Raw genomic sequence first — 56115 nt, 5'->3', positions numbered from 1 at the left:
AAAATGACATCGCCGGTGTCGCGGGTGCGATAGCCGTAGACGTCCTCGATATCGCGCCCGACCATCTCGCTGACCAGCTGGTCCTGCGACAGCCCCGCCATGGTGTCGTGGGTGCAGATATGGCGACCGTCCCGAAAGACCGTGACGGCGTCGCACATCTCGAACACCTCCTCCATGCGGTGGGTGACGTAGAGCACCACCCGGCCTTCATCGCGCAGTCGTTTGACGATGCGCTTGAGCTGGCGCGTCTCCTGTACCGACAGCGAGCTGGTCGGCTCGTCAAAGGCAATGATGCGGGCATCGCGCAACAGTGCCCGGCCGATCTCGATCATCTGCTGCTGACCGATCGAGAGATCGCGCACCTTGGTGGCCGGGTGCACGCTGCCCTCGCCCAGCTCCTCGAGAATGCCGAGCGCCCGTTCACGCAGGCGCTTTCGATTCACGATGCCGTAGTGCTGGGGCAGCTGCCCCAGCAGCAGGTTTTCCGCCACCGACAGATTGGGGGAGAGCGTCAGCTCCTGATAGATGATCGCAATGCCCTGGCGCAGCGCCTCACGGGCGTTGGCAAAGACGTGGCGCTCACCCCCGATCCATAGCGCACCGTCGGTGAGTCGGTTCACACCGCTCAATACCTTGAGCAGGGTCGATTTGCCGGCACCGTTTTCGCCCATCAGGGCGTGAACTTCACCGGCACGGGCGCTGAAGTTCACCCCGTCAAGCGCCCGGACCCCCGGGAACTCGACGGTGACGTTTTCCACCGACAGCCAGGGGTCGGTCTCGGTCACGCCGGGCATTGCAGTCGCTGTGGCCGAACTCACAGCTGGAGCTCCTCACGCACGCTTTCCCAGTTGTCCCGCGTCATCAGGGTGCCGGTGGTTTCGGTATTGGCCGGAGGCATTTCGTCCTCGGTGATCCACTGATAGAGGTTCTCGGCGCTCTGGCGACCGTGCATGGTCGAGCTGACCGCGACGGTGCCGTAGAAGCCGGTGGGCCTTTCCCGCGAGAACTCGGCAAAGGCCGCGCCCGAGCCGTTGATGCCCACGCCGATGACATCCTCGGGCGACAGCCCGTACTGTTCGCTGGCCCGCACGCCGCCCAGCACGCTCTCCTCGTTGAGGGCGTAGATCACCCAGTGATCGAATTTGCCGTACTTGGAAAACATCGGCGAGGCGGCCGAGAAGGCGCTGGTGGTATCGGTGTTCTGCTGCGGGGCGTCGATCACGTTGTCCTTGCTGAAGCCGGCATCCAGCAGTGCCTGGGTGGCGCCGTCGGTGCGCTCCCGCGCGGTCGGCAGCTCGTTGTTGGAGATGCGCAGCGCACCAGTATTTTCCATCTCCCAGCCGCGGCGCGCCATCTCCTCGGCGATGGCGTTGCCGACCTGCTGACCGATCTTGTAGCCCGACATGCCCAGGTGGGGCACGCCTTCCAGCGGCTCGCCGTCGCTGCCGACGAACTGATCGTCCACGGTGACAACCTTCATGCCGTACTGCTCCGCTCGATTGGCAATCGCCATGCCAAGGCGCACGTCCGGCGGGCAGATCACAAAGCCCTGCGCGCCCTGCGCGTGAAGGTTATCGATGGCACTAAGCACCTGCTGGCCGTCCTCACCGGCCAGGCGCACCACGCCAAAGCCCTGCTCCTGACCCAGCTCGCTGGCAGCGCGCTGCTCGTTGATAAACCAGGCCTGTTCGGGCTTTTTGACGATAAAGCCGATCTTGACGTTGTCATCGCTGCCATGGGCCATCCCCAGAGGCACCAGGGCCATGAGCGTGGTGGCAATGACGCGAGTAAAGGCAGGTAGCAGGGGCATCGTGCACTCCGGGCCCTTGTGGGGGCAGTTTGTTGTTCGTGGGTGCGCAAGGGCGACAGATCGCGCCACTGACACACCGGGATCAACATACGGGGCGACTTAAGCGACGACTAATGCGTCCTGTAACGCAAAGTGATACCCGATTGGCTATCGGTAACGAGCCGGGCCAGCAGGGATGGCACCTGTGGGCGACGCGCCTGATACGGGCGCTGAGACTAAAGTTACGCACCACTTTCGGGGCATCTGCGGGGCGGCACACTCGATATGAAACCCCCGTGTAGCAACGGCGCTGATGTTAAAAACAGATATCAAAAAAATCGCCCGGCACAATGGCCGGGCGACATGATGCAGACATCAAGAATGGATGGCGGTATCACTCATAGGCCATGTCTTCGAGCTCACGTCCCCGGGTTTCCTTGACCATTTTGAAGACGAAGAACACCGAGATCAGCGCAAAGAAGGCGTAGATGCCGTAGGCCCCGCCCAGGCCGATACCGGCCAGCATGATCGGGAAGGTCATGGTGATGCCGAAGTTGGCCAGCCACTGGAAAAGCCCCGCCACGGCCAGACCCGAACCGCGCATCTGATTGGGGAACATCTCGCCGAGCATGACCCACATGACCGGCCCCCAGGAGCCGTTGAAGAACATGACGTAAACGTTGGCCGCCAGCAGCGCCACGATGCCCATGTTATCGGACAGACGCAGCGAACCGTCGACGATCGCGGCGGTCGAGAAGGCATACGCCAGAATCGCCAGCGTGATGGTCATGCCCACCGACCCGACCCACAGGATCGGCTTGCGCCCGATCTTGTCGACCATTGCGATGGTGACCAGACAGGCCGCAATACTGACCGCGCCGCTGATGATGTTGATCAACAGCGCATCGCTTTCGGTAAAGCCCACCGACTGCCACAGCACCGCGCCGTAATAGAACACCACGTTGATGCCGACCAGTTGCTGGAACACGGCAAGGCCGATCCCCACCCAGACGATGCGATGTACGCGCCCGGTGGCGCCATTGACCAGATCGGACAGGCCGGGGGTGCGCTCACGGTGCAGGGAGGTACGAATGTCGCTCGCCTTCTGCTCTGCCTCGCTGTTCGGCATCAGGGTCTTGAGAACCTTGAGCGCCTTTTTGCCCTCGCCCTTGCTGATCAGAAAGCGCGGACTTTCCGGAATGCCCAGAAGCGCCAGAAAGAAGATGATCGCCGGAATCAGCTCCATCCAGAACATCCAGCGCCAGGCCTCAAAGCCACCCCAGAATTCGGCGGTCGAGGCACCGGCCACCCGCGCCAGCAGGTAGTTGCTCACAAACGCCATGAACAGACCGGTAATGATGGCGATCTGCTGAATGGTGGCCAGCCGGCCACGAATGGCAGACGGCGCCACCTCACTGATATAGGCCGGGGTCATGACGCTTGCCGCGCCCACCGCGATACCGCCAAGGATGCGATAGATGACGAACTCGAATGACCCTTCGGCCACCCCGGAGCCCCAGGCACTGACGATGAAAAACAGCGCGGCGACGATCAACAGCATCCGTCGACCGAAACGATCCGCCAGCCGGCCGGCAAAAAAGGCACCGCCGGCACAGCCCAGCAGCATCGAGGCCACATTGAAGCCGGTACCGGCCGCTTCGGAGTTGAAGGCGGCCTGCAGACCGTCCACGGTGCCATTGATGACACCGCTGTCAAAACCGAACAGAAAGCCGCCGAGGGCGGCAACGCAACAAATGATGAACACGTAGAACTGCTGTTTTCGGCCGTCCTCGTCCTGAACCGAAGTCTCTGATTGCATGGCGGTCACTCCTGGGGGTCTTGTTTTATTGAAACCGGTGTTTTATTGAGACCGGCTTTTTTGGAATGCTTTTTTGGAAAATCAGTGTTGAATGGAAGGTCGACTCCGGCCGGGTCTCGAATCGTTACAGCCAGCCGGCATCCACCCAGTAGTTGTGCGCCGTACAGCCCCCTGCCGCATCGGAGGCGAGAAAGAGCACCATGGCTGCGACATGATGCGGGTGCAGGCGCACCTTGAGCTTCTGTTCGGTCACGATCCGCGCCTCATCCTCGGGGGAGTGCCAGCGCGACTGACGCGGGGTTTTCACGTTGCCGGGAATGACGCAGTTAACCCGAATGCCGTCACCACCGAGTTCGGTGGCCAGCGCCCGGGTCAGCCCCTCGATGGCCGCCTTGGCGGTTTCGTAGAGCACCATGCCGGGCTCGCCCAGATGCCAGCTGATCGACCCCATGTTGATGATCGAGCCATGGCCCTGCGCCCGCATGCCGGCCGCAACGCCGCGGGCGGCCAGCGCCTGGTGACGCAGATTGATCGCCATGCGATCGTCCCAGTACTCGGGCGTGACCTCTTCCAGGGTGTGGCGATCGTCATTGGCGGCATTGTTGACCAGCACATCCACCGTGCCGATATCGACGAGCACCTGCTCGAGTGCCTTCGGGTCGGTGAGGTCGCAGCGGTGAAAGTGCACGTGCTCGCCCAGTGATGCTGCCAGCGCTTCGGCCTCATCGATGATGTCGAGAAAGTGGACCTCGCTGCCCTGCTCGGCGAAGGCGCGCACCATGCCCTCACCGATGCCGGAACCGCCGCCGGTCACGACCACGCGACGGCCTTTCAGATCGGGATAAATCGGGTGTGTCATGACATCATTTCCATAAGCATCCATTTAATTAAAACTTCTTACCAGGCAGTTTCCTCCTGCGCACGAAACACAGCCATTGGACATAGGTCGACGCACGACCATGGTCCAGGTCCGGATTGCCAGGCATCAGGGCGCGTTCAATGATAGAAGAGGGTGGCCATTGATTCGCACCATCGTATCGTTGGACGCCATCTGCCTGTCTGTTCGCTATCGCCACCCGGGATCCATCACCATGATTCGCTCGTCAGACCCACGCCCTGCCGGCGATCTCAACTCGCTGAAACAGCGCAACCGCCGGGCCATTCTTGACGCGCTGCGCCGCCGTCCCAACATGAGCCGCACCGACCTGGCCCGGGAAACCGGACTGACCAAGGTCACCGTGGGCAGCGCCGTGACCACCCTGCTGGAGAGCGGCTGGCTTGAGGAGGGAACACTTCAGCGCCGGCGCGGTGGCCGTCCGGGGCGTGAGCTCTCCCTGGATGAGCACCATCATCTGCTGGTGGGGGTGGAGGTCGGCGTCGATGAGCTCCGGCTGCTGGCCTGCACGCTCTCCGGGGTAACCCTTTCGCAGCGCTGTCTGCCGCGCGCCGGCACCACGCCTGACGACGCCGCCCGTCAGCTGGCCCATGAACTCATCGCCCTGCTCGACAGCGACGGCCTCGATGCGCGCCGGCTACTGGGCGTGGGCGTGGCGCTGCCGGGGCCGGTCATGCCGGGCGAGCCGCTGCTGGGGCTGGCACCCAACCTGGGCTGGCACCGGGTCAGGTTTCTGGATCTGCTGGCGCACCATCTACCGGCGCTGTCAGGCATCCGGCTGATGGACAACGAGTCCTCGCTGGCCGCCTTTGGCGAGCTCTATTTTGCCCATGACAGGGCGTCTGACTCGCTGCTGTTCGTCAGCGCCGATACCGGTATCGGCAGCGGTCTGGTGGAAAACGGCGCCCCCCCCCGCATCATTCGTGGCGTGCACGGGCTGGCCGGCGAAATCGGCCATACCCTGCTCGACCCTGACGGCACGCTGTGTCACTGCGGCAATCATGGCTGCGCCGAGACACTGGTCAGCGGCTGGCGCCTGCGACAGCAGCTTGGCATTGATGACGACAGGGATCTCGCCGACGCCGTGGCCGCCCTGCCTGAAAGGCAGACCGCGCCGGTCCTTGCGCGCGCCGGCCGCGCGCTGGGCATGCTGCTGCACAATCTGCACCACACGCTCAACCCGGCCGAGATCGTGATCGGCGGCACGCTGACCACCCTCGGCCCGGCGTTCATGACCCCGGCACTGGCGTACTTTGCCGAAAGCCAGCGCCGGCTGCTGCCCCAAGCGCCCCTGATCACCCCGCGCGTACTGACGCAAAGCCAGCTGACCCCGGCCCGGGGCGCGGCGGCACTGGTCATGGCCACCGCCCTGGCCGCTCTGGAAGTCTCGCCCTGAACTGACGTCCTTTACCGACTTTTCCCCAGCACCTCTGTCTTCCCCGGCCTTGGTCAGGTCGACGCATCGTCACGCGCGCTTTAACATTAAAATCTGATATATTCCCGGCCACGCCCCAGGAAGCCGTCATGTCCTTGATGAAGACTTTCAAATCCGGATTCATTGTGAAAGAGTTCGTTGCCACGTTTTGCACTTGCTTCACCGTCGCGGTCGTCGGTTCTCATTACGGGCTATTAAGCGAAAACAGCATCGAGCACGAGCTGTTTATGAGCGCATGGGTCGCCACCGCCGTTCAGATCATGAATATTCTTGGATATTATAAAAAGCAGCGGGCAAAAAAATGCCGGGAGAATGGCCATGAGTCGGGGCCGGCCTGACATTCGGATGCTCGCCGCCCCGCCTAGGAGCATCAATCCGATATGTGCATGCGGCCAACGATTTGGTAATCCCCGCCTTGATCTCTCTGCCCTCATGTATACGAGGGTTCCATACCTGACATGAAAAACCGCCCGACCCTTGCGGGCCGGACGGTCGATGACGTCATGCATCGTCCTGCGTGCTGATCGATTTACTTGTTGATCAGTGACGCCGGTGTGTCGTTGCCGGTCTGGCTTGCGCCACCGTTGCCCTGCTCGCCCAGCGCGATCCAGGTATTGATCACTGTGTCCGGATTGAGCGACAGACTGTCGATCCCCTCGCTCATCAGCCAGGCGGCAAAGTCGGGGTGATCCGACGGGCCCTGCCCGCAGATGCCGACGTACTTGCCCTGACGCTTGGCGGCGCGAATGGCCATCGACAGCAGCGCCAGGACGGCCTCGTTGCGCTCGTCGAACTGCTCGGAGACGGTGCCGGAGTCGCGATCCAGCCCCAGGGTGAGCTGGGTCATGTCGTTGGAGCCGATCGAGAAGCCATCGAAGTACTCAAGGAACTGATCGGCCAGCAGCGCGTTGGAGGGCAGCTCGCACATCATGATGACCTTGAGACCGTTCTCGCCGCGCTTGAGGCCCTGGGCTTCCAGCGTCTCGATCACTGCGCTGGCGTCTTTCAGCGTGCGCACGAACGGAATCATGATCTCGACGTTTTCAAGACCCATGACGTCGCGCACCCGCTTGACCGCCTGACACTCCAGCGCGAAGCAGTCACGGAAGTCCGGCGAGATGTAGCGGCCGGCACCGCGGAAGCCCAGCATCGGGTTTTCCTCGTGCGGCTCGTACTGCTCACCGCCCACCAGGTTGGCGTATTCGTTGGTCTTGAAGTCCGACAGGCGCACGATCACCCGCTTGGGCCAGAAAGCCGCGGCAAGCGTCGCCATCCCTTCGGTCAGACGAGCCACGTAGAACTCGACCGGATCACTGTAGCCGGCAATACGACTCTTGATTTCGGCCTGCAGCGCCGGCGTCTGGCGATCAAACTCCAGCAGCGCGCGCGGGTGGATGCCGATCATGCGGTTGATGATGAACTCCAGCCGCGCCAGACCCACGCCCTCGTTGGGCAGCGTGGCAAAGTCAAAGGCGCGGTCGGGGTTACCGACGTTCATCATCAGCTTGAGCGGCAGCTCCGGCAGATCATCGATGGCGGCGCTTTTGATCTCGAACTCCAGCTCGCCGTCGTAGATGTAGCCGGTATCGCCTTCGGCACACGACACGGTGACATGTGAAGTCGAGGTCAGACGCTCGGTGGCATCGCCACAGCCGACCACCGCCGGGATGCCCAGCTCACGGGCGATGATCGCCGCATGGCAGGTGCGTCCGCCGCGGTTGGTCACGATCGCCGCGGCACGCTTCATGATCGGCTCCCAGTCCGGGTCGGTCATGTCAGTGACCAGCACATCGCCGGGCGAGACTTCGTGCATCTGGCTGATGTCGGCAATGATCTTCACCGGGCCGGCACCGATGCGCTGACCGATGGCACGACCTTCGGCCACTACCGGACCGCGGGACTTGAGGTGGTAGCGCTCCATGACCTGCTTGCGCGAACGCACGGTTTCCGGACGCGCCTGCACGATCAAAAGCTCACCGGTATGGCCATCCTTGGCCCATTCGATGTCCATTGGGCGGCCATAGTGTTGCTCAATCAGCATCGCCTGACGGGCCAGCGCTTCAATCTCGTCATCGCTCAGGCAGAAGCGGTCCTGATCGGCAGCATCCACCGGCTCGATACGCACCTGCTTGCCGTGGGCGCGATCGTCGGCGTAGACCATGCGCTCGGCCTTGGTGCCCATGCTGCGGCGCACGACCGAGGGCCGATTGGCGGCAAGGGTGGGCTTGTGAACGTAGTACTCGTCCGGATTGACGGCGCCCTGCACCACCATCTCGCCCAGCCCCCAGGCGGCGGTGATGAACACGACCTGATCAAAGCCGGATTCGGTGTCGATGGTGAACATGACTCCCGAGGTGGCCAGATCCGAGCGCACCATGCGCTGCACGCCGGCGGACAGTGCCACGCCCTTGTGGTCATAGCCCTGGTGGACGCGGTAGGAGATGGCGCGGTCGTTGAACAGCGACGCGAACACGTGATGGATCGCCTCGCGCACGGCATCAAGGCCCTGCACGTTGAGAAAGGTTTCCTGCTGACCAGCGAAGGAGGCGTCCGGCATGTCCTCGGCGGTGGCCGAAGAGCGCACCGCAAAGGAGGCGTTCGGGTTGTCCCCGGCCAGCTGCTCATAGGCGGTAGCGATGGCGTCATCGAGCTCGGCCGTGAAGGGTGTATCGATCACCCACTGACGGATGCGCGTGCCGGCCGCCGACAGCGCCTGCGTATCGTCGATATCGGTCTCGTCGAGCAGAGCATGGATGCGATCATCCAGGCCGCTTTGCTCCAGAAAACGCCGCCACGCATCGGCGGTGGTCGCAAAGCCGTTGGGCACCTGGACCCCCAGGCTGGCCAGATGGCTGATCATCTCGCCCAGCGAGGCGTTCTTGCCTCCGACACGATTGACGTCGTGCATGCCGACCTGGTCATACCAGAGCACATTCAGGTCAGCGTCATTGGGGCGATTGTCATCTGTCACCATGCGATCACTCATTTTCGTCTCTCCCGGCAATCCTTTATCCACCAGAACCGAAGTTGCTGGCAGTGCCCTACCCAAAAGTAAACAACGTAAAAAAACGTCGCTCAGGGCGTGTCAATCCATCGCACGACCGAATAGAAACGACGTCTTTTAAAGCCTTTCTGTCATGTAACAGTCGAGCAGAGCGTAATCATTTTCTTCGACCTGCCATAGCCTTCATGACAAGTTTTAAGACCAGGAGCATTTTGAAAGACTACTACATGTTATTATCTTAAAGTCTTAAATAACACGCACAAACCTTTGAAATTATTGATTAAAGCGTCCCGAATAACGACACAAAAATTCACTACACTTTTTGTAGTGCCTGCGCAAATTTGACAAATAAGGTCGCAATGGGATTGCACTATTTTGACCGTTACCGTGGTTTAATGCCTGATAAACCGTGTCTTTTTATGCCGGGAAGAGAGACCCTTATGCCAAAAACAGTGTTTTATATTTCCGATGGCACGGCCATTACCATGGAAGTACTGGGACATGCCGTTCTCTCCCAGTTTGATACGGAATTTACCCAGCGTACCTGGCCGTTTGTCGACACCCGCGAGCGCGCCAACGAGATCCGTGAGCGCATCGACCGGATCTTTACCGACACCGGTGAGCGCCCCATCGTCTTTTACTCGATCGTCAGCGACGAGATCCGCCAGATCATTTTGTCGAGTCACGGGTTTTGCCATGACGTGATCGAATCCGTCATCGCCCCGCTCAGCGAAGAGCTCCAGATGGCGCCGCACCCGACACTGCACCGCACCCACGGCCTCAATCAGCGCAACGTGGCGCGCTATGACGAGCGCATCGCGGCGATCGACTACGCGCTGGCCCACGACGACGGCCTGTCGCTGCGCCATCTCGAGCAGGCGCAGGTGATCCTGATCGGCGTGTCGCGCTGCGGCAAAACACCCACCAGCCTCTATCTGGCGATGCAGTTCGGCCTGCGGGTGGCCAACTACCCCTTCATTGCCGATGACATGGACCGCCTGGCGCTGCCCCCGGCCCTGCGCGAGCAGCGCGGCAAGCTGTTCGGGCTGACCATCAACGCCGACCGGCTCGCCGCCATCCGCAACGAGCGGCGTAACGCCAGCACCTACGCCTCGCTGCGACAGTGCCGGCTGGAGCTCTCCGAGGTCGAGGCGCTGTATCGGCGGCTGCGCATCCCCTATCTGGACACCACCAACTACTCGGTCGAGGAAATTGCCACGCGATTGATGGACACGCTCGGCATCGACCGGCGCATTTTCTAGCGCGGCGTTCTATACGACGAATTGAAAGTGGACGGCCCGGGAGCGGGCCGTCGGAAGGTCGAGTGGTCAAAAGACCGGAGGGGGGGCAAAAGACTAAGAGGCCAGAAGACCGGCAAACCGCACCATGTCGACATTGCCACCGCTGATGATGACGCCGACGCGCTTGCCCTTGAGCTCATCCTTCATCTGCCGGGCCGCGGCAAGACCGAGACAGCCGGTCGGCTCGACCACCAGCTTCATGCGCTCGGCCATGAACGACATGCACTCAATGAGCTCGGCATCCGAGGCGGTCAGAATGTCGTCGACATCGCGCTGAATGATCGGAAAGGTGAGCTGGCCCAGATGCTGGGTCTGCGCGCCATCGGCGATGGTTTTGGGGGTATCGATATGAACGATCTGACCGCTGCGAAACGATTGCTGCCCGTCATTGCCCGCCTCGGGCTCGACGCCATAGATTTTGCACGCCGGCGACAGGGCCCGGGCTGCCAGCGCGCTGCCGGAGAGCAGGCCACCGCCGCCCAGGCACACGAACAGCACATCCAGCGTGCCGACGTCCTCGAAAAGCTCCTTCGCGGCCGTGCCCTGCCCGCTGATCACATCGAAGTGGTCATAGGGCGGAATCAGGGTCAGGCCATGCTTTTCGGCAAGATCGCGGCCAATCTGCTCACGATCTTCGGTGTAGCGGTCATAGAACACCACGTCAGCGCCATAGCCCTGGGTCGCGGCCACCTTGGCGGCCGGCGCGTCCTCGGGCATGACGATGGTCGCCGGAATGCCCTGAAGCCTGGCGGACAGCGCAATGGCCTGGGCATGGTTGCCGGAAGAGAACGCCACGACCCCGGCCTGCTTCTGCTCGGGGCTGAACCGTGAGAGTGCATTGAAGGCGCCCCGGAACTTGAAGGCGCCCATGCGCTGAAAGTTCTCGCATTTGAAAAACACCTGCGCGCCCATGGCCTCATCCAGGGTGCGCGAGGTCATCACCGGCGTGCGGTGGGCATGGCCCTGGATGCGCTCTGATGCGGCCACCACATCATCGAAGGTAGGTAAATGGTTCATGGGACGTCTCTCCTGATCGAGCAGCCGGGCCGCAAAAATGGATATCCGCGCCTTGTCAGCGCGACTGTCATCTAAAGCTTATCGTGGATAATATCGACGCCGCCCGCGGGGTCTCAGCGATATCGGACAATGCATGATGCCACATTCAGGGTCGAGATCGACTCGCAAGACCTTCCCGGCGGCATCAGGTCCAGAGACAGGGCATTGCCGCCTGACAGCAGCATCGACCCCGCCCTCCCTTTCATGGCTGGTCATTACGGAGCAGAGATCATGACACACCCCTCATCCGGCCAGGCGCGTCGCATCGTCGTGCTCGGCACCGGCGGCACCATTGCCGGTTCCTCCCCGCAGGCCGGCGCCAACCTTGGCTATACCGCCGGCACGGTGTCGGTCGACGACCTGCTCGGCGGCATTGCCGCCCCCGAAGGCTTTGCCCTGCACGCCGAGCAGGTCGCTCAGCTCGACAGCAAGGACATGGACACCGCGACCTGGCAGGCGCTGCATGAACGCTGCGAGTACTGGCTGGCCCACGAGGATGTCGCAGGTCTGGTGATCACGCACGGCACCGACACCGCCGAGGAGACGGCGTTTTTCCTGCACTCGGTGCTGTCATCGACCAGACCCATTGTACTGGCCTGCGCCATGCGCCCATCGACTGCCCTGATGCCGGACGGGCCGCAAAATCTGCGCGACGCGCTGGTCGTTGCGGCAACATCTGAGGCAACGGGTGTGACGGTGGTCTGTGCCGGCGAGATTCACGGCGCGATAGCGGTTCGCAAGACGCATCCCTATCGCCTGAACGCATTTGCCTCCGGTGACAGCGGCCCCATCGGTTACGTGGAGGAAGGTACGGTACGCCAGCTGCGCCCCTGGCCACGCCCGGAGAGCAGCGACCAGAACGCCCTGCCGGATGCCGAACACTGGCCCCGCGTCGAGATCGTGCTCAGTCATGCCGGTGCCAGCGGCGCGTTGATCGATACGCTGGTGCGGGAACGTCAAAGCGGCGTCGCCGCCCCGGTGGAAGGCCTCGTGCTGGGCGCGACGGGCAACGGTAGTCTGCATCGCAATCTCGAGCAGGCCGCCCAGCGCGCTCATGAGAGCGGCATTGAGGTGCGCGTGGCCGCACGCTGTGACGAAGGGCGACTGCTGCCAGCCCCCGATGCCGATTTTTCGGTCATGGCAGAGCTTTCGCCGGTGAAGGCCAGAATCGCGCTGGTGCTTGAGCTTTATCGCACTCGATACCACGCACGGTAGACCATCAGCGGCGAACAGCAGGCAATATTGTTCAATACATCGCCTCCGACGCCCGGCAGGCTTCAGGCACCATTTACGCCGGAGGCTCAGCCTTGTCCCCTGCCCTGCTTTTCTCCATGGCCGCCTTTGCGCTGGCCGCCTCGCTTACCCCCGGCCCGGTCAACATCGTGGCGCTGAGTACCGGGCTCAATCACGGCTTTAGACGAAGTCTGCGTCATATCACGGGTGCCAGCGTCGGCTTCACTCTGCTGCTGGTGCTGGTCGGGGTGGGGCTTCAGTCCCTGTTTCTGCACGTGCCCCTGGCCGGTGAGCTCCTGCGCTGGGCAGGCGTGGCCTTTCTGCTCTATATGGCCGCGATGCTGGTCAGGGCTTCGGGAAAGGAGGTAAACGCCACGCCCGTTGCGGCGCCCTCGTTTTATCAGGGCGCGCTGATGCAGTGGCTCAATCCCAAGGCGTGGGTGGCCTCCGCCGCAGCCGTCAGTGCCTATACCCGGGATGGCGTTCAGATGGTGGCGCTGACCGCCATTTTTTTCATTCTCTGCTATGCCAGCATCAGTGCCTGGGCGGCCATGGGGCACTGGCTGGGCGCACGATTGACCCAACCACGGCACCTGCGTCGGCTCAATCGAGCGATGGCGGCACTGCTGGTGGCCAGTGCGCTGGCCATGGGGCTGATGTCGAGCGGCGGTACTGCTCGGGCGTGGCCGCTGTGACACGCTTGAAGGTACGCTGAAAATGCGCCTGATCGGCAAAGCGGCAGACCAGCGCGGTCTCGGCGATATTCTCGCCGCGTTTGAGCGCGCGCTGGCCGCAGCGGATGCGACAGTCGATCAGAAAGGCGTGAGGCGTAATGCCGTAATCGCGCCGAAAGCCACGGATCAGGGTGAACCGCGAACACCCGGCGACGCGGGCCACCTGCTCGAGACTCACCGGCGAGAGACAGTGCTCGCGAATGAACGCCGCGGCCCGCGCCGTGGCCGCACTCTCATTAATCTCGATGGGTGGCACCGTTCCCAGCACATCGAGGGCCCGCCCGATTACGGGCTCGATCTCTCCGGGCGCCTGCGAGCCGTCCGAGTCAAACAGTCGAATGGCCAGGGCCGAGAGCGCCTGGTAGAGGGTCGGGTCGCGACTGACGCGCCGGGCCAGCGGTTGAAAGCCCCCCTGACCGCCACGCTGGCGCGTTGCCAGCCACTGCGGGTCGATATAGAGCATCAGATAGGACCAAGGGGTGTCATCACGCGGATTACAGGCGTGCACCTCGCCCGGATTCATCGCCACCACGCTGCCTTTTGATACCGGCATGACATGCTCGCGCCTGTCATGACAGGACTCGTAGTGGCTCTGCCCTTCCAACACAACCCCCAGCGACAGGGTGTCATGACTATGGCGGGCGTAGCGCACCGCCCGGGCGTCACGGGTCAGACGCGCTTCCAGCCACGGCAGATCCGGGTGACGCCAGAACTGCATGTGGTGAGAGGTACGTGCCATCAGGGTTTATCCGAGTGCTGGTCCGGCATCCGTTATACCCGAATATCTTCCGGCCCGCGTATCTCGGTCTCGATGCGCACGCCGGTGTCGCGCTCCTCGTTGGTGAAGCCGTCAAACTCGCTCAGATCACCAAAATCCAGCCCGGTCAGCGCCTCGATACGCGCGATGCTGCGCTGGTAGGTGCGGTACTGGCCGAACATGAAGCCGAGCTGATCCAGCCCGTCACCCTGTTCGATCATGTAGGCCGTTGCCGAGGGCCGACCGTCATCCCCCATGAAGGCCACCACCTTCCAGTAAGCCTCGGGGATCTGAATGCCGCGGTAGACGCGATCATCCGGATCAAAAATGGGCCCGGAGAAGACCGTGATGCGCTGACGGTCGGCGCGGGCGTTGTCCAGCAGGTAGTCTTCAAGGCCCAGCCAGGTCTGCTGGTTGAACCCCGCCAGCTGCGGCGTGGCGTTGGTGAAATAAAAGGTGTCGTCATTGGCCTGCTGAGCGTTCTCGCCCCAGTTGGGCGCGGTGCGACGCACCAGATGGCCGCGGTCCAGCGGGTTGCGGCTGTAGAGGTCGGGGCCGGCCTGCAGGTCGCGATCGATGCGCGGGTCATACCGCCAGTGATCACTGCCGCGGCTGATGCTGACCAGCGCACTGCCGTCGATATTGACGGCGGTGAACAGGGCGAGCTTGCGGCTGCGCGACATCACCAGCGAAAAGTGGGTGTAATCGAGCCGGCCATCCTCGCGCCCGGGCACCGGCGTGACGTCCTCGGCCAGCGCGTTTGTCGGCACGGGCAATGCCACCGCCATGTCGGCCAGAAAGTTGGCGTCATAACCGTCGCGCTCGGCCAGCTCGTCCACCGTGGCGGCCCGGGCCGTGGGCGGCTCGGCCAGCGCCGTGGCGGGCGGATCCACCAGACGGCGCATGTCGCGAAGACCGGGGCGGTCACTTTTCGGGGCAGTCATGGGCATCTCCTGAATGGGGAATGCCTTCAGCCTGGCAGATTCGAGGCGGCCAGAGGGGCACTGGTCGAACTGACAAGGCTGTCATGCAGCGCCGACGCCGGCATTGGTCGGCCGAAGAGATAGCCCTGCCCGAAATGGCAACCCTGCTGCGCCAGACGCGCGGCCAGCCGCTCCTCTTCGATGCCCTCGGCCACGACCGCCATGCCCAGCGAGCGACCCATGGCGATCATCAAACGGACCAGATTATCCTGGCGGATCTCTTCGGCATCGAAAAAGGAGCGGTCGATCTTGAGCTTGTCGATATCCAGTCGGGCGAGGTGGTAAAGCCCCGAATAGCCGGTCCCGAAGTCATCCAGCGACACGTGCACGCCCATCTCGTGCAGACGACTCAGGTTCTGCTGGACGACGTCCAGGCGCTCGATCAGCACGTTTTCGGTAATCTCGACTTCAAGACGCTCGGCCGGAAACGCATGCGCTTCAAGCAGTGCGGCCATCTGCGCCGTAAAGCTTTCATCTTCCAGATAGGAGGCCGTGATATTGACCGCGAGAAAGCACGCGCCGGGCCATTGGCGGCTATCACGCATCGCAGTGTCCAGAAGACAGCGGGTCATTTCCGGCATCAGGCCCAGCGATTCGATCAGCGGGATGAACTCATCGGGCGGGACCAGACCGCGCTCGGGATGCTGCCAGCGGGCCAGAATCTCGACGCCCACCGTCTCTCGGTTCGAAAGGGACACCACCGGCTGATAAAAGGGCACGATCTCGCCATGATCCAGCGCCTGGCGCAGGCGCTGCGCGCGCCCGGCATCCTCCTGCTGCGCCTGTGACAGGCAGCTTTCCTGAATCAATATCCGCTCGCCCCTGTTTCTGGCGTCATGCATGGCGCCGTAGGCCGCGGCGAGCAGCCGATCCGCCGAGGTGGCATGCAGTGGCGCAATGGCAATGCCGATCGTGGCTTCCAGCGTCACGCGCCCACTGCCGCAGACCAGTGGCTGCTGCACCTGGCGAAGCAGCGCCTGTGCCTGATCGAGAAGGTCCCGTGGACTCAGCGCGCCGGTCAGGGCGACCACGAACTCGTCCCCCCCCGGGCGCCCCAGTAACGGGTCACCCACGGCCCGGACACTGTTCAGCCGCCCGGCAATACGGCGCAGGGCGTAGTCCCCGGCCGTGTTGCCGTAGGCGTCGTTAATGGCCTGAAAGGCATTGATATCGATAACCAGCAGTGCGGTCTGCTCCAGCTGTGGGTCCAGCCGGGCATGCAGCCGGGCCATGAACCAGGGGCGGTTCATCAGGCCGGTCAGGGCATCCTGCTGGGCCAGATGATTGCTGCGCGCCCGGGCGGCCAACAGCTGTCGGTAGCGATGACGCAGGCGCCAGGTCAGTCGCAGGGATAAAAGACCCGGTATCACCATGGCAATGGCAGCGAAAGCGGTACAGGTCAGAATAAAGCGCCAGCGCGAGGCGTTATCAAGATCCGGAGGCGTGCCCCAGTTCATGAACCGAAAGACATGGGCTTCCAGCCAGAATACCCAGACCAGAGCAATCAGAAAGAGGGTCACAAGTGTCGCAGCAAAGAGCGTAAGCCCCTGGCGCAGGAGATAACCTTTGGTTCGCATGGGAGGAAATACCAGAAGTCGCGAGCGCTGACTGACAGCAAATTGTTAAGGAACAACTAATGCTATGACAGGCATATCGGCCGCTACTTTAAACTTCTATAACGTATGTTCATATTGTTAGCTAGGAATTTGCGCTTTTTAATCCAGCGGCTTCTTGAGGCAGGAAACCGCGCCAGATACGTACCGGCGCCGGTTTTGATCGAGGAAGGATCGGGGGATGATCAGGCCCTTGAGAGCCGATTGATCTGGCCGCGCATGCGCTCTCGCAGAGTGGGCGCCGCCAGCCGGTGCAGATCGTGCGGGGTACAGCGAAGGACCCGGCCATGCATCCTGACCAGGCAGTCGCTGCCGTCAACGCAGACCGGATGAATATCGCGCTGTACCAGTCTTTCCATTTCCTGTGACGTCAGACCCAGCATGAGCATTACTCCGTGACCGTGAATGGCAGCTGTTAGGCGCAGCATGGCGAGCCTGGATGTCATCACGATGACGCATTGATAACAGTGTCATGACCTTGATCACCGTCTCATGTCTTCGAGCGCCGACAGCGCTCGGAGCAGTAGGTTACCGAGTCCCAGTTGCGCGCCCATTTCTTGCGCCACGTAAAGGGTCGGCTGCACACCGGACAGGTTTTGGTCGGCAGGTCGGACTTCTTTCGCATCAGTCTTGCATCAGTGATGACGTGGCCGGCCGGACAGCGGTGCCATCGAGGGCGTGCCGACCCAGCTCGCCACCCCCAGCGCGTCCGGAATTTCTTCATCGAACAGGCGCGTCAGCGACAGCGCACTGGCCGAGCGACAGCCACCATCGTGCAGAAGTCGTGCCTGGCGTCCGTCGCGTCCGGTCCAGGTGACGGTGTAGTGCGACATGTCCGTGATACGCGGGCCACAGCCGGTGGATTCGCGCTGCTGATTCATGACCGGTTGCCAGGGCGCGAGCGTGCGGCGCAGCTGGGTGAACGCTTGCTCGCCGTTCTGGCGCGCCTGCCGGCCGTAAACCTGCGTGTGCTGCCGACCGATGAAGGTGGTGGTGCCGTCGGGAAGTACCTCGATGGAATAGACCGGGCAGTCACCGTGACAGGGGCCGACATCGTAGCGAATGCTGGCCAGATCACCGGCGACCGGCAACGCCCGGGTGCCGCTGCGATCAGGCGTTTGAGCGTGACCGCCACTGCCGGCACAGCCCGCCAGCAATAGTACAGCGCCTGCCAGCAGACCGGATGGAAGAAACGATGTCATGGGCAACTCCCTGCAGATGGGGTCACGGGCCCGGCCTGTCTGGCGAGGCGGCATGCTTCCAGCATAGACCGTTACGCCGGGGCTTTACCCGGCGGATGGAGGTTTTCTCCCCAGCGCGGCATGCCGTCGATCTCGATATCGAACAGATCAAGGGCGCGCGCCACGCTGTGATCGACCATCTCCTCGAGCGTGGCCGGCCGGGCATAGAAGGCCGGCACCGGCGGAAACAGGATGGCGCCCATCTCGGTCAGGGTGGTCATGGTGCGCAGATGCCCCAGATGCAGCGGCGTTTCCCGCAGCATCAGCACCAGTCGACGGCGCTCCTTGAGCACCACATCGGCGGCGCGCGAGACCAGATTGGTGGTGGTGCCGGCGGCGATTTCCGACATGGTCTTCACCGAGCAGGGCGCCACCAGCATACCCAGCGTGCGAAAGGAGCCGGAGGCCAGTGAAGCGCCGATATCGCCGACCGGGTGAACCTCATCGGCCATCTCGAACAGTTGCTCGCGGCTGATGCCGGTCTCGTAGCGCCGGGTCAGCTCGGCAGACTTGGAGACCACCAGATGGGTCTCGATATCCAGCGGCCTGAGCAGTTCCAGGGCGCGAGCGCCGTACACAAAGCCGGTCGCACCGGTAATGGCAATGATCAGACGGCGGCGGGTCATCAGGGCTCCCTGGGGTCATGAAAGAGCGTCATTAGAAAACGCGTGAGTGCCCATTGTAGCCGGGCGCGGCGTCATTCACATCGCTGCAGCGTGTGATCGCGCGACAGCTCATAAACAGCCAGATCCTCGGCCAGCATCAGCGTGCCGGTAAAGTGGGCGCGCGCCTCGTGTTCGATCTCGTCGATGTGATGCGCCCCGCCGGGGCGGCTGGCGTAGCGCGGGCTGAAATGCGTCAGGATCAGCGCGCCAGGCCCCGCCCTTTCGGCAAAGGCCGCAATGCGCGCGGCGCTGCTGTGGCCATTGTCCGTGCCCAGCCGCTTGACCACCGCCTCGGTATAGGTCGCCTCATGGACCAGCGCGTCCGCCCCCTGACAGATGTCTGTCAGAAGAGCGGGCGTATCGTTGTCGCCGGCCACCACCAGTCGCCGCGGGGTGCGTGGGGACAGGCGATAGTCGGCGCCGCAGAGGTATCGCCCCTGATCATCGATCACCGTCTCGCCACGCTGAAGCTGCCCCCAGATCAGACCCGGTGGCACGCCTTCGGCCGCCAGCCGAGCGGTGTCCAGCGAGGCCTCGACATGGCGCTCATCAAAGGCGTAGGCGTAACACTCAACGCCGTGGGAGAGCCGTGTGGCGCGCACGGCAAGATCAGTCAGCGTCAATGGCTCATTTACCAGCGTGGCCGCATCAACGTGAATCAGCTCAAAACCGAGCTGCAGTCCGGTGGCGGCCTTCACCGCCTCGAGATAGTCGCGCACCGCCGGTGGCCCCACGATGGTCATCGCAGCCCGACGCCCGGCCATCGACGCGCTGGCCAAAAGCCCCGGCAGGCCGTAGCAGTGATCACCGTGGATATGGGTAATCAATACGGCGTCGAGGCGCGCCACGCTCAGGGGCGTGTGCATCAATTGATACTGGGTGCCTTCACCACAGTCGATGAGTATCCAGCGTCGCTGCCCCTCAAACGTGAGCGCCAGTGCGCTGACATGGCGGGTTCGGGTCGGCATGCCGGCCGAGGTGCCCAGAAAGCGCAGCTGCATGAGAAACCTCTCGGTATTAAGCAGGGTGTGGTGATGATCATCATGTCAAAGGCTATGCTGGGAAAGCATGAAAGACAGTCTGACCAGGGAGCAGATCATGAAACACTGGCTCATACCGGCGCTTTTGGCCGCCGGATTGACAGACGGCGGCGCACAGGCCGGCGAGAGCAACCCGGCCGCCAACCCGCTGCTGGCCGACAAGTGGCAGTCCCGCCCGCTGGTCATGGTGACACCGAGTACCGACAACAGCGACTATGAGCGCATGCGCGGCATTATCGAGACGCAGCGTGGCGCCTTCAACGACCGGGAGATGGTGCTCTACACCGTCGAAAACGGCGACGGCATGAAAGAGGGCCAGCCCCTGACGGCCGCCGAAACCGGCGCCCTGCTCTCCTCACTGGACCTGAACGCCCACGGGCCGCTGACCACGGTGCTCATCGGCAAGGATGGTGGCAAGAAGGTCCAGCAGGAGGGCTTTGTCGACCCGCGCCAGCTCTTCGATACCGTCGATAACATGCCGATGCGCCGCGCGCGTCAGTAGGCAATCGCCAGGCCATCAGCCCGGGAGGGTCACGAAATGCGTTGCGCTATCCTTGATGACTATCAGCATGCGGCCCTCGCCATGGCCGACTGGTCGCGCCTTGAAGGGCGTGTCGCGATCACGCCCTTTCACGATCACCTTGACGACGAAGACGCCCTGGTCGAGCGGCTGCACTCCTTTGATGTCATCGTCATCATGCGTGAGCGTACGCCCTTCCCGGCCTCCCTCCTGTCGCGCCTGACGCAGCTGAAACTGCTGATCACCTCGGGAATGCGCAATGCGGCCATCGATATCGAAACCGCCCGCGAGCAGGGCATTACGGTGTGCGGCACCGACAGCCATCCGGCACCGCCCACAGAACTTGCCTGGGCGCTGATGCTGGGGCTGGCGCGCCATGTGACGACGGAACATCACCATCTCACCACCAATGGTCCATGGCAGAGCACAGTGGGCATGACGCTGGCCGGGCGCACGCTGGGGATTGTGGGACTCGGAAAGATCGGCACGCGCATCGCGCGCATCGCGAAGGCCTTCGATATGGAGGTGTTGGCCTGGAGTGAACACCTGACGCCGACGCGCTGCGCCGAGGCCGGCGTGACGCTTGCCGAGTCGAAACGGGCGCTGCTGAGCGAAAGCGATATCGTCTCGATCCATCTGGTGCTGAGCGCGCGCACTCGTCATCTGATCGATCGACAGGCGCTGGCGTGGATGTCGCCCGCGTCACTTTTGATCAATACCTCGCGCGCCGCGATTGTCGACCAGAACGCGCTGGTCGAGGCGCTCGAGGCAGGTCAAATCGCCGGCGCGGGGCTGGATGTCTTCGAGCAGGAGCCGCTGCCCCTCGATCATCCCCTGCGCCGACTGCCCAATGTGCTGGCCACCCCGCATCTGGGTTACGTCAGTGATACCAACTATCGCACCTGGTTTGGTCAGGCGATCGAGAACATCGAGGCCTGGCTTGCGGGCACGCCGATTCGACGGCTGTGACTACCCCTGGCGTGGCACCGGGTCGCTGTCCACGTCCTGTGAATAGCGCCGTGTCTCGTTGGCGAAATCATAAAAGCCGGGCTTGTCCGTCATGTAGATCTCTTCGGTCATCACCATACAGGACTGGTCATCAAAGGTGCCGGCCGTGAACGCATAGGCGTTGTCAGGGGTGTGGCGAAAATAGAGCTGGCTGCCGCAGCGCAGGCAGAAGCCGCGCTCGCCCTGATCGGAAGAGTGATAGATGCCCACCGGCGAGGCCTCGTCAAAGACCGGCTCGCCGTCACAGATCACGCCCAGCATGGGCCCCCCCGTCGCCTTGCGGCACAGCGAACAGTGGCAGACATGCACCTCACCACCATGACGCACCGTAAATCGCACCTGGCCGCACAGGCAGCCACCTGCCCTTTCCGTAATGTCGGTCATGATTCCTCCTTGAAAACATTGTTGTTCGAGGCCGTTGCCGTCAGTACCTGGCCCGTAGCGTTCATGCCATATGACCCTGCTCACCCTCTCCCGGCGTCACCCCCTGAATAGTAAGCATGAGGCATGGCCGGACACCATATTCTTTAAATCTGATAAAAGCATCACGAGGCTGCTCGCCATGACAACACTTCAATGTCAGCGGCCTGCTACGCTGAAGAAGAGATTATCATCCTGATCACTCCGGGAGCTGCCCATGAGCATGGAACTGTATCTGTTGGGCTGGACGCTGGTGCTTGCCATCGTCCAGATCCTGCTGCCTGCGATGTATCGCAATCGCGAAACCGGCATTGATTACAATGCGGGCCCGCGCGACAAGGAAGGCCCACCGATGGGCGTGGTGACGGCGCGGCTGTTTCGCGCCCAGAAAAACCTGTTTGAAACCCTGCCCCTGTTTATCGGTGCCATTCTGATAGCGCACGTGGGTCATCAGGAAGGAGCGTTAACCGGCTGGGGCGCCTGGCTCTATTTCCTGGCTCGTATTGCGTACGTTCCCCTGTACGCCATGGGCATTCCCTACGTGCGCTCGATGGTCTGGGGCCTCAGCCTGCTCGGACTCGTGATGGTGATACTGGCGGTCATCTTCTAGAGCACGTCCGCGGTGTTAATGACCGAGGCCTCAGCAAAACGCCCGGCGCATGGCCGGGCGTTTCGGGTCTGGTCAATACGGCGATCGGGACCCTGTAAGTACCAGAACAGGGACATAAAAATGCCGCCTCAAGGGGCGGCATTTCGAAATGTCTGCGGTACTTGCCGCCGATCAGGCAGAAACGCGCTGGCCGATTTGCTGATCGTTGATGGGGCGGCTCTCGCGGGCCATCATGAGGGTCAGCGTCCTGGACTTGTTCAGTGTCTGCATGGCAAAGGACGGCGAATGCAGATCGTTCCAGTGACCCACCGTATCCAGAAACTCGCCACACTCGGAGCAGGAAATCTCGTCCCACTCGTTGCAGGTATCCATCGGCGTCTGTTGATCGTGACCACAGCGAGTGCAGGAGATGTGATGTGTCATGACTCGGTTCCTTCCCTGGTAATGTTACCGCCCGTCCTGGGCGATATGGTTGGCAATCCTTGCCTTTGGCCATCCTGGCCGATGTCTGCGGCAATCCCTGCCGTGGCGTTCCTCGCCGTACTGATCAACGTCCCTGTTGATCCCGGGTCAGCGTCCGTGCTGACCGTGTAGACACACTCTGGCATAGCGCCGGGTAATGTACAAGCCTTGTACATTATAATTTTTTGTAAACGTTAAAGCCGGGCCAGGAAAGCGTTTTTGCAGGATTTTGTATGACATTTTGAAGAACATTCACCTCAGGGTGACCCATATTTCTCGCAACTTGTACAACACTGTGTTTTTAACCGCCAGTGCCTTTCCCGACCCTGCCTCAAAGAAACGGGACGTGGCGTTTTCACCCCATCCGTGAGGTTTTACCGAGATTTTCCGGACCAAAGGAATCCGGCAGCAGGGACGCCATGTCATAACGCTTGAGCGGGCGGCCTTCACCATTGACCACCACGATCACGGTGTCGGACGTGGCGAATTCGCGAATGCGCTGGCGACAGTCGCCGCACGGGGTGCAAAGTCCATCGCCCGGGCCAATGACATGGATGGTTCTGATCTCGCGCTCACCGGCAGCCACCAGCGCGGCAATGGCACCGGCTTCGGCACAAAGGCCCTTGTAGTTGGCACTTTCCACATTGCAGCCGGTGTAGGCCGTACCGCTTTCGCTGATGACAAGCGCCCCCACCGGGTGATTGGAGTAGGGCGCATAGGCGTTATCGCGTACGGCGATGAGCTGCGCACGCAGATCATCGGAAAGCGCGGCAGATACGGACTCGGTCATGAGACTCTCCTGACGGTAATGATCCTTTATTGTCGCAGCACACGTGGACCGGCAACAGCCACCTCCATGGATACAGGTCTTTACATTAAGATTTACTGTTTTAGCATCGACTCTTTGTAAGATTTTCATCCCGCGTTTTTTAAAAGTCTTGCGACAGGTAAACGTCAATGACCACATCCTCCCCCCACTGGCAGATGGCCGTCGACCTTGAGCGCTGTATCGGCTGTCACGCCTGCTCGGTCGCCTGCAAGGTCGAAAACGATATCGAGCTGGGCGTGTTTCGCACCCGGGTGCTCTATCACGACCACGGCGCCTTCCCCGCCACCCGGCGCAGCTTTCTGCCCACCCTGTGCATGCAGTGTGCCGATGCCCCCTGCATGACGGCGTGTCCGTCGGGGGCGATCAGGCGAAGCGATGACGGCATCGTGCACATCGACCCGGATACCTGCGACAAGTGGGAATCCTGCATCGGCGCCTGCCCCTACGGCGCGCTGCATATCGACCCGGTACAGGGCATTGCCAACAAGTGTGACTTCTGCAGCCACCGCCTTGAGCAGTCGATGGCACCGGCCTGCGTGGAAGCCTGTCCGGCCGACGTGCTGATCTTTGGTGACATCAACGACGATCAGAGTCCGGTGTCACGCTTTTATCAGCGCTACGACAGCGAACTAAACGGCCTGCGCGTCGAGCGCGGTACACAGCCACAGGTGCGCTACCGCGGTATCGGCACGGTGGTGCCGCAGGCCGCCGTGGACCGGCTGCCCGATGGCCGGCCGCACGACCCGCTGGATTACGAAATCGATCGGTGGGCCGAGCGCTGATGCGCTTTCCCTTCAGGATGCTCCCTCTGGTGGACAATACGGTGCCTGCATGAAACGACGATCCTTTATCAAGGCGGGCATTGCCGCCCTGGCCGGTCTTAAAAAAGGCGAATACATCTATCTGGGCGTGGGTGGCGCCCTCGGTGCGGCTGCCGTCGGCGGCGCCCTGATGGTGCCCTCCCCGGCCCGCAAGGTGAAAAACGATTATAGCCAGGCCAAAAGCGTCAAAAGCGTGTGTCTCAACTGCTCGAGCGTGTGCGGCATCGAGGGGTTTGTCATTGATAACCGGGTGGTCAAAATCCGCGGCAACCCACTGGATCCCAACATGGGCAGCCACATGACCTGCGCCAAGGGTCAAAGCGGGCCCACCATCAATGACTATCCCGAGCGTCTGGTGTATCCGCTCAAGCGAGCAGGGGCGCGGGGTGAGGGGCTGTGGCAGCGCATCAGCTGGGAGGAAGCCTGTGACGAGATCGCCGGGCGCATTCAACAAAGCATTGATGCCGGCCACCCCGAGCGCGTCGTGCTCCATGCCGGGCGCTCGCGGATCAATACCGAAATCAAACGCTTTCTGGGTGCCATCGGCTCGCCGGTTCAGCTCAACCACCGCTCGCTGTGCTCCTCGAGCAAGCGCGGCGCCAACTACGTGAGCCTGGGCGACACCGACTGGGAGTCGATCGACGCCGAGCGCTGTCGCTACTTTCTCAATTTCGGTTCCAACTTCTACGAAGCCCACCAGGGCGGGCTGCATCTGGTCAAGCGCGTCATCAAGGCCCGCTTTGATCACGGCGCGACGCTGGTGACCTTCGATGTGCGGTTGTCCAACACCGCCGGACGCAGCGACGAGTGGTTTGCGCCCTTCCCCGGCACCGAGGGCGCCGTGGCGCTGGCCCTGGCGCACGTCATCATGCGCGAGGGCGAGTTCGACCGGGAGTTCGTGACCCATTTCGTCAATCTCTCGGTTGACGAAATCACCGACTTTTTAAGGGATTACACGCCCGAGTGGGCCGAAGCCGAATCCGGGCTTGCCGCCGCTGACATCGAGCGCGTGGCACTGGCCTTTGCCCGCGAGCGCCCGGCAGCGGTGGCCTTTACCAATCGCGGCACCGGCTCGCACTACAACGGCATGAACGCCGAGCGCGCCGTGGTCATGCTCAACGCGCTGGTCGGCTCCGTGGGCCGCCCGGGCGGCTATTGCTACGGCATGGAAGAGAAGCTGCGCGCCGAGCGCTATCCCCAGCCCGAGCCCGTACCGCCAGAACCCACGGTCAGAACCGATCTGGAAGACCCGCCGGAGTGGCCGCTGGCCAACCGCTGGCAGAAGATGAAGGTCGGTCAGATCGTGTATGAGTACATCCGCCAGGGCCGTGCGACGGTGGATGTCTATCTCTCCTACACCCTTGGCTCGCCCATGAACTGGCCGGAGGGGCGCACCACCACTGTGGATGTGCTCAAGGATGAGTCGCTGATCCCCTTTCACGTCTGCTCGGACGTGGTCTATTCCGAGATGGCCCACTACGCCGACCTCATTTTGCCGGATGCCACCTATCTGGAGCGCTGGGGACTTGAGACCCGCAGCAGCCCCGAGCTTCGCCACTTTGTCACCCTGCGCCAGCCCATGGTGACCCCGCCGGGCGAGGCACGCAGCTACGCCGATGTACTCTTTGATATCGGCCGCCGTCTGGGGCCGAATCAGGCGCGCTATTTCGAATTTGGCGATCATGAGGCCTTCGTGCGCCATCAGTGTCGCCATATCCCTGCCGGTGAGGAGGCCGACGGCTTCGAATGGATGAAGCGCCACGGCGCCTTCGTCGATGATGTGCCCAAAAACTACGAGGCGCATCGTCGCCCCCTGAGCGAGGCGGCGATTGCCGACGCGCACATCGATGACGAAAGCGGACAGATCTATCAGCGCGACGCTCAGGGCCGGGCGCAGGTTATCGGGCTGATGATCGATGATCACGGGACGCCGCGCGCCGTTCGCGGGTTCGGGACGCTCTCGAGGCGCTTTGAGATCCACAGTCCGGAAATCACCAAAGTGGCCCGGGATCAGGGCATTTATCACGACGGGCTGCCGGGCTATCTGCCGGTGCCGGCCCATGTGGATCTGCCGGAGGACCGCTTCATCCTGACCAGTTTCAAATGGAACGTGCACACCCAGGGGCGCACGGCCAACCAGAAGTATCTGACCGAGATCGTTCACGACAACCCGATGTGGATCAATCCGCGCACCGCAAAGCGATTGGGAATTGTCACGGGCGACCGGGTCGAGCTGACCACCTATCGCCCGCGCAGCAGCGACCGGGGCGACCGGGCCTGGCGCGATACCGGCCAGCCGGTCGGCAGCCAGCAGGTGCACGTGGTGGTTACCGAGGGCATTCACCCCCGCGTGGTCGCGATCTCCAACAGCCTGGGGTACGTCGTCTCGGGACGGGCGGCCATGGCCCGCCAGGGCCCGCGCGAGCGTGAGGCCGCGCTGGGCTACAAGGGCTACGCGCCGGCGCCCGAGCGCGATGACCTGCGCGATCATCTGTGGTGGGACAAACGCCTGGGCGGGCGCGGCAACGGCATTAACGTTAACGCCCTGCAGCCGATCAATCCCGAACCCCTGATCGGCAACCAGGCCTGGTTCGACACGGTCTGCAGCCTGCGCCGCGTTTAGCGCCCGAATGCTCGACGGGCCAGGAGCGTCGCCCCTGCCCTCCCCAATGGCGCAACGGGAACAGGGCACTGGTTGCTGCCGGGTCAGGATGACGGGAGCCCGGGTCGTTCGGGTCACGCCCCCACCCCAGAGACACGACAGCCCGGGCGCCAGCCCGGTCACTGTCGTTGAGGAGAGTCCGACATGGCAGCCACCTCAAGTGATGCCGCCGCCCTTCACTCACGCGGTCTGACGCTGGCCACGCTCGGCATCGTCATTTTGAGCTTCGATAGTCTGCTAGTGCGACTGGCGGCCACCAACGGCTGGAACATCGCGTTCTGGCGCGGGGCTTTCATGGCACTTGTCATGGGGCTTTTCTACTGTCAGCGCCGCCGGCTGGCGACGCTCAACGCCCATCGCGGCGCCTCGCTCATTTCTGCCGGACTGCTGGCCGCCATCTCCCTGCTGTTCGTGATGGCGGTGATGCACACCCGTGTGGCCAATGTGGTGGTGATTCTGAGTACGGCGCCGCTGTTTGCGGCCATTTTTACCCGTCTGTTCCTGCAGGAACGCGTCGCGGCAAGAACCTGGGTGGCGATCGGTCTGGCCATGCTGGGGCTGATCATCGTCTTCGCCGGGTCACTGACCGGCGACGGCCTGCTGGGCGATCTCTACGCGCTGGGGGCCGCGATGGCAGTTGGCGCCAATCTGACACTGCTGCGGCGCTACCCTGTACTGGATCGACTGCCCCTGATCGCCGGCGGTGGCATCATCACGGCCCTCCTTGCCTGGCCCATGGCAACGCCGCTGGCGCTGGACACCCAGAGCTACGCCGTGCTTGCCCTCATGGGGCTGGTGCAGATGCCGCTGGCCACGGCACTGATCAACAACGCCACCCGCTATCTGCCCTCCGCCGAGGTGGCGCTGTTTTATCTGGTCGAGGCGATCCTGGGCACGCTGTGGGTCTGGTGGCTGCTCGGCGAAGAGCCCCCGGAGGCGACCCTCTACGGCGGCCTGCTCACCCTGGTCACGCTGCTCGTCAACGGCTGGCTGGGGCTGCACAGGTCGCGAAGCCGCCGGGTCGCGGCGGCCTCCCAGGCCGAATGATCCACCCGGAAGGCGCCTGCCGCGGTCGCTGTCGTTATGCGTCAACCGTTATGACGTCAACGCCATCTCCGGGGTCGGGTCAGGGACAACCGCCTCAATATCACGCCGCCCCTGGAACTGCTCGGGCCGGGTCACGGCCTCCAGCAGTCGCCCGGCGTCCGGCTGCCACAGCACGATATCCAGCGGCCCGCGCGGGGCAAACTTCAGCGACTTGCGCTTTTGCACCAGCGCCATGACCGGCACATCCAGCGCCGCACCGATATGCAGCGGGCCGGAGTCGGGGCTGATCAGGTGGCGGGCGTGGTGCAGCATGGCGGCAAAGATGCGCAGTGGCCGGGGACGGCAGAGCGCACCGTATCGACTATCGGCCATCTGTTGCTCGAGAGCCGGGGCGTGGCGCAGCTCCTCGGGCCCGACAAACACCACATAGCGCTGGCCGGCCGACTCCAGTGCGTCGATGCTCTCCTGCCAGAAGCTCAGGGGCAGGCGCTTGTCGAGATGCCCGCCCACAAACAGCGCCACAAAGGGCGCCGCCCGGCCGGCGTCATCAAAATCGATACCCAGCTCTTCCAGCTCACCGCGCCCGATGCTGCGCTCACCGCTGCTCAATAGCATCAGCGGGCGGTCACGACAGGACGTGTCCAGGGCGCGGGCAAACATCTGCGGCATGTCGTAAGCGTGACGCTGGTCGCCGCTGACCTCGATATCGAACCAGCGCTGGTCGCGCTTGCCCTTGCCCATGGTGTAGCGGCTTTTGATACAGCGCACGAAGATCAGCCCGGTCAGCGAGCTGGGCCCGGCCTGCACGGCCAGGTCGTATTGCTCCCGACGCAGACGCCGGAGCATGGCCGGAAAGCGCCACGGGCGCACAATGGCATCGCGCGACAGGGTCAGAACATGATCCACGCCCTGATGGCGAAACAGCGTCCGGGTATTGTCTGTCGTGAGAAGGTCGATCTGCGCGTCGGGAAAGCGCTGGCGAAACGTCTCGATGATGGGCGACATGATCAGGGCATTGCCGATGCGATAGTTGGGCCGCACCAGCAGTATCTTCAATGGTCCGTGCAGGCTTTCAACCTCGACCGCCCTGTTTTTTCGCAGATATTTCGTAATGAGAAAGGTCACGCCACGCCGGGCGATTTTTTCGACTTTCTGCGCTGTTGTCTTGAGAAATGTGTTGGTTCGAATCGCTGTTTTCAGAGACATCAAATCACCGGGTCAGGGCGGCCGTGGCGAGAAAACCTCTCGCAACCATTAATGATTTATTAAATCGTTTGACTGTCATTTAACAACATTAAAAGACCACAGTGACAGGCGCCGGTTCCGATATTCAAGCCGTATTTTTTAAAAAAGCCCCCTGAATCATGAAGAAAAAATTAAATGAAAATCTGAATTAAAAATGACGTTAATCTTCCTTATGAAAGTCTTTTTAAAACAATGTTTTTAAACAAAAGCGGGGCCGAGCGCATTGATCTTTCAACGCCTTCACCATGACTTCGGTCATCTCTCATCGCTGGTAACCGGCCAAAGGCCCGGTGGTAGAAAAGACACAACGCGCTATCTAACGCTATGCTGAACTTCATCACCAAAACGGGGGACGAATTGTGACGACAGGCAAGAAGGTAGAACGCGACGTCGATTGCTGGCTGACCGACATGGATGGCGTGCTGGTGCACGAGAACAAGGCCATTCCCGGGGCGGCCGAGCTGATCAACCAGTGGCGGGAGAAGCAAAAGCCCTTTCTGGTACTGACCAACAATTCGATCTATACCCCGCGCGACCTCAGCGCCCGGCTGGCGCGCAGCGGCATCGACGTGCCCGAGGAGCAGCTGTGGACCTCGGCGCTGGCGACCGCGGCCTTTTTGAAGGATCAATCGCCCGGGGGCTCTGCCTTTGTCATCGGTGAGGCCGGCATTACCACCGCCATGCATGAAGCCGGCTTTGTCATGACCGACACCGACCCGGACTACGTGGTACTGGGCGAGACCCGCACCTACTCGTTTGAGGCGATTACCCGCGCCATTCGACTGATCAACGACGGCGCCCGCTTTATCGTCACCAATCCGGATGTGACCAGCCCCAGCCAGGAAGGCCCACTGCCGGCGACCGGTGCCGTAGCGGCGCTGATCACCAGCGCGACCAAACGCGAGCCCTATGTCGTGGGCAAGCCCAACCCGATGATGTTTCGTTCGGCACTCAACAAGCTGGGCGCCCACTCCCTGCGCACCGGCATGATCGGTGATCGCATGGATACCGACGTGGTGGCAGGCATCGAGGCCGGGCTTCATACCGTACTGGTCCTGACCGGCATTGCCGACCGGTCCGAGGTCGAGCGTTATCCGTATCGTCCCAAGGAGATTCTCGATTCGGTAGCCGATCTGCTGGAGGACGACAATCGCGCGCAAACTACGAAAAAGGAGGACGGCAACGCCAAAAAATCCAGCGCGAAGGAATAAGACGTCTGTCGGGCAGTGATCTGAAACACGGGATAACTGCCCGCCTGTCCCGGCATCGGAGAATGCGACCGCCTCGAACTTCAGAACGGTTCCATTCGATTGGATCGAACGTTATCGCTTATTTTCTGCAGTTGCCCTGCAGGAAGTCGAAGCCGATGCTGTGACGCATTTCCGATTCTCTCTTTTTTGGAGTTTTTGTCATGCTGACCCTTCGCCCCGGCAGTGAGCGCGGCCACGCCGATCACGGCTGGCTCGAGAGCTACCACTCCTTCTCCTTTGCCGGCTATGTCGACCCAAGCCATGTCCAGTTTGGCCCCCTGCGGGTGATCAATGAAGACCGTGTCGCCCCCGGCGGCGGCTTTGGCCAGCACGGCCATCGCGACATGGAGATCTTTTCCTACGTGCTCGCCGGTGAGCTGGCGCACCGCGACACCCTGGGCAACGGTTCCAGCATTGGCCAGGGGCGTGTGCAACTGATGACCACCGGTACCGGCGTGGAGCACAGCGAGTTCAATCACAGCGCGCATGCGCCGGTGCACTTTCTGCAGGTCTGGCTCTTCCCACGTGAGACGGGGCTTTCCCCGCGCTACAGCGAGGCCGACTTCCCGTCTGATTCAAAACGCGACCGGCTGTGTCTGATCATTTCCCCCGACGGTCGGGAAGACTCGCTGCGCATCGAGCAGGATGCCTTCATTTACGCCACGATCCTGGACGGCGAGACCGCCCTGACCCATGAGCTCGCCCCCGGCCGGCGCGGCTACGTGCATCTCATTCGCGGCGCGCTGGAGGTTAACGGCCAGAACCTTGCAAGCGGCGATGCCCTGATGCTGGAAGACGAAGCACGGATCACACTCGCCCATGGTCGTGACGCTGAAGTACTGGTGTTTGATCTGCCCTGAATCGTCAGTCTGTCCTGGATCGTCAGTCTGCCCTGAATCGACAATGGGCCCCATCTGTTCGATGATCACGCCAAATCATTGCTATCACCGCATTGCCAATCAGCGAGGGCGTCATGTCAGCATCGAACCTATCGGCATCCGGAAGTGCCACCGTCTACAACTACGGGTCGATCAACATCGACCATGTCTACCGCGTGCCGCACCTGGTGCGCCCGGGCGAGACGCTCTCCAGCACTGATTATCAGATCGTGCTGGGGGGCAAGGGTGCCAACCAGACCATCGCGCTGGCGCGTGCCGGCGGCCGGGTCGCCCACTGGGCCCAGCTGGGCCAGGCCGACGAGTGGGCGCTTGCGACGCTGAAAGACGCCGGGGCCGATATCGATGATGTGACCCTGCTTGAGGGCTCGAGCGGTCACACCGTGATCCAGGTCGATGACGACGGCGAAAACGCCATCGTGCTGTTTGGCGGCACCAATCAGAGCTTCAGCAAGGAGCGCATCAGGGCATTGATCGACGGTGCCGACAGCGAGGGCTGGTTGCTGCTGCAAAACGAGTGCAACGATATCGAGGATGTGATCCGTCAGGCGCTGGGCCGGGGGCTGAAGGTCGCCTTCAATCCGGCGCCGATGACGCCCGCCATTCGTGAGCTGGCGCTGAGTGAACTGTCGCTGTTGTTCGTCAATCGCGGCGAGGCGGCCGCACTGGTCGAGCTGCCGGAAGAGAGCAACGCCAACACCCTGATCCAGGCGCTACAGCAGGCCCTGCCGAACACCGACATCGTGCTCACGCTCGGCTCGGAAGGGGCCTGGCGCATCGACGGCGAGCGCAATGAGCCCCTGTATCAGCCGGCCCGTCCGGTGCAGGCCGTGGACACCACCGGCGCCGGCGATACCTTCATTGGCTATTACATGGCCGCCGTGCAGGCAGGCTGTGACGCCTCGACCTGCCTTGAGCGCGCCACCGCCGCCGCCGCGCTTGCCGTACAGCGCGCCGGGGCCGCCACCGGCATCCCCACGATTGAGGAAGTCGAAACCTTTTTGCAGATTGCCGCGCGCCAGCCGTAATCCGCGATCGAGACCTGCTCGTGGCATAAAAAAGGCCCCGCCAATGGCGGGGCCTTTTGTGTCAGACGCGGCGGTCACCGGCACACGAGCTGCTTATGACTGACCGCTCATCTCACCGAGCATGGACTCGATCAGATCCATCCCTTCACCGAGCACCTCATCGCTGATGGTGACCGGCATCAAAAAGCGGATCGTGTTGGCGTAGAGCCCGCAGGAGAGCAGGATCAGGCCGCGCTCGCGCGCCGTCTTGCACAGTTTGCCGGCCAGCTCGGCATCCGGCTCGCCGTCGGCGCGGACCAGATCAAACGCCGCCATGGCGCCCAGGTGACGCGAATTGCGCACGCAGTCAAACGAGCGCTCCAGCGTCTGGAAGCGTTCGCCGAGCTTGTCGCCCAGTGCGCGGCTTTTCTCGAGAATGTTTTCCTCCTCGAAGACATCCAGCACGGCCAGTACGGCGGCACACGAGACCGGGCTGCCGGTATAGGTGCCCCCCAGCGAATTGCCGCCGGAGGCGTCCATCACGCTGTCGGTGCCCACCACCGCCGAGATCGGCATGCCATCGCCCATGCTCTTGGCCATGGTCATGATGTCGGGCTCCACACCGGTGTGCTCGATGGCAAACATCTTGCCGGTACGACCAAAGCCGGACTGCACTTCGTCAACGATCAGCAGGATGCCGTGCTCGTCACAGATCTCGCGCAGGGCCTTCATGAAGCTCGGTGAGGCCGCGTGAAAGCCCCCTTCGCCCAGCACCGGCTCGATGACGATCGCCGCGGTATCCTTTGGGTTGGCATCGGTCTTGAAGGTCATCTTCAGCCCGCGCAGCGCCTCTTCCTCGCTGACGCCGATCGATTCGACCGGATAGGGCGCGCGGTAGACCTGTCCGGGCATGGGGCCGAAGTCGGTGCGATACGGCGCGACCTTGCCGTTCATCGCCATGGTCATGAAGGTACGACCGTGATAGCCGCCGGTGAAGCAGATCACGCTGGAGCGACCGGTCGCGGCACGGGCAACCTTGACGGCGTTTTCCAGCGCCTCGGCACCGGAGTTGGCCAGCATCACCTTGGCGTGCCCGCGTACCGGCGTGATGTGGCTGAGTTTTTCGGCCACCTTCACGTAGCCTTCATAGGGCATGACGGTCTGGCAGGTGTGCATCACCTTGTCGAGCTGTGCCTTGACCGCCTCGACCACCTTCGGATGGCGGTGGCCGATGTTGAGCACGCCGATGCCGCCGGCAAAGTCGATAAAGCGCTTGCCATCGGCGTCCCACAGCTCGGCATTTTCGGCGTGGTCGGCAAAGTGGGTATCAGGGCTTGCCGCGCCGTTGGCCACGTAGCGCTTTTTCAGCTCGTTGAGTTCATTGTTGTTCATCTGCAGTCTCCTTTGATGTGCAGCGATTACAGCCCGCCAAGACAGACATACTTGAGCTCGGTAAACTCCTCCAGTCCATGGTGCGAACCCTCTCGACCCAGTCCGGACTCCTTGATCCCGCCAAAGGGGGCCAGCTCGGTCGACAACAACCCTTCGTTGACGGCCACCATGCCGTACTCCAGCGCCTCCATCACATGCCAGATGCGCTTGTAGTCGCGGGCGTAGAAGTAGGCCGCCAGGCCAAAGGGCGTATCGTTGGCCATCGCAATGGCCTGATCATCCTGGTCGAAACGAAACACCGCCGCCAATGGCCCGAAGGTCTCCTCATGAGCCACGGCCATGTCCGGTGTCACATCCGCCAGCACGGTCGGTTCATAAAACGAGTGCCCCAGCGCGTGCGTCTGACCACCCTCTACCAGTCGAGCGCCCTTGTCGAGGGCGTCAGCAACGTGCGCGCTGACCTTGTCGACCGCGGCCTGATTGATCAGCGGCCCGATGTTGATGCCTTCTTCCTGACCGTTGCCGACCTTGAGCTGGCGTACGCGCTCGGCGAGTTTCTCGACAAAGGCGTCATACACGCCGGACTGGACCAGAAAGCGGTTGGTGCACACGCAGGTCTGGCCGGCGTTGCGGTATTTCGAGGCGATCGCGCCCTCAACGGCGGCATCGACATCGGCGTCATCGAAGACGATAAAGGGGGCGTTGCCGCCCAGCTCCATGGCGGTCTTTTTGACCGTGGAGGCGCACTGCGCCAGAAGCTTCTTGCCCACCGGCGTGGAGCCGGTAAACGAGACCTTGCGCACCCGCGGGTCGGTGGTGAGCACCTCGCCCACCGCGGCAGGGCTTTTGGCGGTGACTACATTGATGGCCCCTGCCGGTATACCGGCCTCCAGCGCCAGCGCGGCCAGTGCCAGTGCGGTCAGCGGCGTGGCCTCGGCGGGCTTGATCACCACCGTACAGCCGGCGGCCAGTGCCGGGGCGCATTTGCGGGTGATCATCGCCAGCGGGAAGTTCCAAGGCGTAATGGCGGCGACCACGCCGATCGGCTCGCGCACCACCAGAATGCGCTTGTCCGCGCCGTGTCCCGGCAGGGTTTCCCCGGCAATGCGCTTGGCCTCTTCGGCGTAGAACTCGATAAACGAGGCGCCGTAGCCGACCTCCCCGCGGGACTCCGCCAGCGGCTTGCCCTGTTCCAGCGTCATCAACCGCGCCAGTTGATCGGTGTGTTCCACCACCAGATCAAACCAGCGGCGCAGCAGACGCGAGCGCTCCTTCGCCGGCACGCGGCGCCAGTCGGCCATTGCCGTGTCGGCGGCGGCGACGGCCTCACGGGTTTCCTCGGCGCCCAGATCGGCCACGAGGGCAATCAGTTCCCCGGTGGCCGGGTTATTGACCGCAAACTGCCGGTCGCCTTCGACCCAGCGCTCGCCGATCAGTGCCGCGGCGCGCTGGCTTTTGAATTCGATGTCAAACATGTGTCTCCCTCATGGATGTGATGTCAGCGGTCATAAACGTTTTGCATGACCCGGTCGCTGAAAGCGCGCCCGTAGCGATTGAGCGCAAAGAGATACATCGCAAGCCCCAGCACCATCCAGCCGCCAAATACGCCCCACTCGATGCCGGTCAGGGCCGAGGGGCTGCCCGGCAAATACAGACAGGCCATGCCAAGCGACAGCGCCACCGCCAGCGCGCCGACCACTCGACCGTTACCCACCTTGAAAGGGCGGTCCATGTCGGGTTCGCGCTTTCGCAGTACCAGAAACGACAGCGCCACGAACAGATAGGCGATCACGATGCCAAGACCGCCGGCATCCACCAGCCACACCATGGCCGGGCGCCCCATGAAGGGCGCAATCGTCGACAACAGCCCGATCATGATGATGGCGTTGGTGGGCGTCTTGTACTTCGGATGCAGTTTGCCCAGAAAGGCCGGCAGCATGCCGGAGTGCGCCAGCGCGTAGATCGCCCGCGACCCGCCGATATAAAAGGCGTTCCAGCTGGTGATGATGCCCGCAATGCCCGCCAGCACCATCAGCTTGCTGCCCCAGACGCTGCCCATGACCGCGCCCATGGCGTCCGGTACCGACAGCGAGCTGCCCTCAAGCGCCGGCTGATCCAGCATCAGGCTGGTACCGAGCACAATCAGCGCATACCAGGCGACCGCCATCAGTACCGAGGCAATCAGCACCTTGCCGATGTCGCGATAGGGCAGATCGATCTCCTCGGCCGCCTGGGGGATGACGTCAAAGCCCACGAACAAAAAGGGCACCATCACCAGCACCGCCATGATGCCGCCGGCAAAGCCGCCGCTGGATTCATGGTTGAAAAGCGGCGTCATGTTGGCCACTTCACCGGTAAACAGCGCCCCGGTAATGAAGAGCACACCGACCACCAGAATCAGGCCGGTCACCAGCTTCTGGATCAGTGCCGCGGTGGTGATGCCGACATAGTTGATCGCCATCATGATCAGCGAGCCGATCACGCCCACGGCGACCCAGCTGGCCTTGACGTCCCAGCCGGCCACCGTCCAGAGATGGCCCACGTCATAGCCTGGAAAGAGCTGCTCGACCACGGTGGGCAGGGCGACGGCTTCAAACGACACCACGCTCACATAGCCCAGCACGATGCTCCAGGTACAGATAAAGGAGGCAAAATGGCCCAGCGCGCGGTAGCTGTAGACGTGCTCACCGCCCACCTTGGGCATGGCCGAGGCCAGTTCGGCGTAGGTCAGACCTACCAGCAGCACGGCAATGCCGCCGATGATGAAGGCGATGATGGCGCCGAGGCTGCCGGCGTCGAGAATCGCGCCGCCGGTCAGAACGATCCAGCCCCAGCCGATCATGGCGCCAAAGGCCAGGGCCAGCACGTCAGTGCGGGCCAGAACGCGTACCAGTTCGCGTGGTTTTGTGGTGCTCTGCATGGATTATTCCGTCATTGTTATGATCATTCAGGGCGATGGGAGTGTCTGTTCGGCATTGATGCCTTGTTGTTGCTCCTGATCACACGCTACCACTGTGGCGCATCCGGTACGTGAACCACTTGTGTGTTCAGGTAGACCACTGCGCGACGCCGCCACCATAATGGCCCCTCACGCCCGCCACCCTGCCCGGACAAGCGTCATGCAGCGATCTGCCGAAGAGGCTCTGAGCGATATTGAAGCGGCCTGGCAGCGCCAGCCCGACCGGCTGAGCAAGCAGGTGCGTCTGGAGCAGGCCCTGACTGGTCTGATCGAGCTGCAGTGGGTCGACGGCCAGCGCCTGCCGGCCCACCGCCATATCTGCCAGCGCCTGGGCGTGGCACGCAATACCCTGGCCGGCGTCATCGAGCTTTTGCAGTCACAGCATCTGCTGACGACCCAGCACGGCCGCGGCAGCTGGAGCCGGCGCCCGAGCACATCGACACCACAGGCGTCAGCACCGCCGGTGGCGTTGTCACACCGGGCCCGACAGATTCTGAGCACCAGCGGTGCCAGCCCGATCCAGAGCGGCGCCTTCGTACCGGGCATCCCCGATATTGCCCGCTTTCCCATGCGGCGCTGGCGCACGCTCTACGCCACCCTGACCGTGCCGCACAATGCCCTGCTGCTGTCCTACTCCAGCGGCGGCTACGGGCCGCTCAAGCGTGAGATCGCCGACTTTCTTCGCCGCGGGCGCGGCATCGAGTGCGCCCTGGAACAGATCATCATTACCGATGGCACCCATCACGGTCTGGAGCTGTGCGCGCTGGCATTCGCCGATCACGGCGAGCGCGTGGTCATGGATTCGCCCTGCTACTGGGGCGCGCGTAACGTCTTTCAGGCCGCGGGGCTGGGCATCGATCAGTGCCCCTGGCAGCCCGGTGCGGGCTATCGCGACCCGCCGTCAGCGGCGCGCGCACCGCGCCTTCTCTACCTGACCGGTGCGCGCCACTACCCCCTGAGCGTGCCCATGCCGATCGAGGACAAGCGCGCACTGGTCGAGCGACTGGCGCCGGAGCTCATCATCGAGGACGACTACGAGTTCTTTGATAGCCGTCACCGAGCGCTGCTCTTCTGCCCCGATGACGGTCGCTCCATTCTGGCCGGCTCGTTCTCCAAGCTGATGTTTCCGGGACTGCGGCTGGGGTATCTGGTCGTGCCCCGGGCGCTGAGCGGGGCCATCAATCGATTGCGCAGCGAGATCTTTCGCGAAGGGCGCATGCTCGATCAGGCGGTACTGGCGCAGTTCATGGCCGATGGCGATCTGGACCGCTGGTGTCGGCGCATCAACCGCGAGTATCTGCTGCGCCAGCAGACCCTGCATGACCTGCTGACGGGACTTCCGGGCGTGGTCGAGATTTCGCCCCCGGCCGGCACCATCACGCTGTGCGTAACGCTCGCCCCGGAGATCGATGACGTGCGGCTGGCGCGCTATCTGCTCAATCACTACCGACTGGTGGTCAAGCCGCTCAGCCCGGTCTGCGCCGCCGATGATCCACGTCGCGGCCTGGTGCTGGGCGTCGGCATGGTCGAGGGCGAGACGCTGGAACGCCTCGGGCGTCAGCTGGCCGAAGGCATTCGCGCCTTTATGACCACGCGCTGATGTGATTGTGTAGACGCCGTGGCATGATCAGGCCCTTCCCTCTGACAAGGAGATCTCATGGTGCAGCCGTCCCCTTCGACCGCCCCGCCGCCGCTGATCTGTTTTCAGGGCAACTGTGGCGGCCGCAATCCTCACGGCATGACCGGCGCCCTCGCCCTGGCGCAGCGTCTGGCGGCCGTTCTCGGGATTCCCCTGCAGACGCTGGGGGCGCCGGGTCAGGCGCTGTCGGGCAGCTGGCAGCAGATGCTCGAGGCCGTCACGCCCGATTTCGTGTCGCTGGGACGATACCTGGAGAAGACGCTGTCGGCAGGCAAGCGTCCCGTTTTGACCATGAGCCGCTGCGCCGGCGCGCTGGCCACCCTGCCGGTGATCGCCCGGCAGCACCCCGAGGCCTGCATCGTCTGGTTCGATGCCCATGGCGATCTCAACACGCCGGAGACCTCCGAATCCGGCTATCTCGGTGGCATGGTGATTGCCGGCGCCGCCGGGCTGTGGGACAGCGGTCTGGGCAGTGATCTGTCGCTGGCTCAGGTCATTCTGGCCGGCGCCCACCAGCTCGACCCCGCCGAGCAGGCACTCATCGATGACAAACGCCTGCTTCATCTGCCCCCGGCACAGCTCGACGTCGAGGCGCTGCAACGTGCCATCAACGGCCGCCCGGTCTATATCCACCTCGACTGCGACGTGCTCCAGCCCGGCGTGGTACCCAGCGACCACCAGATCGACGGCGGCCTTGCCACGGAATGTCTGGCCGAGCTGATGGCCGCCCTAGCCGAGGAAGACGTCGTCGGCATGGAAGTCGCCGAGCTGGAAGCCCGATGGCCGAACGCCACGGAACCGGCGGATCTGACGGTGCTGGTGGAGATACTGATGCCGCTGGCCCGACGGCTTTTGTCTGATGAGACGCCATGCGTGCGCTGATTCACGACTTTGAAACCGCCGGCGGCAGCGCCCGACACTGCGGCGTGGTGCAGCTGGCCGTACTGAGCGGCATACTGGGCAATGACGGCGCCTTTTATCGCCGGTGGCAGTCCTACGCCAACTATCATCCGGGCGGGCCGATCGCATCGGCCACCACTCGCGTGCACGGTCTGCGTGATGAGGATGTCGCCGACTGCCCCGACTATCGCCGCGCCGTGCCGGAGGTCTATCAGGCCGCGGCGCGTCAGGGCTTTGACGCGCTGGTCATCGGCTTTAGCAACACCAGCTTTGACAACGTGATCGCTCACCGCCTGGGGCTGCGTCCCAGGCGCAGCCTGGACCTTTTCCTGCCGGCCTATCGGCTCAAAAAGCGCGACGGCCTTGAAAGCGCCTCGCTTGCCAGCACCTACCAGGCGCTGACCGGTGAGGCGCCCCTCAACGCCCACGACGCGCTGGGTGATGTACGCATGACCGCCGCCCTGATCCCGCCGTTGATGGCCCGCTTTGGTTTTACCGACTTTGCCGGCTTTCTCGACTGGGCCACCACCGGCCAGCCGGTGCCCGGTATGCGCCTGCGCTTTGGCCCGGCGCGCGGTCACACGATCGAGTCCCTCGATGACGATGCACTGGTCAGGGCACTGAACGGCTGGCGCGGCGGCAATATCGACGTGCTCGCCTCGCTCGAGGCCGAGTATGCCCGGCGGGGTCTGCCGGCACGGCCCGAACAGGGGCAGCTTTTTTAGGTACTTGTCTCGGCGTTGCCCTCACGAGCGGTGAACGCCTCCCTGGCAACAAAAAGTCCGTTGAGCGCAGCCGGGAATCCGGCATACACCGCCATCTGCATAATGATTTCAACAATTTCCTCTCGGCTGAGCCCGACATTCAGGCCAGCCTCGATATGGACCTTCAGCTGAGCCGGCGCCGTGCCCATGGCCGTCAGTGCCGCGATAGTGGCCGTTTCACGACTGCGCAGATCAAGCCCGGGACGCGAGTAGATATCGCCAAACGGAAACTCCAGCAGATAAGTCGCAAAATCGGGCGCAATATCGGCCAGTGCGCTTATGACCTTCTCTCCTGCCTCGCCATCAATGGCAGCCAGGGCCTGACGTCCGCGAATCAGTCTGTCGCTCTCATGGGGTTGGCTCATATCCTTGATGTCTCCTCATGCAGGGTGGCGTGGTAGCCTTCGATTTTGGTATCCAGCACTTCAAGCGATGCCTGCAAAAGACACATGTGCTCGCGAACCCGCTCACGATGCGCCTCAAGCAGATTACAGCGCGTTTGCGCAGTCTCCACACCGCGGGCGCGCAGAGCGGCGTAATCGAGCATTTCACGAATCGGCATGCCGGTGGCGCGCAGGCGCTCCAGAAAAGCCAGCCATACCAGTATGCTGGCGTCATAGTCGCGCTGACCCGAGCCATCCCGCCGGGGCGGCGGCAGAAGACCAATGCGCTCGTAGTAGCGCAGCGTATGGGTCGAACGCCCCGAGCGTCTGGCCAGTTCTCCAATCTTCATGCATCCCTCCAGTGCTGAAGCCAAAAAAGAGGTTACGGCCTGGAGCGCACTCCAGGTCAAGCAAAAGGATTATCCATGACGCCCGTTATTCAAAAAGAACCCACCGGCTGCGGCATCGCCGCCTGCGCCGCGCTGGCAGGCCTTGATTATGAGACGGCGCGAGCCCGGGCCGCCGCGCTTGGCATTTTTGCCGGTGATCATTCGCTGTGGTCACAGACAGCCTACGTCAGGCACCTGCTGGCCGATCTGGACATCGAGGCTTCCAGCGACGAGCAGCCCTTTACCGGCTGGGAGGACCTGCCGGATCGAGCTCTGCTGGCGATCAAGTGGCGACAAATCGACGGCGTGCCCTTCTGGCACTGGGTGGTGTTCGTACGCGAGGCGGGAGAGTGTGTGGTGCTGGACTCGAAGGCGGCCCTTAAAACCAACGTGCGCCGCGATTTTGGCCGCATGGCACCAAAGTGGTTTATCGAGGTAACCGGTTACTCGAACGCCTGCGGATAGCGCCGGGCCAGCGCAATGCGCAGGATCACCACCAGCGACAGCGTCGCGGCCGTCCAGCTGCCCAGAAAGGCAAACTGCAGCGCAAACGTCACGTTGGCGAGAACCAGGATCACCATCAGCCGCTCGTCACGCCGGCTGGCAAAGGCCAGCAGATAGAGCAGCAGCGAGACGAAACCGAAAAACTGTCCGGCCAGGGGTCCAACACTGTCGAGCATCAGGGCATCACTCCGAGGGCATGACCGGCAGACAACCCGGGGCATAAAAAACCGGAGCACGAGGCTCCGGTTGGATGAGGCGAAGACTTGACCGGATCAGATGTCCAGGTTCGCCACCAGCGCGTTTTGCTCGATGAAGTCACGGCGCGGTTCGACCTCGTCGCCCATCAGGGTGTTGAACATCATGTCGGCGCCAATGGCGTCCTCGATGGTGACCCTGAGCATGCGGCGGCTTTCCGGATCCATGGTGGTTTCCCACAGCTGGTCCGGATTCATCTCACCCAGCCCCTTGTAGCGCTGGATGCTGAAGCCGCGGCTGGCCTCGGCCATCAGCCAGGTGAGGATGTCGTGGAAGTTCTCGACCGGCTTGGAGCGCTCGCCGCGGGCGATGTAGGCACCCTCTTCCAGCAGACCGTCCAGCGCCTGATTGAGCGCGACCATGGCGGCGTAATCGGCCGACTGGAAAAAGCCCAGCCCCAGCGGATAGTCGGTTTCCACGCCATGGGCGCTCAACACGGCCGCCGGCAGATACAGCCCGCGCTCCTCGCTGTGGACCAGACGGAAGATGTAGCGCGGGCCGCCCTCGTAGGCGATGCGCTCGTCCAGATCGGCCTGCAGGGCCTCGATCCAGCGCGTCATGGCAGCCTTGTCTGCCAGCATCTCTTCGCTGACCGGGTCGGCGTAGATGAGACGCTTGAGCACGTCGGCCGGATAGACGCGGGCCAGACGGTCGAGGCGGTCCATCACGTCACGGTACTGATGCACCAGCCTTTCAAGATGCTCACCGCCGATGCCCGGGGCGTCGGCGTTGACGTGCAGCTGCGCGCCATCAAGAGCCGTGGTGGTCAGGTGCTGGATCAGCGCCGCTTCGTCCTTGAGATACATCTCGTTCTTGCCGCGCTTGATCTTGTACAGCGGCGGCTGAGCAATGAAGATGTGGCCGCGCTCGATCAGCTCCGGCATCTGACGGAAGAAGAACGTCAACAGCAGGGTACGAATGTGCGAGCCGTCGACATCGGCGTCGGTCATGATGATGATCGAATGATAGCGCAGCTTGTCGGCGTTGAACTCCTCGCGACCAATGCCGCAGCCCAGCGCGGTGATCAGGGTGCCGACCTCGGCCGAGGAGAGCATCTTGTCAAAGCGAGCCTTCTCGACGTTGAGGATCTTGCCCTTGAGCGGCAGGATCGCCTGGGTGCGGCGATCGCGGCCCTGCTTGGCGCTGCCGCCGGCGGAGTCGCCCTCGACCAGGTAGAGCTCCGAGCGGGTCGGGTCCTTCTCCTGACAGTCGGCCAGCTTGCCGGGCAGCCCGGCGATATCCAGCGCGCCCTTGCGGCGGGTCATCTCGCGCGCCTTGCGAGCAGCGTCGCGGGCGCGGGCGGCGTCAAGCATCTTGTTGACGATCGCCTTGGCGTCATTGGGGTTTTCCAGCAGGTAGTCGGAGAGCTGACGGCTCATCTCCTGCTCGACGGCCGTTTTCACCTCGGAGGAGACCAGCTTGTCCTTGGTCTGCGAGGAGAACTTCGGGTCGGGCACCTTGACCGAGATGATCGCGGTCAGACCTTCACGGGCATCATCGCCCGAGGTCGCGACCTTGGACTTTTTCTGCAGCTCCTCGGCCTCGATGTAGCTGTTGAGGCTGCGGGTCAGCGCACCGCGGAAACCCGCCATGTGCGTGCCACCGTCGCGCTGCGGAATGTTGTTGGTGTAGCAGAAGATGTTTTCGCTGTAGCTGTCGTTCCACTGCATCGCCACTTCCACCGCAATGCCATCCTCGCGCTCGGCGTTGAAGTGAAACACCGGGTTGACGGTCGTTCGGTTGGTGTTGAGGTGATCGACAAAGGCGCGCAGGCCGCCTTCGTAGTGGAACAGCTCCTCGCGGCCGTCGCGCTCGTCGAGCAGGCGAATCGCCACGCCGGAGTTGAGAAACGAAAGCTCCCTGAGGCGCTTAGCCAGAATATCGTAGTGAAACTCGATATTGGCGAAGGTCTCCGATGAAGGCTTGAAATGAATCTGGGTGCCGGAGCGCTCGGTGTCGCCCACCACCGCCAGCGGCGACTGCGGCACGCCATGCTTGTAGATCTGCTCGTGGACCTGGTTCTTGCGCCAGATGGTGAGCTTGAGCTGCTCGGACAGCGCGTTGACCACCGAGACCCCCACGCCGTGCAGTCCGCCGGACACCTTGTAGGAGTTGTCGTCGAACTTGCCGCCGGCGTGGAGCACGGTCATGATCACTTCCGCCGCCGATACCCCTTCGGAGTGGATATCGGTTGGGATGCCACGGCCGTCATCGGAGACGGTGACAGACTCATTGGGGTGAATGACGACCCGGATTTCGCTGCAGTGGCCGGCCAGCGCCTCGTCGATCGAGTTATCGACGATCTCGAACACCATGTGGTGCAGACCGGTGCCATCATCGGTATCGCCAATGTACATGCCCGGGCGCTTGCGTACCGCGTCCAGCCCCTTAAGAACCTTGATACTCGATGAGTCGTAAGCCTGTGGTTCGCTCATTGATGCTCCCGGGTCATCGTGCCGTCGGCAGTGCCTGCCAGACGACCCTGTTTCACGTGAAACCTTTTGACGTCGGTATCAATACCCCAGTGCCCCTCAAGCGAGGCGGGCTCGATGCCGGTCAGAAAGGTCTGACAATTCATCTGTTCCAGCAGCCGACAGAATGCGCGGCGGTGCTGTTCGTCAAGTTCGGCGGCCAGATCATCGATCAGATAGAGGCAGCGGTGCCGGCCTTCCTGCTCCAGAAGCCGCCCCTGCGCCAGTTTCATGGCGCTGACCACCAGCTTCTGCTGTCCTCTGGAGAGCACTTCGGACGCCGGATAGCGGCCCATGCGCAGGCGCAGATCGGCGCGTTGGGGCCCCTGCTGGGTGAACTTCATCTGCCGATCGGTGGCCACGCTCTCCAGCAATATCTCCTCGAGCGGGCGACTCTTGTCCCAGCCGCGATGGTAGCGAAGCGACAGGTCCGGCAGATCGATCAGCTCGGCAAGCGTGGCGTTGAAAACGCCTGAAAAGCGCGCCATCCAGTCACTGCGCATCGCATCCAGTCGATCGCTCCAGCGCGCCAGTTCGCGGCTCCAGAGGGCCAGCGACTGTTCGTCGATTCTATCATGTCTGAGCAGCGCATTCCGATGTTTGAGCGCGCGTCTTGCGCGGCGCCAGACATCGAAAAAATCGGGGTAAACATAAAACACGCCCCAGTCGAGAAATTCGCGTCGCGCCGCTGGCGCGCCCTCGATCAGGCGAAAGGCATCGGGGTTGATCAGCTGCATGGGCAGGTGGCGGGCGAGCTCGGCAATGCGATCGATCTTCTCGCCGGCCACCCGCACATTGAGGCCATCAGCGTCGCGACGACGCTCCACGCCCAGCGGCAGCGGTGGCTCCCCCGCCAGCCGGCCAAACAGCGTCAGGGCGTCCTGATCATGGGTGATGGCGTGCTTGAGCTGACGGGTACGAAACGAGCGCCCCATGCCCAGAATGTGCAGGCCTTCCAGCAGGCTGGTCTTGCCGCTGCCGTTGTCGCCGAAAATCAGGTTGACGTGCGCACCGGGCTGCCATGTGACGGACGGCAGATTGCGCAGCCCCTGAAAGTGAAGATGATCAAGCGGCATGGCGATCCGAAGGGGACGCGCGCCCGGCCAATGCCGGGCGCTGTTGTGACAGACGAGCTGGCAGGAGGATCAGAGCCGCATCGGCATGACAACGTACATGGCATCGCCGCCGCCGGGCGCTTCCAGCAGCGCACTGCTGTTGGGGTCGGACAGCGTCAGCTGGACCTGATCGGTGTCCAGCACGCTGAGCACATCGATCAGATAGCCAACGTTGAAACCGATCTCCAGCGCGCTGCCGCTGTAGTCGATCGCCACGTTCTCTTCGGCCTCTTCCTGCTCGGGGTTGTTGGCCAGCACCCGCAGATTGCCCGCTTCCAGATTGAGCCGCACGCCGCGATACTTCTCGTTGGAGAGAATGGCGGTTCGCGAGAGCACCTTACGCAGCTCGCCGCGTTCGGCCAGAATCTGCTTGTCGCCGCCCTTGGGGATGACCCGCTCGTAGTCGGGGAACTTGCCGTCCACCAGCCGCGAGGTAAAGGTGTAGGCGCCGGTGCGTACGCGCAGATGGCTGGCGCCGAGCATCAGCGTGACCGGCTCGTCGCTGTCATCGAGCAAACGCGAGAGCTCGACCACGCCCTTGCGCGGCAGGATCAGACGCTGGGGTTCCTCAAGGGCGATATCGGCACTGCGTGAGCATACGGCCAGACGGTGACCGTCGGTGGCCACGGTGCGCACCAGATGATCGCGCAGCTCAATCAGCATGCCGTTGAGGTAATAGCGCACGTCCTGCTGCGCCATCGCAAAGCCGGTGGCATCGATGAGCTGCTTGAGCGTGCGTCGCGGCAGGGTGAGTTCGGTACTGCCCTGACCTTCATCGATATTGGGAAATTCAGCCGCCGGCAGGGTCGAGAGCGTAAAGCGCGAGCGCCCGGAGCGCAGCAGCGCTCGGCCCTCCTCGATGGCCAGAGTGATCTCGGACTGATCGGGCAGCGACTTGCAGATGTCCATCAGCTTGCGCGCCGGGACGGTTACCGAGCCGCTCTCCTCGATGCTCGAGGGTGCTACGCGACCGATCAGTTCGACTTCGAGATCGGTGCCGGTCAGTGACAGTTCATCATCGCTGACCGTCAATAAAACGTTGGAGAGCACCGGCAGGGTCTGACGGCGCTCCACCACCCCGGCCACCAGCGTCAGCGGGCGCAGCAGGGCTTCACGCGAAATGGAAAATTTCATGGGGCTCCACTCTTTTCAGGCTCTTGTTGCGGCCACAGTGTTGTCATGTCGGTCACCACTGATGGTGCGCGTACGGTGTCGATCGCTCGGGCCACCATCAGCTGGTCAAAAGACGCAGCAGGTTCTTGTAGTCCTCGCGGATATCGGAGTTCTCTTCGCGCAGTTCCACCACCTTGCGACAGGCGTGCAGCACCGTGGTGTGGTCACGCCCGCCGAAGGCATCGCCGATTTCCGGCAGGCTGTGGTTGGTCAGCTCCTTGGCCAGCGCCATGGCGACCTGCCGCGGGCGGGCCACCGAGCGCGAACGGCGCTTGGAGTGTAGATCGGCCACCTTGATCTTGTAGTACTCGGCGACGGTGCGCTGGATGTTGTCCACGCCCACCTGCTTGTCCTGCAGCGCCAGCAGATCCTTGAGCGATTCGCGGATGAACTCCTGGTTGATCGGCTGCCCCATGAAGTGGGAATCCGCGATCACCTTCTTGAGTGCGCCTTCGAGCTCACGCACGTTGGAGCGGATCTTCTGGGCGATGAAAAACGCCGCGTCATGGGGCAGATCGGCCTTCGCCTGCTCGGCCTTTTTCATCAGAATCGCCACGCGGGTCTCAAGCTCCGGCGGCTCGATCGCCACCGTCAGGCCCCAGCCAAAGCGCGATTTCAGACGCTCTTCGACGCCGCTGATCTCCTTGGGGTAGCGGTCCGAGGTCAGAATCATCTGCTGACCGCCTTCCAGCAGCGCATTAAAGGTGTGGAAGAACTCCTCCTGGGAGCGCTCCTTGCCGGCAAAGAACTGGATGTCATCGATCAGCAGCGCATCGACGCTGCGATAAAAGCGCTTGAAGTCGTTGATGGCGTTGAGCTGCAGCGCCTTGACCATGTCGGCCACGAAGCGCTCGGAGTGCAGATAGACCACCCGAGCGTTGTCGCGCAGCCCGGCCAGATGGTTGCCGACCGCGTGCATCAGGTGGGTTTTACCCAGACCCACACCGCCATAAAGGAACAGCGGGTTATAGGCACCGCCCGGGTTCTCGGCGACCTGGCGCGAGGCGGCCCGCGCCAGCTGGTTGGATTTACCCTCGACGAAGGTTTCAAAGGTAAATCCCGGGTTGAGCCCGCTCTGGTGGCGAATGCTGCCTTCGACCTGCACCTGACGTTCGCCGCTGTCACTGCGACGCCCGCCGGTGGTATTGCCGGAGGGCGGCGCAGCAGGGATCTCGCGCTCGTCCTGATAGTCGCCGCGCGGCGACGTGGGTGGCGAAGGCGGCATGGGCGCACGCGTCGAGGAACGTGTCACGCCTGAAGACCAGGCCGCCTGGCCATGATCACCGCTATTGTTTTGCGCCTGGCCGGTCGCAGGTTCGCTGTCGGTCGCCGGACGCGATACGGGGTTGGACACCGTACGGCGGCTGCCGATATCCAGCGACACCTTGGGCGGCCGGCCCTGGGCCAGCTCGCGCATCAGCTCGTTGATGCGCTTTAAATACTTGTCATTGACCCAGTCACGCACGAAGCGATTGGGGGCCAGCAGGGAGAGTTCGTGGTCACTGGAACCGCTTTCGGCCTGCAGGGGACGGATCCAGGTATTGAACTGCTGAGAGCTCAATTCATCCTGTAAATAGTCGAGACATTGCTGCCAGAGAGCGATGGACACACGCGACCTCTTGATGGTGAGTCGTGCAAATGGGGCGGTAGTGTAACGCTCGTGGAACGGGTTATCCACACCGGGTTGGGACTTCAGACGGCCTGTGGATAACCTTATCCCCGTCACCCGGGCCTCTCCGGGTCGCATGGATGGCCTTCCGGAAATGAAGTGCGCAGCTTGTGCACAAAGTTATGCACAGCGCTGTCCTTTTCGTGCGTGGATAAAAATTGCACGTCCTCGTTGAATTCTCTAGAATCCCGGCTCTTGACCCCCGTGCGCCTCGATTTTGAGGGCATCGGTGTCACCGATCACTCAAGTCTCAATTCGGGAATCGCAACCATGAAACGTACTTTTCAGCCCAGCGTGCTCAAGCGCAAGCGTAACCACGGCTTCCGCGCTCGCATGGCCACCAAGAACGGCCGCCAGGTCATCTCGCGCCGCCGCGCCAAGGGCCGCAAGCGCCTGAGCGCCTGATCCTCTCAAGGGATCAGCGGAGCTCATGACCACTCAGGGATTTCCCCGCGGTCTTCGAATCCTGACCGCCGGGGAATACCGTCATGTTTTCGAACATGCCAGTTTCAGGATTCACGGCAAGGGTCTTCTGGCACTCGCCACCCCCAACGATCTCGGTCACGTTCGTGTGGGACTGGTGTTCAGCAAGAAGAACGTGCGCCGAGCCGTGGATCGCAACCGTCTCAAGCGCTTGACTCGAGAATCGGTGCGACTGCGCCAGCAGTGGCTGCCGGGTGTGGACATCGTCGTGCTGTCACGCAAGGGCGTACACGAGATCGACTCGCAGACACTGGCCAGACAGCTTCACGGCATGTGGCGACGCCTTGAAAAGGACGTCAAACGTCAGTCGGAGCATCAGCAATAATACGAGGCGCGACGAACCGTCGAGTGCGACCCGTCGTTTTCTTGCGCCGCGTCGACATTTTCCCACCGGGCAATCCCAATGGATCTGAAACGACTTCTTTTTGTCATCCCGCTGGCCGTACTTGCCTATCTGATGATCATTCAATGGAGCAATGATCACGGGCAAAACGACCGACCGGATGAAGCGCCTCCTGCCCTTACCCAGCAAAGCAGTGACGTTGAACCCGGTGAGCAGTCGCTCGATGCCCCCGAGGCCGCCAGTGAACGCGCCAGTGCGCCTGATTCCGGCGATATGCCCGGCGACACTGACAGTGCCAGCAATACCAGCGATGCCAATGCTCAGAATACCCGCCTGATCAGCGTTCGCACCGACGCCCTTGACCTGCGTATTGACCCGCGCGGTGGTGATATTGTCTATGCCGCCCTGCCGAAGCATCTCCAGCGTCTTGACTCCGATGCCCCCTTTGTTCTGCTCTCCGACGATCAGCGCCGCAGCTATATCGCGCGCTCCGGGCTACAGATGGAAGGCCATCAGGGCCGAATCACCTTCAGCCCCGAGCAGACCAGCTACCAGCTGGGAGATGACCAGCAGTCGCTGCAGGTTGACATGAGCGCGACCGTCAACGGCGTCAACATCATCAAGCGCTTCACCTTCGAGCGCGACAGCTACGCCGTGAAGGTCAACTACCTGATCGACAACGCTTCGCAGACGCCGGTCAACGCCCGCTTTATCGGCCAGCTGGCCCGTGACAACAGCGATGACCCGACCAGCGGCGCCGGTGTGGGCATGCACGCCTATCTGGGTGCGGCCTTCTCTTCGCCGGACGAGCACTACCAGAAGGTGGGCTTTGGCGACATCCAGGACGGCAAGTTCAACAACACGGATGTCCGCGGCGGCTGGGTGGCGATCATTCAGCACTACTTCACCACCGCCTGGGCGCCCAATCAGGATCAGCAGAACCTGTATTACGCCGATGTCGACCAGCGCGGACGCAACGTGGCGGCCTTTGCCAGCGCCAGCCAGACCGTGGCGCCGGGTCAGAACGGCGATCTGTCTGCCACGCTTTATGTCGGTCCCAAGGAGCACGAGCGTCTTGAAGCCGTCGCGCCGCACCTGCAGCTGACCGTCGATTTCGGCTGGCTGTGGTTTCTGGCCAACCCGCTGTTCTGGCTGCTCACGCATATCCATGCGCTGATTGGCAACTGGGGCTTCTCGATCATCCTGCTGACCGTACTGGTCAAGGCCGTCCTCTTCCCGCTCTCTGCCACCGCCTACAAGTCGATGGCCAAGATGCGCAAGATGGGCCCCGAGATGCAGCGCATCAAGGAGCAGCACGGCGACGATCGCCAGAAGATGTCGCAGGAGATGATGAAGTTCTACCAGAAGGAGAAGATCAATCCTCTGGGGGGCTGTCTGCCCATCGTGATCCAGATGCCGGTGTTCATCGCGCTGTACTGGATGCTGATGGAGTCGATCGAGCTGCGCCACGCGCCCTTCATGCTCTGGATTCATGACCTGTCAGCACAGGATCCCTACTTCATCCTGCCGATCATCATGGGTCTGACCATGTTCCTGCAGCAGCAGCTCAACCCGACACCGCCGGACCCCACGCAGGCGAAGATCATGAAGATGCTGCCGATCGTCTTCACCTTCTTCTTCCTGTGGTTCCCGGCAGGTCTGGTGGTCTACTGGATTACCAACAACCTGCTCTCGATCGCGCAGCAGTACTACATCACCAGGCGCATCGAAAAGGGTGATGGCGACAAGGAAAAGGAAAAGGAAAAGGAAAAGGAAAATGCCGCCTAGCGCGAGCATTATTCCGGCCCTGTTAAAACCCCTGCCTGTGCAGGGGTTTTTCTTTATCCGCCACCCGGGCCCGGGTTGTGACACAATGTCGCCCTGCCGCATCCTCTGCCGATTACGAAATACCCCGGGCCGTCACCATGCCAGACAGCGCTGTCATTGCCATCGAACTCTCTGCCGTCGTCATTGCCATGGAGTCGGCGACCCCCACCGTATTGCTCACCTGCCCCGATGATCGCTGCCGCGCGCCGATGCTGCCGGCCGGCGATTTTAACCCCCGGCATCATCGCACCTTCGAGCTGGGCCTGCGTGATCGGGTCGCCCGGCAGACCGGCCTGGCGCTGGACTACGTCGAGCAGCTCTACACCTTTGGCGATCAGGGCCGTCTCGAACCGGACATGCCGGATCAGGAGATCACCCGTCATATCTCCATCGGCCATCTGGGACTGGTATCGCATCAGCAGACACTGCTCGACGAGCACGCCGTCTGGGGCAGCTGGTATGACCATTTCCCGTGGGAGGATTACCGCCATGGGCGTCCGGCGATGATCGACATGACCATCGCCCCGGCATTGTCACGCTGGGTCGATGCCGGCGTTGACCAGGCGCATCGGGAGGCGCGCCGCCAGCGAGTCCAGCTGGCCTTCGGCCTGGCCGGCGCGCGCTGGGTGGATACCCGGGTACTGGAGCGTTTCGAGCTGTTGTATGAAGCCGGGCTTGCGCCCGAGGCACAGCGTCACGACAACACCGAGATCGTCACCACCCTGCCCGGTCAGCCCCTGATGTCCGATCACCGGCGCATTCTCGCCACCGCCATGGATCGTTTGCGCGGCAAGCTGCGCTACCGCCCGGTCATCTTTGATCTGCTGCCCGAGCACTTCACCCTCTCCCAGCTACAGCTGACCATCGAGGCGATCATCGGCTGTCGCCTGCACAAGCAGAACTTTCGTCGCGCGCTGGATCGCACCGGGCTGGTCGTGCCCACTGGTGCTGTCGACACCACCACCGGCGGCCGGCCGGCCGAGCGCTTTCGCTTTTGTCGTGAACAGTGGCGCCAGCAGATGGCGCCGGGCGTGCAGACCCCGCTGGCGCACAGCGAGTATCAATAAGCGCGGGCGGTGATGCCGGCTATTGCGGCGTTCGCGCCCACTTGCCCAGATCCCAGAAGATGCCGGCCATGCCGACAAGGCCCTGCGTCACGATGTATTCAGGCAGATGCTCGTTGGGGGCATGCTGCTGACAGGAGGGATAGGAGTGCGGCACCCACACGGTCGGCAGGCCCAGCACATCGGCAAAACAGTGGTTGGGGATCGTGCCGCCGAGATTGGGCAATAGATGGACCGTCTCGCCCAGGCTCTGCTGCATCGAATCCTGTACGAAGCCGACCCAAGGGTGGTCGGGGTCGAGCCGGGTGGCAGTGTAGCCGCCCTCTGACGTAAGCGTCACCGCTTCAAAGCCATGCTCGTCCAGATGCGCGCGCAGCCTGTCGCCCAGCGTCTGCCAGGCCGTACCCTCCACAAAGCGCAGCTGGCAGACGGCCTCTGCCCGGCTCGGAATGGCCGCCATCGGCTGCTCGGTCGAGCCGCTCGACAGTCCCAGTATTTCGAACGTATTGGCCCCGTAAAGCTTCTCACCAAACGTCATTCCCGGTTCGCCCCAGTCGGCATTGATGGCAGGATCACCGCCCTGCCCACCCACCGGCAGATCGCGCACCAGCGCGCGAACCGAGGCCGGCATATCGGGCGCCCGCAGACAGTCCGCCCGGAGAACGCCCTGTTTTGATACCAGCGTGCTCAGCGCATGTGTCATGACCCATGCCGGATTGGTAATCACGCCGCCCCAGTTGCCGGAATGACGGTTGCCGTTGCCGGTCTCCAGCGTCAGTCTGAATCGATACATGCCGCGCGAGCCGAGAAACAGGGTCGGCATATCGTGGCGAATCCGGGGGCCATCCGAGGCCAGGAAGAGATCCGCCGACAGGGCATCGCCATGTTGGCGACAGGCCGCTTCAAGTCCCGGCGAGCCGACCTCTTCCCCCATCTCGAAAATGATCTTCAGATTGAATCCCAGCCGGCCCTCCCGCGCCTGGATGACCGTCTCCAGCGCTGCCAGATTGATGCCGTGCTGGCCCTTGTTGTCCGCCACGCCGCGCCCGTAGAGTCGGCCCTCCTGCATCGTCAGCTGCCAGGGCGTGAGGCCTTCCTGCCACTGATCGTCCTGCCCCGGCGTCACATCGCCGTGGCCGTAGATCAGCAGTGTCGGTAGATCCGGCGACTCCAGCCGATGTCCCATCAAAAGCGGTGGTCCTTCCGGCTGTGGGTTATCGAGCGAGTGACAGGTAAATCCCAGCCGCGCCAGCAGCGGCGCTATCTCATCATCCAGATAGCGGCCCAGCGTCTCGCGACAGTCAGGGTTCTGACTGACGGTGCGATAGGCGATACGGCGCGCGAGATCCTCGGTGTAGGCCCCCGAATGCCACGTTTTAAGCGCAAGGGCGAGGGCGTGCTCACGATCAGGACAGGACTGTGACATGGTGGCTCCAGACAGCGCCGTAAAAGGAAATCGGGATCAGACCTCCAGCGTAGCAAAGCCGGGGCTTTCTCCCTGCCCGGTGTGCCCTCTGGTCGACCTGCGGCATCAGCGCTGTCGGTCCGGCCATGCCAGCGCTGTCAGCACCATGCAAAGCCCCGCCACCGGCACGGCGAGAAGCCACCACAGCCCCAGGGCCCAGTGCACCAGCGCGCTGAAGGCACACCACAGCAGCGGAATGACCAGCAGCCCCCACCGCCAGCGGCGCGGCCAGGCCATGGCAAGCACTGCCGTGGCGGCGGCGGTCATGTCCGGCGTCACGCCGGGCAGCGCCACTGAGCGCCATGTACCCGTTTCATGTACCGTCACCCATGACAGCACCAGCAGTACAACGCCCCAGCCGGCGAGTGCGATCAGGCCCACCCGGGCCGGCGGTGCCCGCAGGGCGATCAGCATCAGCAGCCCGGCCTGCAGCGCAAAGACCCAGCCGAAGGGGCCGACCGGCCAGTTGATGGGGGCATAAAACCGCATCATGAACAGCGCCGCCGTCAGTCCCCAGCCGGCCGCCATCACGACCGGCACCAGCCGCCTGCCCCATGACAGGGGTTGATACAGCAGCACGGGCACCGCCAGCAGCACGGCCACCACCGCCCAGAGCCACGACCCGAGCGCGTCATTGGTCCGCTCAAAAAGACGTAGATAGACCTCGGGCGTGAACATCAAAAAATCACCCAGCGCATAGTCCATTCGTTATAACCCCTGAACGTGGTCAATCATGCGCTGGCGCTGCGTCTCATCGGGCAGACGACCGTAAAGCGCACCCATGTTCTCGCGCATGTGGGCCACCTGCGTGGTGGCCGGAATGGCGCAGGTCATGGCCGGGTGCGACACGATGAACTTGAGAAAGAACCCGGCCCAGCTCTCGGCACCTACCTCCCCGGCCCAGGCCGGCAGCGGCTGCGACCCAACGCGATCAAACAATTGGCCGCCCTGAAAGGGGCGGTTGGCGATCACCGCAATCCCGCGCTCGCGGGCCAGCGGCAGCAGCCGCTCCTCCGCCTCGCGATCGGCGATGTTGTAGGTCAGCTGCACAAAATCCAGCGGCTCGCGCGTCATGATCCGCTCAAGCTCGTCGTGGCGCCGGCCGTGGGAGGTGGTCACACCGATATAGCGCAGCCGGCCCGCCGCCTTCATCTCCTTGAGCGTGGCCAGATGCCCTTCCCAGCCCAGCAGATTGTGGATCTGCATCAGGTCAAAGCGCGCCACGCCCCAGAGCGCCTCGGAACGTGCCACCGCTTCTCGGGTCTCGGTCTCATCACGCGTCCACACCTTGGTGGCGGCAAACAGATCGTCCCGGCGGTCCAGACGCTCAATCAGTTCCCCCACCGCTTCTTCGGCGGAGCCATACATGGGTGAGGCATCAACTACCCTGCCGCCGCGCTGGAAAAAGAGCTCGAGAATCTCCGCGCGCTGATCGAGCAGCTCCGGGTCGGTACCGACGTTGAAGGTGCGCCAGGTGCCCATGCCGATCACCGGCAACGCCTCTCCGGTGGAGGGAATCGAGCGGGTAATCGGAGCCTCATCACGTCCGGCGAAGGCCTGCGGCCAGCGGGCCGCCAGCCCGGTCGCGGTCAGGCCGATGAGAAAACGACGTCGCGGTATCGATAGCGGCATGGTGCGTTCCCGAAAAAGGGGTCAGCTCTCTTTATAGGTCATCGACCCCGGCCAGGGCGAACCCTGTCCGTTACATCGAGGCCCTGGAAGCCGGTGCGAATGACATCACAAAAAGGCACAGAGGCAACGCCGCCGTGCCTGCTAGAATGGCGCATAGATTCTGTCGCCACGCTTCTCAAAGGATGAAGAGATGAGCATCGATCCCCATGCAGGGCAGCAGCCCGACGAGCAACGCCTCGCCCATCTGCCGCGTCTGGTGTCGCGCTACTACAGCGAGCGTCCCGACGTGTCGGATCCCGCCCAGCAGGTGGCCTTCGGGACCTCCGGCCATCGCGGCTCATCGCTGAAAACCAGCTTCAATGAGTGGCACATCCTGGCCACCACCCAGGCGATCTGTGACTATCGCCATGAGCAGGGCATCACCGGACCGCTGTTTATCGGCATGGACACGCATGCGCTGTCCGAGCCGGCCTTTGTCTCGGCGCTCGAAGTGCTGGCTGCCAACGGCGTTGAAACCCGCATCGACGCCGGCTGTGAAGAGACAGGCGGCGAGCCGGGCTATACGCCGACGCCGGCGCTGTCCAACGCCATTCTCAACCACAACCGCGATCGTGACCGCGATCTGGCCGATGGCATCGTGATCACGCCGTCGCACAATCCCCCGGTGGACGGCGGCTTCAAGTACAACCCCACCAATGGTGGCCCGGCCGATACCAATATCACCAAATGGATTCAGGAGCGCGCCAACGAGCTGCTCTCCAAAAATCTCGAGGGTGTGAAGCGCGTCAGCTATGCCGAGGCGCTCGAAGCGTCCACCACGCAGCGCTTTGATTTCATCGACAGCTACGTCTCGGGCCTTGAAAAGGTCATCGACATGGCCGCGATCCGTGACTCGGGACTGACCTTCGGCGTTGACCCGCTGGGCGGGGCCGGCGTGCACTACTGGACGCGCATCGCCGAGCGTTATCAGCTGCCGCTGGAAGTGATCTCCACCACCGTGGACCCGACCTTTCGTTTCATGCGGCTGGACTGGGACGGCAAGATCCGCATGGACTGCTCCTCGCCGCACGCCATGGCCGGGCTGATCGAGAACAAGAACCGCTTTGACGTCTCCTTTGCCTGCGACACCGACCATGACCGTCACGGCATCGTCGCCCGCTCGACCGGGCTTTTGAACCCCAACCACTATCTGGCGGTGGCGATCGAGTATCTCTTCACCCATCGCCCGCAGTGGAGCGACAGCGCCGCGATCGGCAAGACACTGGTGTCCTCCTCGATGATCGATCGCGTCGCCGAGGGCATCGGCAAGACCGTGGTCGAAGTGCCGGTGGGCTTCAAGTGGTTTG

At 62.8% G+C, this 56115-nt stretch carries 54 protein-coding genes (2 of these 54 cut by a window edge); 23 read left to right on the top strand and 31 right to left on the bottom strand.

Translation table 11 applies throughout. The features are described from left to right. The 4 genes from araG to xylB form a co-directional block, all read right to left on the bottom strand. Window positions 1-794, bottom strand: the 5' portion of a protein-coding gene (gene araG / locus C8D72_RS10000) for an L-arabinose ABC transporter ATP-binding protein AraG (RefSeq protein WP_115854253.1). It extends 715 nt beyond the left edge of the window; 794 of the gene's 1509 nt are visible here — the first part of the coding sequence; its start codon is at window positions 792-794; the stop codon falls past the left edge of the window. A gap of 20 nt (window positions 795-814) precedes the next feature. Then, entirely contained in the window at window positions 815-1810 is a 996-nt protein-coding gene (locus tag C8D72_RS09995; protein WP_115854252.1) for an arabinose ABC transporter substrate-binding protein, read from the bottom strand. A gap of 373 nt (window positions 1811-2183) precedes the next feature. Next, entirely contained in the window at window positions 2184-3608 is a 1425-nt protein-coding gene (locus C8D72_RS09990) for a sugar porter family MFS transporter (RefSeq protein ID WP_115854251.1), read from the bottom strand. 124 nt (window positions 3609-3732) lie between these two features. Next, window positions 3733-4467, bottom strand: coding sequence for a D-xylose 1-dehydrogenase (gene xylB / locus C8D72_RS09985; RefSeq protein WP_115854493.1), 735 nt, complete (start codon window positions 4465-4467; stop codon window positions 3733-3735). A 232-nt stretch (window positions 4468-4699) separates the two neighbouring features. Here xylB and C8D72_RS09980 point away from each other — a divergent pair, with 232 nt between their 5' ends. Together C8D72_RS09980 and C8D72_RS09975 are read left to right on the top strand one after the other, a co-directional pair. After that, complete coding sequence (locus tag C8D72_RS09980) at window positions 4700-5899, top strand: ROK family transcriptional regulator (protein WP_115854492.1); 1200 nt, start codon at window positions 4700-4702, stop codon at window positions 5897-5899. A gap of 128 nt (window positions 5900-6027) precedes the next feature. After that, a complete protein-coding gene (locus tag C8D72_RS09975) occupies window positions 6028-6276 on the top strand; it encodes a hypothetical protein (protein WP_115854250.1) in 249 nt (82 codons plus the stop codon). Between the two features lie 191 nt (window positions 6277-6467). Here C8D72_RS09975 and ppsA read toward each other — a convergent pair whose 3' ends face one another. Then, the gene (ppsA, locus tag C8D72_RS09970) at window positions 6468-8924 is read right to left on the bottom strand and encodes a phosphoenolpyruvate synthase (protein WP_245955217.1); all 2457 of its coding nucleotides are present in this window, start codon (window positions 8922-8924) and stop codon (window positions 6468-6470) included. 458 nt (window positions 8925-9382) lie between these two features. Between ppsA and ppsR the strand changes: the two genes are divergently transcribed. Continuing rightward, window positions 9383-10204, top strand: a complete 822-nt coding sequence (gene ppsR, locus C8D72_RS09965) for a posphoenolpyruvate synthetase regulatory kinase/phosphorylase PpsR (RefSeq protein ID WP_115854249.1) — start codon at window positions 9383-9385, stop codon at window positions 10202-10204. A gap of 93 nt (window positions 10205-10297) precedes the next feature. On the opposite strand, the gene C8D72_RS09960 is transcribed toward ppsR, so the two are convergent. After that, window positions 10298-11260: a threo-3-hydroxy-L-aspartate ammonia-lyase gene (locus tag C8D72_RS09960; RefSeq protein WP_115854248.1), complete on the bottom strand. Its 963-nt coding sequence runs from the start codon at window positions 11258-11260 to the stop codon at window positions 10298-10300. Window positions 11261-11530: 270 nt separating this feature from the next. Between C8D72_RS09960 and C8D72_RS09955 the strand changes: the two genes are divergently transcribed. Both C8D72_RS09955 and C8D72_RS09950 read left to right on the top strand, forming a co-directional pair. Continuing rightward, the gene (locus C8D72_RS09955) at window positions 11531-12514 is read left to right on the top strand and encodes an asparaginase (protein WP_115854247.1); all 984 of its coding nucleotides are present in this window, start codon (window positions 11531-11533) and stop codon (window positions 12512-12514) included. 92 nt (window positions 12515-12606) lie between these two features. Then, window positions 12607-13227: a LysE family translocator gene (locus tag C8D72_RS09950; protein ID WP_245955216.1), complete on the top strand. Its 621-nt coding sequence runs from the start codon at window positions 12607-12609 to the stop codon at window positions 13225-13227. Here C8D72_RS09950 and C8D72_RS09945 read toward each other — a convergent pair. From C8D72_RS09945 to C8D72_RS09910, 8 genes are all read right to left on the bottom strand, one after another. Continuing rightward, the gene (locus C8D72_RS09945; protein ID WP_115854246.1) at window positions 13136-14005 is read right to left on the bottom strand and encodes an AraC family transcriptional regulator; all 870 of its coding nucleotides are present in this window, start codon (window positions 14003-14005) and stop codon (window positions 13136-13138) included. The two genes, C8D72_RS09950 and C8D72_RS09945, sit on opposite strands and share 92 nt — an antisense overlap. Before the next feature lie 32 nt (window positions 14006-14037). After that, the gene (locus C8D72_RS09940) at window positions 14038-14967 is read right to left on the bottom strand and encodes a DNA/RNA non-specific endonuclease (RefSeq protein ID WP_211308826.1); all 930 of its coding nucleotides are present in this window, start codon (window positions 14965-14967) and stop codon (window positions 14038-14040) included. Between the two features lie 26 nt (window positions 14968-14993). After that, window positions 14994-16583, bottom strand: a complete 1590-nt coding sequence (locus C8D72_RS09935) for a putative bifunctional diguanylate cyclase/phosphodiesterase (RefSeq protein ID WP_115854244.1) — start codon at window positions 16581-16583, stop codon at window positions 14994-14996. Between the two features lie 221 nt (window positions 16584-16804). Continuing rightward, window positions 16805-17002 carry a hypothetical protein gene (locus C8D72_RS09930; protein ID WP_115854243.1) on the bottom strand — a complete coding sequence of 66 codons (198 nt, stop codon included), beginning with the start codon at window positions 17000-17002 and terminating at the stop codon, window positions 16805-16807. Window positions 17003-17109: 107 nt separating this feature from the next. Beyond that, window positions 17110-17244, bottom strand: coding sequence for a DUF2256 domain-containing protein (locus tag C8D72_RS09925; RefSeq protein ID WP_115854242.1), 135 nt, complete (start codon window positions 17242-17244; stop codon window positions 17110-17112). Between the two features lie 10 nt (window positions 17245-17254). Beyond that, window positions 17255-17821, bottom strand: coding sequence for a DUF6438 domain-containing protein (locus C8D72_RS09920; protein ID WP_147301527.1), 567 nt, complete (start codon window positions 17819-17821; stop codon window positions 17255-17257). Window positions 17822-17892: 71 nt separating this feature from the next. Continuing rightward, window positions 17893-18486 (bottom strand): UbiX family flavin prenyltransferase, encoded by a 594-nt coding sequence (locus tag C8D72_RS09915; protein WP_115854240.1) that lies wholly within the window; start codon window positions 18484-18486, stop codon window positions 17893-17895. Between the two features lie 71 nt (window positions 18487-18557). Beyond that, the gene (locus C8D72_RS09910; protein WP_115854239.1) at window positions 18558-19526 is read right to left on the bottom strand and encodes a ribonuclease Z; all 969 of its coding nucleotides are present in this window, start codon (window positions 19524-19526) and stop codon (window positions 18558-18560) included. A gap of 97 nt (window positions 19527-19623) precedes the next feature. Between C8D72_RS09910 and C8D72_RS09905 the strand changes: the two genes are divergently transcribed. Both C8D72_RS09905 and C8D72_RS09900 read left to right on the top strand, forming a co-directional pair. Next, window positions 19624-20067, top strand: a complete 444-nt coding sequence (locus tag C8D72_RS09905; protein WP_115854489.1) for a DUF4174 domain-containing protein — start codon at window positions 19624-19626, stop codon at window positions 20065-20067. 36 nt (window positions 20068-20103) lie between these two features. Beyond that, a complete protein-coding gene (locus C8D72_RS09900) occupies window positions 20104-21054 on the top strand; it encodes a D-2-hydroxyacid dehydrogenase family protein (protein ID WP_115854238.1) in 951 nt (316 codons plus the stop codon). Here the strand turns inward: C8D72_RS09900 and C8D72_RS09895 are convergent, their stop codons facing one another. Then, window positions 21055-21477, bottom strand: a complete 423-nt coding sequence (locus C8D72_RS09895) for a GFA family protein (protein WP_115854237.1) — start codon at window positions 21475-21477, stop codon at window positions 21055-21057. It lies immediately after the preceding gene. A 253-nt stretch (window positions 21478-21730) separates the two neighbouring features. Between C8D72_RS09895 and C8D72_RS09890 the strand changes: the two genes are divergently transcribed. Then, the gene (locus C8D72_RS09890; protein WP_115854236.1) at window positions 21731-22123 is read left to right on the top strand and encodes an MAPEG family protein; all 393 of its coding nucleotides are present in this window, start codon (window positions 21731-21733) and stop codon (window positions 22121-22123) included. A 171-nt stretch (window positions 22124-22294) separates the two neighbouring features. Here the strand turns inward: C8D72_RS09890 and C8D72_RS09885 are convergent, their stop codons facing one another. Together C8D72_RS09885 and cdd are read right to left on the bottom strand one after the other, a co-directional pair. Further along, complete coding sequence (locus C8D72_RS09885) at window positions 22295-22546, bottom strand: hypothetical protein (protein ID WP_115854235.1); 252 nt, start codon at window positions 22544-22546, stop codon at window positions 22295-22297. Window positions 22547-22940: 394 nt separating this feature from the next. Then, a complete protein-coding gene (cdd, locus tag C8D72_RS09880) occupies window positions 22941-23375 on the bottom strand; it encodes a cytidine deaminase (RefSeq protein WP_115854234.1) in 435 nt (144 codons plus the stop codon). A gap of 167 nt (window positions 23376-23542) precedes the next feature. On the opposite strand from cdd, the gene C8D72_RS09875 reads away from it, so the two are divergent. From C8D72_RS09875 to C8D72_RS09865, 3 genes are all read left to right on the top strand, one after another. After that, window positions 23543-24196 carry a 4Fe-4S dicluster domain-containing protein gene (locus C8D72_RS09875; RefSeq protein WP_115854233.1) on the top strand — a complete coding sequence of 218 codons (654 nt, stop codon included), beginning with the start codon at window positions 23543-23545 and terminating at the stop codon, window positions 24194-24196. Window positions 24197-24245: 49 nt separating this feature from the next. After that, the gene (locus C8D72_RS09870) at window positions 24246-26858 is read left to right on the top strand and encodes a molybdopterin-containing oxidoreductase family protein (protein ID WP_170140562.1); all 2613 of its coding nucleotides are present in this window, start codon (window positions 24246-24248) and stop codon (window positions 26856-26858) included. 183 nt (window positions 26859-27041) lie between these two features. Next, window positions 27042-27944 carry a DMT family transporter gene (locus C8D72_RS09865; RefSeq protein WP_115854231.1) on the top strand — a complete coding sequence of 301 codons (903 nt, stop codon included), beginning with the start codon at window positions 27042-27044 and terminating at the stop codon, window positions 27942-27944. 48 nt (window positions 27945-27992) lie between these two features. Here C8D72_RS09865 and C8D72_RS09860 read toward each other — a convergent pair whose 3' ends face one another. Then, a complete protein-coding gene (locus C8D72_RS09860) occupies window positions 27993-29150 on the bottom strand; it encodes a glycosyltransferase family 9 protein (protein ID WP_115854230.1) in 1158 nt (385 codons plus the stop codon). Window positions 29151-29548: 398 nt separating this feature from the next. Between C8D72_RS09860 and C8D72_RS09855 the strand changes: the two genes are divergently transcribed. The 3 genes from C8D72_RS09855 to C8D72_RS09845 all read left to right on the top strand — a co-directional run bounded on the left by C8D72_RS09855 (window position 29549) and on the right by C8D72_RS09845 (window position 32363). After that, on the top strand, window positions 29549-30400 hold the full coding sequence (locus C8D72_RS09855) for an HAD-IIA family hydrolase (protein ID WP_245955215.1): 852 nt from the start codon (window positions 29549-29551) through the stop codon (window positions 30398-30400). A 200-nt stretch (window positions 30401-30600) separates the two neighbouring features. After that, a complete protein-coding gene (locus C8D72_RS09850) occupies window positions 30601-31299 on the top strand; it encodes a pirin family protein (protein WP_115854228.1) in 699 nt (232 codons plus the stop codon). A gap of 113 nt (window positions 31300-31412) precedes the next feature. Next, window positions 31413-32363 carry a ribokinase gene (locus C8D72_RS09845; protein ID WP_115854227.1) on the top strand — a complete coding sequence of 317 codons (951 nt, stop codon included), beginning with the start codon at window positions 31413-31415 and terminating at the stop codon, window positions 32361-32363. Window positions 32364-32456: 93 nt separating this feature from the next. Here C8D72_RS09845 and gabT read toward each other — a convergent pair whose 3' ends face one another. From gabT to C8D72_RS09830, 3 genes are read right to left on the bottom strand one after another with little or no spacing between them, the layout of a single operon-like run. Next, complete coding sequence (gene gabT / locus C8D72_RS09840; RefSeq protein ID WP_115854226.1) at window positions 32457-33734, bottom strand: 4-aminobutyrate--2-oxoglutarate transaminase; 1278 nt, start codon at window positions 33732-33734, stop codon at window positions 32457-32459. 26 nt (window positions 33735-33760) lie between these two features. Further along, the gene (locus C8D72_RS09835; protein WP_115854225.1) at window positions 33761-35209 is read right to left on the bottom strand and encodes an NAD-dependent succinate-semialdehyde dehydrogenase; all 1449 of its coding nucleotides are present in this window, start codon (window positions 35207-35209) and stop codon (window positions 33761-33763) included. 23 nt (window positions 35210-35232) lie between these two features. Beyond that, complete coding sequence (locus tag C8D72_RS09830) at window positions 35233-36654, bottom strand: APC family permease (RefSeq protein WP_115854224.1); 1422 nt, start codon at window positions 36652-36654, stop codon at window positions 35233-35235. Window positions 36655-36853: 199 nt separating this feature from the next. On the opposite strand from C8D72_RS09830, the gene C8D72_RS09825 reads away from it, so the two are divergent. From C8D72_RS09825 to C8D72_RS09815, 3 genes are read left to right on the top strand one after another with little or no spacing between them, the layout of a single operon-like run. Continuing rightward, window positions 36854-38293, top strand: a complete 1440-nt coding sequence (locus C8D72_RS09825; protein ID WP_115854223.1) for an aminotransferase-like domain-containing protein — start codon at window positions 36854-36856, stop codon at window positions 38291-38293. Between the two features lie 57 nt (window positions 38294-38350). Next, on the top strand, window positions 38351-39214 hold the full coding sequence (locus tag C8D72_RS09820; protein WP_115854222.1) for an arginase family protein: 864 nt from the start codon (window positions 38351-38353) through the stop codon (window positions 39212-39214). Then, window positions 39202-39957, top strand: a complete 756-nt coding sequence (locus tag C8D72_RS09815; protein WP_115854221.1) for a 3'-5' exonuclease — start codon at window positions 39202-39204, stop codon at window positions 39955-39957. Before C8D72_RS09820 ends, C8D72_RS09815 begins: the two co-directional genes overlap by 13 nt. On the opposite strand, the gene C8D72_RS09810 is transcribed toward C8D72_RS09815, so the two are convergent. Continuing rightward, window positions 39954-40361: a carboxymuconolactone decarboxylase family protein gene (locus tag C8D72_RS09810; RefSeq protein ID WP_115854220.1), complete on the bottom strand. Its 408-nt coding sequence runs from the start codon at window positions 40359-40361 to the stop codon at window positions 39954-39956. The genes C8D72_RS09815 and C8D72_RS09810 overlap by 4 nt on opposite strands. Next, on the bottom strand, window positions 40358-40729 hold the full coding sequence (locus C8D72_RS09805) for a MerR family transcriptional regulator (protein ID WP_115854219.1): 372 nt from the start codon (window positions 40727-40729) through the stop codon (window positions 40358-40360). Before C8D72_RS09805 ends, C8D72_RS09810 begins: the two co-directional genes overlap by 4 nt. A gap of 75 nt (window positions 40730-40804) precedes the next feature. Here C8D72_RS09805 and C8D72_RS09800 point away from each other — a divergent pair, with 75 nt between their 5' ends. Next, complete coding sequence (locus C8D72_RS09800; protein WP_115854218.1) at window positions 40805-41233, top strand: hypothetical protein; 429 nt, start codon at window positions 40805-40807, stop codon at window positions 41231-41233. Here C8D72_RS09800 and C8D72_RS09795 read toward each other — a convergent pair. The 5 genes from C8D72_RS09795 to dnaA form a co-directional block, all read right to left on the bottom strand. Continuing rightward, window positions 41212-41448, bottom strand: a complete 237-nt coding sequence (locus C8D72_RS09795) for a YgjV family protein (protein ID WP_115854217.1) — start codon at window positions 41446-41448, stop codon at window positions 41212-41214. The genes C8D72_RS09800 and C8D72_RS09795 overlap by 22 nt on opposite strands. 96 nt (window positions 41449-41544) lie before the next feature. Further along, a complete protein-coding gene (gene gyrB, locus C8D72_RS09790) occupies window positions 41545-43962 on the bottom strand; it encodes a DNA topoisomerase (ATP-hydrolyzing) subunit B (protein WP_115854216.1) in 2418 nt (805 codons plus the stop codon). Then, the gene (gene recF / locus C8D72_RS09785) at window positions 43959-45074 is read right to left on the bottom strand and encodes a DNA replication/repair protein RecF (protein WP_115854215.1); all 1116 of its coding nucleotides are present in this window, start codon (window positions 45072-45074) and stop codon (window positions 43959-43961) included. Before recF ends, gyrB begins: the two co-directional genes overlap by 4 nt. A 69-nt stretch (window positions 45075-45143) precedes the next feature. Then, complete coding sequence (dnaN, locus tag C8D72_RS09780) at window positions 45144-46247, bottom strand: DNA polymerase III subunit beta (protein WP_115854214.1); 1104 nt, start codon at window positions 46245-46247, stop codon at window positions 45144-45146. A gap of 97 nt (window positions 46248-46344) precedes the next feature. After that, window positions 46345-47895: a chromosomal replication initiator protein DnaA gene (dnaA, locus tag C8D72_RS09775; RefSeq protein ID WP_115854213.1), complete on the bottom strand. Its 1551-nt coding sequence runs from the start codon at window positions 47893-47895 to the stop codon at window positions 46345-46347. A gap of 330 nt (window positions 47896-48225) precedes the next feature. Here dnaA and rpmH point away from each other — a divergent pair, with 330 nt between their 5' ends. From rpmH to C8D72_RS09755, 4 genes are all read left to right on the top strand, one after another. Next, a complete protein-coding gene (gene rpmH / locus C8D72_RS09770) occupies window positions 48226-48360 on the top strand; it encodes a 50S ribosomal protein L34 (RefSeq protein WP_086623304.1) in 135 nt (44 codons plus the stop codon). Between the two features lie 25 nt (window positions 48361-48385). Next, window positions 48386-48763, top strand: a complete 378-nt coding sequence (gene rnpA / locus C8D72_RS09765) for a ribonuclease P protein component (RefSeq protein WP_115854212.1) — start codon at window positions 48386-48388, stop codon at window positions 48761-48763. 78 nt (window positions 48764-48841) lie between these two features. After that, window positions 48842-50569, top strand: coding sequence for a membrane protein insertase YidC (yidC, locus tag C8D72_RS09760; protein WP_115854211.1), 1728 nt, complete (start codon window positions 48842-48844; stop codon window positions 50567-50569). A gap of 137 nt (window positions 50570-50706) precedes the next feature. Next, window positions 50707-51675: an NUDIX hydrolase gene (locus C8D72_RS09755; protein ID WP_115854210.1), complete on the top strand. Its 969-nt coding sequence runs from the start codon at window positions 50707-50709 to the stop codon at window positions 51673-51675. Between the two features lie 19 nt (window positions 51676-51694). On the opposite strand, the gene C8D72_RS09750 is transcribed toward C8D72_RS09755, so the two are convergent. The 3 genes from C8D72_RS09750 to C8D72_RS09740 form a co-directional block, all read right to left on the bottom strand. Continuing rightward, entirely contained in the window at window positions 51695-53098 is a 1404-nt protein-coding gene (locus C8D72_RS09750; RefSeq protein ID WP_115854209.1) for a M20 family metallopeptidase, read from the bottom strand. Between the two features lie 105 nt (window positions 53099-53203). Next, a complete protein-coding gene (locus C8D72_RS09745) occupies window positions 53204-53842 on the bottom strand; it encodes a hypothetical protein (RefSeq protein ID WP_115854208.1) in 639 nt (212 codons plus the stop codon). A 3-nt stretch (window positions 53843-53845) separates the two neighbouring features. After that, window positions 53846-54769 carry an aldo/keto reductase gene (locus C8D72_RS09740; protein ID WP_115854207.1) on the bottom strand — a complete coding sequence of 308 codons (924 nt, stop codon included), beginning with the start codon at window positions 54767-54769 and terminating at the stop codon, window positions 53846-53848. Between the two features lie 190 nt (window positions 54770-54959). On the opposite strand from C8D72_RS09740, the gene pgm reads away from it, so the two are divergent. Then, window positions 54960-56115, top strand: the 5' portion of a protein-coding gene (gene pgm, locus C8D72_RS09735) for a phosphoglucomutase (alpha-D-glucose-1,6-bisphosphate-dependent) (RefSeq protein ID WP_115854206.1). 509 nt of this gene lie beyond the right edge of the window; only the first 1156 of its 1665 coding nucleotides appear in the window; it begins with the start codon at window positions 54960-54962; its stop codon lies beyond the right edge, outside the window.

It is taken from the genome of Kushneria indalinina DSM 14324, from assembly GCF_003385845.1.
GTDB lineage: Bacteria > Pseudomonadota > Gammaproteobacteria > Pseudomonadales > Halomonadaceae > Kushneria > Kushneria indalinina.
The sequence above is the reverse complement of the archived record's forward strand: the minus strand, read 5'-3'. Positions and strand labels throughout refer to the sequence as shown.

What these genes read in the sequence shown, in the direction of transcription:
- C8D72_RS09995 (WP_115854252.1), bottom strand. Translation starts at nt 1,810, where the DNA reads ATGCCCCTGCTACCTGCCTTTACTCGCGTCATTGCCACCACGCTCATG.
- C8D72_RS09990 (WP_115854251.1), bottom strand. Translation starts at nt 3,608, where the DNA reads ATGCAATCAGAGACTTCGGTTCAGGACGAGGACGGCCGAAAACAGCAG.
- xylB (WP_115854493.1), bottom strand. Translation starts at nt 4,467, where the DNA reads ATGACACACCCGATTTATCCCGATCTGAAAGGCCGTCGCGTGGTCGTG.
- C8D72_RS09980 (WP_115854492.1), top strand. Translation starts at nt 4,700, where the DNA reads ATGATTCGCTCGTCAGACCCACGCCCTGCCGGCGATCTCAACTCGCTG.
- C8D72_RS09975 (WP_115854250.1), top strand. Translation starts at nt 6,028, where the DNA reads ATGTCCTTGATGAAGACTTTCAAATCCGGATTCATTGTGAAAGAGTTC.
- ppsA (WP_245955217.1), bottom strand. Translation starts at nt 8,924, where the DNA reads ATGAGTGATCGCATGGTGACAGATGACAATCGCCCCAATGACGCTGAC.
- ppsR (WP_115854249.1), top strand. Translation starts at nt 9,383, where the DNA reads ATGCCAAAAACAGTGTTTTATATTTCCGATGGCACGGCCATTACCATG.
- C8D72_RS09960 (WP_115854248.1), bottom strand. Translation starts at nt 11,260, where the DNA reads ATGAACCATTTACCTACCTTCGATGATGTGGTGGCCGCATCAGAGCGC.
- C8D72_RS09955 (WP_115854247.1), top strand. Translation starts at nt 11,531, where the DNA reads ATGACACACCCCTCATCCGGCCAGGCGCGTCGCATCGTCGTGCTCGGC.
- C8D72_RS09945 (WP_115854246.1), bottom strand. Translation starts at nt 14,005, where the DNA reads ATGGCACGTACCTCTCACCACATGCAGTTCTGGCGTCACCCGGATCTG.
- C8D72_RS09940 (WP_211308826.1), bottom strand. Translation starts at nt 14,967, where the DNA reads ATGACTGCCCCGAAAAGTGACCGCCCCGGTCTTCGCGACATGCGCCGT.
- C8D72_RS09935 (WP_115854244.1), bottom strand. Translation starts at nt 16,583, where the DNA reads ATGCGAACCAAAGGTTATCTCCTGCGCCAGGGGCTTACGCTCTTTGCT.
- C8D72_RS09930 (WP_115854243.1), bottom strand. Translation starts at nt 17,002, where the DNA reads ATGCTGGGTCTGACGTCACAGGAAATGGAAAGACTGGTACAGCGCGAT.
- C8D72_RS09925 (WP_115854242.1), bottom strand. Translation starts at nt 17,244, where the DNA reads ATGCGAAAGAAGTCCGACCTGCCGACCAAAACCTGTCCGGTGTGCAGC.
- C8D72_RS09920 (WP_147301527.1), bottom strand. Translation starts at nt 17,821, where the DNA reads ATGACATCGTTTCTTCCATCCGGTCTGCTGGCAGGCGCTGTACTATTG.
- C8D72_RS09915 (WP_115854240.1), bottom strand. Translation starts at nt 18,486, where the DNA reads ATGACCCGCCGCCGTCTGATCATTGCCATTACCGGTGCGACCGGCTTT.
- C8D72_RS09910 (WP_115854239.1), bottom strand. Translation starts at nt 19,526, where the DNA reads ATGCAGCTGCGCTTTCTGGGCACCTCGGCCGGCATGCCGACCCGAACC.
- C8D72_RS09905 (WP_115854489.1), top strand. Translation starts at nt 19,624, where the DNA reads ATGAAACACTGGCTCATACCGGCGCTTTTGGCCGCCGGATTGACAGAC.
- C8D72_RS09900 (WP_115854238.1), top strand. Translation starts at nt 20,104, where the DNA reads ATGCGTTGCGCTATCCTTGATGACTATCAGCATGCGGCCCTCGCCATG.
- C8D72_RS09895 (WP_115854237.1), bottom strand. Translation starts at nt 21,477, where the DNA reads ATGACCGACATTACGGAAAGGGCAGGTGGCTGCCTGTGCGGCCAGGTG.
- C8D72_RS09890 (WP_115854236.1), top strand. Translation starts at nt 21,731, where the DNA reads ATGAGCATGGAACTGTATCTGTTGGGCTGGACGCTGGTGCTTGCCATC.
- C8D72_RS09885 (WP_115854235.1), bottom strand. Translation starts at nt 22,546, where the DNA reads ATGACACATCACATCTCCTGCACTCGCTGTGGTCACGATCAACAGACG.
- cdd (WP_115854234.1), bottom strand. Translation starts at nt 23,375, where the DNA reads ATGACCGAGTCCGTATCTGCCGCGCTTTCCGATGATCTGCGTGCGCAG.
- C8D72_RS09875 (WP_115854233.1), top strand. Translation starts at nt 23,543, where the DNA reads ATGACCACATCCTCCCCCCACTGGCAGATGGCCGTCGACCTTGAGCGC.
- C8D72_RS09870 (WP_170140562.1), top strand. Translation starts at nt 24,246, where the DNA reads ATGAAACGACGATCCTTTATCAAGGCGGGCATTGCCGCCCTGGCCGGT.
- C8D72_RS09865 (WP_115854231.1), top strand. Translation starts at nt 27,042, where the DNA reads ATGGCAGCCACCTCAAGTGATGCCGCCGCCCTTCACTCACGCGGTCTG.
- C8D72_RS09860 (WP_115854230.1), bottom strand. Translation starts at nt 29,150, where the DNA reads ATGTCTCTGAAAACAGCGATTCGAACCAACACATTTCTCAAGACAACA.
- C8D72_RS09850 (WP_115854228.1), top strand. Translation starts at nt 30,601, where the DNA reads ATGCTGACCCTTCGCCCCGGCAGTGAGCGCGGCCACGCCGATCACGGC.
- C8D72_RS09845 (WP_115854227.1), top strand. Translation starts at nt 31,413, where the DNA reads ATGTCAGCATCGAACCTATCGGCATCCGGAAGTGCCACCGTCTACAAC.
- gabT (WP_115854226.1), bottom strand. Translation starts at nt 33,734, where the DNA reads ATGAACAACAATGAACTCAACGAGCTGAAAAAGCGCTACGTGGCCAAC.
- C8D72_RS09835 (WP_115854225.1), bottom strand. Translation starts at nt 35,209, where the DNA reads ATGTTTGACATCGAATTCAAAAGCCAGCGCGCCGCGGCACTGATCGGC.
- C8D72_RS09830 (WP_115854224.1), bottom strand. Translation starts at nt 36,654, where the DNA reads ATGCAGAGCACCACAAAACCACGCGAACTGGTACGCGTTCTGGCCCGC.
- C8D72_RS09825 (WP_115854223.1), top strand. Translation starts at nt 36,854, where the DNA reads ATGCAGCGATCTGCCGAAGAGGCTCTGAGCGATATTGAAGCGGCCTGG.
- C8D72_RS09820 (WP_115854222.1), top strand. Translation starts at nt 38,351, where the DNA reads ATGGTGCAGCCGTCCCCTTCGACCGCCCCGCCGCCGCTGATCTGTTTT.
- C8D72_RS09815 (WP_115854221.1), top strand. Translation starts at nt 39,202, where the DNA reads ATGCGTGCGCTGATTCACGACTTTGAAACCGCCGGCGGCAGCGCCCGA.
- C8D72_RS09810 (WP_115854220.1), bottom strand. Translation starts at nt 40,361, where the DNA reads ATGAGCCAACCCCATGAGAGCGACAGACTGATTCGCGGACGTCAGGCC.
- C8D72_RS09805 (WP_115854219.1), bottom strand. Translation starts at nt 40,729, where the DNA reads ATGAAGATTGGAGAACTGGCCAGACGCTCGGGGCGTTCGACCCATACG.
- C8D72_RS09800 (WP_115854218.1), top strand. Translation starts at nt 40,805, where the DNA reads ATGACGCCCGTTATTCAAAAAGAACCCACCGGCTGCGGCATCGCCGCC.
- C8D72_RS09795 (WP_115854217.1), bottom strand. Translation starts at nt 41,448, where the DNA reads ATGCTCGACAGTGTTGGACCCCTGGCCGGACAGTTTTTCGGTTTCGTC.
- gyrB (WP_115854216.1), bottom strand. Translation starts at nt 43,962, where the DNA reads ATGAGCGAACCACAGGCTTACGACTCATCGAGTATCAAGGTTCTTAAG.
- recF (WP_115854215.1), bottom strand. Translation starts at nt 45,074, where the DNA reads ATGCCGCTTGATCATCTTCACTTTCAGGGGCTGCGCAATCTGCCGTCC.
- dnaN (WP_115854214.1), bottom strand. Translation starts at nt 46,247, where the DNA reads ATGAAATTTTCCATTTCGCGTGAAGCCCTGCTGCGCCCGCTGACGCTG.
- rpmH (WP_086623304.1), top strand. Translation starts at nt 48,226, where the DNA reads ATGAAACGTACTTTTCAGCCCAGCGTGCTCAAGCGCAAGCGTAACCAC.
- rnpA (WP_115854212.1), top strand. Translation starts at nt 48,386, where the DNA reads ATGACCACTCAGGGATTTCCCCGCGGTCTTCGAATCCTGACCGCCGGG.
- yidC (WP_115854211.1), top strand. Translation starts at nt 48,842, where the DNA reads ATGGATCTGAAACGACTTCTTTTTGTCATCCCGCTGGCCGTACTTGCC.
- C8D72_RS09755 (WP_115854210.1), top strand. Translation starts at nt 50,707, where the DNA reads ATGCCAGACAGCGCTGTCATTGCCATCGAACTCTCTGCCGTCGTCATT.
- C8D72_RS09750 (WP_115854209.1), bottom strand. Translation starts at nt 53,098, where the DNA reads ATGTCACAGTCCTGTCCTGATCGTGAGCACGCCCTCGCCCTTGCGCTT.
- C8D72_RS09745 (WP_115854208.1), bottom strand. Translation starts at nt 53,842, where the DNA reads ATGGACTATGCGCTGGGTGATTTTTTGATGTTCACGCCCGAGGTCTAT.
- C8D72_RS09740 (WP_115854207.1), bottom strand. Translation starts at nt 54,769, where the DNA reads ATGCCGCTATCGATACCGCGACGTCGTTTTCTCATCGGCCTGACCGCG.